The 57,671-nt window shown below is 51.0% G+C and carries 41 protein-coding genes and 2 tRNA genes; 28 read left to right on the forward strand and 15 right to left on the reverse strand.

Features of this window, described 5'->3' with window-relative positions; translation table 11 throughout:
* Positions 1-66 precede the first annotated feature (66 nt).
* Positions 67-948, forward strand: a complete 882-nt coding sequence (locus FJM74_RS01855; protein ID WP_241738900.1) for an alpha/beta hydrolase — start codon at positions 67-69, stop codon at positions 946-948.
* Between the two features lie 168 nt (positions 949-1,116).
* Here FJM74_RS01855 and FJM74_RS01860 read toward each other — a convergent pair whose 3' ends face one another.
* The 5 genes from FJM74_RS01860 to FJM74_RS01880 all read right to left on the reverse strand — a co-directional run bounded on the left by FJM74_RS01860 (position 1,117) and on the right by FJM74_RS01880 (position 5,187).
* Positions 1,117-1,668: a 1-acyl-sn-glycerol-3-phosphate acyltransferase gene (locus FJM74_RS01860; RefSeq protein ID WP_187260848.1), complete on the reverse strand. Its 552-nt coding sequence runs from the start codon at positions 1,666-1,668 to the stop codon at positions 1,117-1,119.
* Positions 1,669-1,757: 89 nt separating this feature from the next.
* Complete coding sequence (locus tag FJM74_RS01865) at positions 1,758-2,387, reverse strand: hypothetical protein (RefSeq protein ID WP_187260849.1); 630 nt, start codon at positions 2,385-2,387, stop codon at positions 1,758-1,760.
* Between the two features lie 108 nt (positions 2,388-2,495).
* Positions 2,496-3,278 carry a patatin-like phospholipase family protein gene (locus FJM74_RS01870; RefSeq protein WP_187260850.1) on the reverse strand — a complete coding sequence of 261 codons (783 nt, stop codon included), beginning with the start codon at positions 3,276-3,278 and terminating at the stop codon, positions 2,496-2,498.
* Between the two features lie 2 nt (positions 3,279-3,280).
* Positions 3,281-4,123: an MBL fold metallo-hydrolase gene (locus FJM74_RS01875; protein ID WP_187260851.1), complete on the reverse strand. Its 843-nt coding sequence runs from the start codon at positions 4,121-4,123 to the stop codon at positions 3,281-3,283.
* Between the two features lie 113 nt (positions 4,124-4,236).
* Positions 4,237-5,187, reverse strand: a complete 951-nt coding sequence (locus FJM74_RS01880; protein ID WP_187260852.1) for an acetyl-CoA carboxylase carboxyltransferase subunit alpha — start codon at positions 5,185-5,187, stop codon at positions 4,237-4,239.
* Positions 5,188-5,406: 219 nt separating this feature from the next.
* Here FJM74_RS01880 and FJM74_RS01885 point away from each other — a divergent pair.
* Positions 5,407-5,480: transfer RNA gene (locus tag FJM74_RS01885), tRNA-Asp, on the forward strand.
* 57 nt (positions 5,481-5,537) lie between these two features.
* Positions 5,538-5,611 (forward strand) — tRNA-Asp (locus tag FJM74_RS01890).
* Between the two features lie 247 nt (positions 5,612-5,858).
* Here the strand turns inward: FJM74_RS01890 and FJM74_RS01895 are convergent.
* Both FJM74_RS01895 and FJM74_RS01900 read right to left on the reverse strand, forming a co-directional pair.
* The gene (locus FJM74_RS01895) at positions 5,859-6,734 is read right to left on the reverse strand and encodes an alpha/beta hydrolase (RefSeq protein WP_187260853.1); all 876 of its coding nucleotides are present in this window, start codon (positions 6,732-6,734) and stop codon (positions 5,859-5,861) included.
* Positions 6,735-6,978: 244 nt separating this feature from the next.
* Complete coding sequence (locus FJM74_RS01900) at positions 6,979-7,422, reverse strand: toxin-antitoxin system YwqK family antitoxin (protein WP_187260854.1); 444 nt, start codon at positions 7,420-7,422, stop codon at positions 6,979-6,981.
* Positions 7,423-7,712: 290 nt separating this feature from the next.
* Here FJM74_RS01900 and FJM74_RS01905 point away from each other — a divergent pair, with 290 nt between their 5' ends.
* Positions 7,713-9,143, forward strand: a complete 1,431-nt coding sequence (locus tag FJM74_RS01905; protein ID WP_187260855.1) for a PhoH family protein — start codon at positions 7,713-7,715, stop codon at positions 9,141-9,143.
* 209 nt (positions 9,144-9,352) lie between these two features.
* Here FJM74_RS01905 and FJM74_RS01910 read toward each other — a convergent pair whose 3' ends face one another.
* The gene (locus FJM74_RS01910) at positions 9,353-9,907 is read right to left on the reverse strand and encodes an SRPBCC family protein (protein WP_187260856.1); all 555 of its coding nucleotides are present in this window, start codon (positions 9,905-9,907) and stop codon (positions 9,353-9,355) included.
* A gap of 372 nt (positions 9,908-10,279) precedes the next feature.
* Between FJM74_RS01910 and FJM74_RS01915 the strand changes: the two genes are divergently transcribed.
* Together FJM74_RS01915 and FJM74_RS01920 are read left to right on the forward strand one after the other, a co-directional pair.
* Positions 10,280-10,732, forward strand: coding sequence for a YkvA family protein (locus FJM74_RS01915; RefSeq protein WP_187260857.1), 453 nt, complete (start codon positions 10,280-10,282; stop codon positions 10,730-10,732).
* A 192-nt stretch (positions 10,733-10,924) separates the two neighbouring features.
* Entirely contained in the window at positions 10,925-13,198 is a 2,274-nt protein-coding gene (locus FJM74_RS01920) for a S46 family peptidase (protein ID WP_241738901.1), read from the forward strand.
* Positions 13,199-13,270: 72 nt separating this feature from the next.
* Here FJM74_RS01920 and FJM74_RS01925 read toward each other — a convergent pair whose 3' ends face one another.
* Positions 13,271-13,882 carry a T9SS type A sorting domain-containing protein gene (locus tag FJM74_RS01925; RefSeq protein ID WP_187260858.1) on the reverse strand — a complete coding sequence of 204 codons (612 nt, stop codon included), beginning with the start codon at positions 13,880-13,882 and terminating at the stop codon, positions 13,271-13,273.
* Between the two features lie 562 nt (positions 13,883-14,444).
* Here FJM74_RS01925 and FJM74_RS01930 point away from each other — a divergent pair.
* The 4 genes from FJM74_RS01930 (at position 14,445) to FJM74_RS01945 (ending at position 21,707) form a co-directional block, all read left to right on the forward strand.
* Entirely contained in the window at positions 14,445-15,776 is a 1,332-nt protein-coding gene (locus FJM74_RS01930) for a TolC family protein (RefSeq protein ID WP_187260859.1), read from the forward strand.
* A gap of 20 nt (positions 15,777-15,796) precedes the next feature.
* Entirely contained in the window at positions 15,797-16,936 is a 1,140-nt protein-coding gene (locus FJM74_RS01935) for an efflux RND transporter periplasmic adaptor subunit (protein WP_187260860.1), read from the forward strand.
* 26 nt (positions 16,937-16,962) lie between these two features.
* Complete coding sequence (locus FJM74_RS01940; RefSeq protein ID WP_187260861.1) at positions 16,963-20,160, forward strand: efflux RND transporter permease subunit; 3,198 nt, start codon at positions 16,963-16,965, stop codon at positions 20,158-20,160.
* Between the two features lie 413 nt (positions 20,161-20,573).
* Positions 20,574-21,707 (forward strand): acyltransferase family protein, encoded by a 1,134-nt coding sequence (locus FJM74_RS01945; protein WP_187260862.1) that lies wholly within the window; start codon positions 20,574-20,576, stop codon positions 21,705-21,707.
* 169 nt (positions 21,708-21,876) lie between these two features.
* Here the strand turns inward: FJM74_RS01945 and FJM74_RS01950 are convergent, their stop codons facing one another.
* Positions 21,877-22,746, reverse strand: a complete 870-nt coding sequence (locus tag FJM74_RS01950) for an SDR family oxidoreductase (protein ID WP_187260863.1) — start codon at positions 22,744-22,746, stop codon at positions 21,877-21,879.
* A 106-nt stretch (positions 22,747-22,852) separates the two neighbouring features.
* On the opposite strand from FJM74_RS01950, the gene FJM74_RS01955 reads away from it, so the two are divergent.
* The gene (locus FJM74_RS01955) at positions 22,853-23,257 is read left to right on the forward strand and encodes a nuclease A inhibitor family protein (RefSeq protein ID WP_187260864.1); all 405 of its coding nucleotides are present in this window, start codon (positions 22,853-22,855) and stop codon (positions 23,255-23,257) included.
* An 83-nt stretch (positions 23,258-23,340) separates the two neighbouring features.
* Here the strand turns inward: FJM74_RS01955 and FJM74_RS01960 are convergent, their stop codons facing one another.
* Positions 23,341-24,186 (reverse strand): DNA/RNA non-specific endonuclease, encoded by an 846-nt coding sequence (locus tag FJM74_RS01960; protein WP_206683988.1) that lies wholly within the window; start codon positions 24,184-24,186, stop codon positions 23,341-23,343.
* 587 nt (positions 24,187-24,773) lie between these two features.
* A complete protein-coding gene (locus tag FJM74_RS01965; RefSeq protein WP_187260866.1) occupies positions 24,774-26,228 on the reverse strand; it encodes a phytoene desaturase family protein in 1,455 nt (484 codons plus the stop codon).
* A 217-nt stretch (positions 26,229-26,445) separates the two neighbouring features.
* On the opposite strand from FJM74_RS01965, the gene FJM74_RS01970 reads away from it, so the two are divergent.
* From FJM74_RS01970 to FJM74_RS01980, 3 genes are all read left to right on the forward strand, one after another.
* On the forward strand, positions 26,446-27,273 hold the full coding sequence (locus FJM74_RS01970) for an SDR family oxidoreductase (RefSeq protein WP_187260867.1): 828 nt from the start codon (positions 26,446-26,448) through the stop codon (positions 27,271-27,273).
* Between the two features lie 104 nt (positions 27,274-27,377).
* On the forward strand, positions 27,378-28,622 hold the full coding sequence (locus tag FJM74_RS01975; RefSeq protein ID WP_187260868.1) for a BaiN/RdsA family NAD(P)/FAD-dependent oxidoreductase: 1,245 nt from the start codon (positions 27,378-27,380) through the stop codon (positions 28,620-28,622).
* Positions 28,623-28,701: 79 nt separating this feature from the next.
* Entirely contained in the window at positions 28,702-29,145 is a 444-nt protein-coding gene (locus FJM74_RS01980) for a ferritin-like domain-containing protein (protein WP_187260869.1), read from the forward strand.
* A 771-nt stretch (positions 29,146-29,916) separates the two neighbouring features.
* Here the strand turns inward: FJM74_RS01980 and FJM74_RS01985 are convergent.
* Positions 29,917-31,749 (reverse strand): DEAD/DEAH box helicase, encoded by a 1,833-nt coding sequence (locus tag FJM74_RS01985; RefSeq protein WP_187260870.1) that lies wholly within the window; start codon positions 31,747-31,749, stop codon positions 29,917-29,919.
* Positions 31,750-32,379: 630 nt separating this feature from the next.
* Between FJM74_RS01985 and FJM74_RS01990 the strand changes: the two genes are divergently transcribed.
* The 7 genes from FJM74_RS01990 (at position 32,380) to FJM74_RS02020 (ending at position 45,909) form a co-directional block, all read left to right on the forward strand.
* Complete coding sequence (locus FJM74_RS01990; protein ID WP_187260871.1) at positions 32,380-32,925, forward strand: hypothetical protein; 546 nt, start codon at positions 32,380-32,382, stop codon at positions 32,923-32,925.
* A gap of 337 nt (positions 32,926-33,262) precedes the next feature.
* Positions 33,263-36,664 (forward strand): UvrD-helicase domain-containing protein, encoded by a 3,402-nt coding sequence (locus tag FJM74_RS01995; protein ID WP_187260872.1) that lies wholly within the window; start codon positions 33,263-33,265, stop codon positions 36,662-36,664.
* A 590-nt stretch (positions 36,665-37,254) separates the two neighbouring features.
* Entirely contained in the window at positions 37,255-39,498 is a 2,244-nt protein-coding gene (locus FJM74_RS02000; protein WP_187260873.1) for an ATP-binding protein, read from the forward strand.
* A 73-nt stretch (positions 39,499-39,571) separates the two neighbouring features.
* Positions 39,572-39,994, forward strand: coding sequence for a VOC family protein (locus FJM74_RS02005; RefSeq protein WP_187260874.1), 423 nt, complete (start codon positions 39,572-39,574; stop codon positions 39,992-39,994).
* Between the two features lie 168 nt (positions 39,995-40,162).
* Complete coding sequence (locus FJM74_RS02010; RefSeq protein WP_187260875.1) at positions 40,163-43,069, forward strand: PD-(D/E)XK nuclease family protein; 2,907 nt, start codon at positions 40,163-40,165, stop codon at positions 43,067-43,069.
* 710 nt (positions 43,070-43,779) lie between these two features.
* On the forward strand, positions 43,780-44,547 hold the full coding sequence (locus FJM74_RS02015) for a metallophosphoesterase (RefSeq protein WP_187260876.1): 768 nt from the start codon (positions 43,780-43,782) through the stop codon (positions 44,545-44,547).
* 303 nt (positions 44,548-44,850) lie between these two features.
* Positions 44,851-45,909, forward strand: coding sequence for an N-acetylmuramoyl-L-alanine amidase family protein (locus FJM74_RS02020; RefSeq protein WP_187260877.1), 1,059 nt, complete (start codon positions 44,851-44,853; stop codon positions 45,907-45,909).
* 277 nt (positions 45,910-46,186) lie between these two features.
* Here the strand turns inward: FJM74_RS02020 and FJM74_RS02025 are convergent, their stop codons facing one another.
* Entirely contained in the window at positions 46,187-46,927 is a 741-nt protein-coding gene (locus tag FJM74_RS02025) for a hypothetical protein (protein WP_187260878.1), read from the reverse strand.
* 381 nt (positions 46,928-47,308) lie between these two features.
* On the opposite strand from FJM74_RS02025, the gene dinB reads away from it, so the two are divergent.
* Together dinB and FJM74_RS02035 are read left to right on the forward strand one after the other, a co-directional pair.
* A complete protein-coding gene (gene dinB / locus FJM74_RS02030; protein ID WP_262890421.1) occupies positions 47,309-48,388 on the forward strand; it encodes a DNA polymerase IV in 1,080 nt (359 codons plus the stop codon).
* A gap of 463 nt (positions 48,389-48,851) precedes the next feature.
* Positions 48,852-49,958 (forward strand): alpha/beta hydrolase family protein, encoded by a 1,107-nt coding sequence (locus FJM74_RS02035; protein WP_241738902.1) that lies wholly within the window; start codon positions 48,852-48,854, stop codon positions 49,956-49,958.
* A 363-nt stretch (positions 49,959-50,321) separates the two neighbouring features.
* Here FJM74_RS02035 and FJM74_RS02040 read toward each other — a convergent pair whose 3' ends face one another.
* Positions 50,322-51,362, reverse strand: a complete 1,041-nt coding sequence (locus tag FJM74_RS02040) for an acyltransferase family protein (protein ID WP_187260879.1) — start codon at positions 51,360-51,362, stop codon at positions 50,322-50,324.
* A 373-nt stretch (positions 51,363-51,735) separates the two neighbouring features.
* Between FJM74_RS02040 and FJM74_RS02045 the strand changes: the two genes are divergently transcribed.
* The 5 genes from FJM74_RS02045 to FJM74_RS02065 all read left to right on the forward strand — a co-directional run bounded on the left by FJM74_RS02045 (position 51,736) and on the right by FJM74_RS02065 (position 57,669).
* The gene (locus FJM74_RS02045; protein ID WP_187260880.1) at positions 51,736-53,355 is read left to right on the forward strand and encodes a CTP synthase; all 1,620 of its coding nucleotides are present in this window, start codon (positions 51,736-51,738) and stop codon (positions 53,353-53,355) included.
* A 34-nt stretch (positions 53,356-53,389) separates the two neighbouring features.
* Positions 53,390-55,225 (forward strand): membrane protein insertase YidC, encoded by a 1,836-nt coding sequence (yidC, locus tag FJM74_RS02050; RefSeq protein ID WP_187260881.1) that lies wholly within the window; start codon positions 53,390-53,392, stop codon positions 55,223-55,225.
* Between the two features lie 135 nt (positions 55,226-55,360).
* The gene (locus tag FJM74_RS02055) at positions 55,361-55,954 is read left to right on the forward strand and encodes a hypothetical protein (protein WP_187260882.1); all 594 of its coding nucleotides are present in this window, start codon (positions 55,361-55,363) and stop codon (positions 55,952-55,954) included.
* Between the two features lie 76 nt (positions 55,955-56,030).
* On the forward strand, positions 56,031-56,660 hold the full coding sequence (locus FJM74_RS02060) for a hypothetical protein (RefSeq protein WP_187260883.1): 630 nt from the start codon (positions 56,031-56,033) through the stop codon (positions 56,658-56,660).
* A gap of 199 nt (positions 56,661-56,859) precedes the next feature.
* Entirely contained in the window at positions 56,860-57,669 is an 810-nt protein-coding gene (locus FJM74_RS02065) for an SDR family oxidoreductase (RefSeq protein ID WP_187260884.1), read from the forward strand.
* Positions 57,670-57,671 lie beyond the last annotated feature (2 nt).

Raw genomic sequence — 57,671 nt, forward strand, 5'->3', positions numbered from 1 at the left:
TGCCTCCTCCTGCTTCTTCCCTTATCTTTTTTTAAGGTTACAGCGGGCTTCAGCCAGAATACAAACATGGAAATACCCTTGTATGCAGGCCGCATACCGAATGAAGTGCCTGGGCCGGACGAAGAGAAGATTGAAAGTTCGGTAGACGAGGCCAGGAAGACGGAGATGATCCGGATCAGCAAGGTTCGCAAGCCGACACTTACGGTTTTTTTGCCCGCCAAAGACAAAGCAAACGGCACCGCGGTGGTTATCTGCCCGGGAGGTGGCTACGGTCGTCTGGCTTCCGGCCACGAAGGCTATGATGTGGCAAAAAAGTTTAACGAGCAGGGCGTGGCAGCATTTGTGCTGAAATACAGGCTCCCGGATACCAAAATAACCTCAAACCCGGAACTGGCACCCCTGCAGGATGCGCAGCAGGCGCTGCTCCTGGTGCGGAAAAGGGCCAATGAATGGAACGTGAACCCGGAGCGGGTAGGCATCCTGGGCTTTTCGGCGGGTGGCCATTTAGCCTCCACGGCAGGAACACACCTCCAAAAAGTAACAATCCCCAATAAGGATAACATCAGCCTGCGCCCGGATTTTATGATGCTGATTTACCCGGTTATCAGCAGCGACAAAGAAATAGCGCATATGGGTTCTTACTACAACCTGCTGGGCAAAGAGGCATCCGAAGCCAAATTAAAAGAGTATAGCAACGAGCTGCAGGTAACGGCACAGACCCCGCCTACGTTCCTGGTGCATGCCTCCGACGATAATGGCGTGAAATCCGAAAACAGCATCCGGTTTTACCAGGCACTGCTTCGAAACAGCGTTCCTGCCGAATTGCACATTTACCAGCAAGGCGGACATGGCTTCGGGCTCATCAACAGAACTACGAAAGATCTCTGGTTTGAACGGGGCATTAACTGGCTAGGTGCCAATGGCTTTCTAAAAGCCCCTGCTCCCTAACCCAGGTCAGCAAGCAAAATCAGATTATTCTAATGAAAATGGCCCTCCGGAGACAAGAGTAGCTCCGGAGGGCCATTTCTATTAGAATAATTGCTCCCGAACCGCGGAGGCAACATCCGGTAGAACTTAGTGCACTATGTTTGGCCTGCACCCTTCCTTCATTAAGCATCACCGCACCCCCTGCTCCGGGAATTTGCCTTTTTTTGTTCTGTAAAATGCCATGATCTTCTCCATGTCAGCTTCTATGTCGCCTGAAGGGTAAATGGCGGGGCCCACGCCTGCTTCTTTTCTGGAATAGTCCAGGTAACCCAGCACAATGGGCACACCGGCACCCAGGGCCACATGGTAGAAACCTCTGCGCCAGCGGGGCTGATATTTTCGGGTACCTTCAGGAGTCACCATCACGCAAATATCACCGGGCGTTTCTTTAAAAATCCGGATCATGGAATCTACCATGCGGGTGTTCTTGGATCGGTCCACAGGCAAGGCCCCCATAGACCGGAGCAGCCCACCAAACGGGAAACCCATAAACTCTTTCTTGATGGTAAATTTTATTGGGGCATCCATCAGGTAGAAAGCTGCCCTGGCATAAATAAAGTCCCAGTTACTGGTATGGGGCGCTGCGATCATGACGCACCTGCGCAATTCGGGGTCCAGGTTGCCAACCAGTTTCCAACCGGAAACTTTAAAGATTGAACTTGCTACAAATCTCCAAAACATGATACAAAAGAATAAGCCATTCTATAACATATAGAATGGCTCACGAAATTAGAAGTTCTAAGGATATTAAAATATATTTTTATTACTTTTTATAAGCCATACCGAATGGTTTTGGCTGTTTCCCTCAGAAAATAAGCCTGCACCCCCACCCCAATCATCGGTCCGAAGCGGGTATTATGATTCACGGTATTGGTTTCCCGGAAGTACCGGAACGAAAGCATAGGCTCTATGGCAATTTTCTCACTCATAAAGTAGGCATAGCCAATCCCGACAGAGCCGGCATACAGGTTTGTGCTTTTATTATTTGTGAGATTCTGGGTTCCTACACCCGCTGTAACTTCACCGAAAACACCATTGTCCAGGTAGTACCGGGCAAATGGTCCGAAAATGACCATATACCTGTCGAAAGAATTTTTGCCTGATTCTGTTTTAGTGGACGTGCTCTCATAATTATGGTCGACCTGAAGCCCCAGCACCACATCCGGAATAACAAAATAACCTACTTTTGCCTGGCTGAGCGCCTGAATGGTAGTACCCTGCTCATAAAGTCCATTGTTATTCAAGCCGTTGTTGAACTTATAAAAGGAGCCACTGATGTTTCCGCCTAACAGAATAGAACCCTGCTTTACTTTTGCAGGATAGAGCGAGCTTCGGTTCTCCTGGGCCTGGGCCAGAAAAGGAAGCAAGGCAACAAGAAAAGAAAATGTATATTTTAACATATAGTTCAAAATTTATATAAAATCCTATACGAGTTTTGGCTTCCACAAAATCAGGACTTTAAAAAGATTCTGTAGCTGTAAAATGCGATAATAGAGCGTGTGGTAATATTATTCTGCTTTTTGCTTGAAAGCCTTCAGCACCTGCCGTATATGTTTTTCCATATTGAGGGTATAACGGTACCCTATTTCAAATATTTCATCCGCTTTCCTGAAACTGGTGAGGCGATAATGTTTCAGTTCCTGTGGCTCCAGCAAAAGGTCGCATAGGTGTAAGCGCAGCTTCACATTGTTGTTGATGCCCAACTGCACCGACCGTTCCATCATGCTCCGGATAGTCTTCAGGTCGGCCTGATGATTGATGGGGTTCACGTGCACGCCAATTTTTATGTCGCAGTTACTGTAAAGGGGGTCAATAGGCATGTTGTTCAGCAACCCGCCATCGCAGAGCAGCTTCTTATTATACGACACGGGTTGGTATAAGATAGGTACCGCCGAGGTCGCCAGCAGCGGTTTTATCAGGTTGCCAGTCGAAAAATAGGCCGTTACCCCTTCATTCATTTCGGTGGCGCTGATAATGACAGGAAATTTCAGATTTTCGAAAACGGCATCGGCCCCCAGGTATTTAATAAACAGCTTCTCTACCTCATCCAGGTGCATGAGTCCCATTTTACCAAAAGTGGGGCGTGCAATCTTGAATACGCTCAGTTCTTTAATCAATTTCAGGATTTCTTCGGGCGAGAAACCGGATGCGTAAAACACCCCGGCAATAGCACCAGAGCTAACGCCGGATATAATGTCAACCTGAATTTTTAACTCTTCGAGTGCTTTTAGCACTCCCAGATGGGCCACACCTCTGGCAGCTCCCCCAGACAGCGCAAGGCCTATCTTCATATTTAGATCGTGTTGAGTGTAAAGGAGTTCTCTAAACGAATTCCTTTTTCGGTATGTTGCACCGTGCAGCACTCATTTACCGGATCGTGCTCTAAAAACAGCACATACTTTTCATCCGCCGCCTGAGTCAGGAAAGCAGCCTTCTCCTGCAGCGTGAGCAGCGGCCGGGTATCGTACCCCATTACATAAGGCAACGGAATATGCCCAACAGATGGCAAGAGATCTGCCATAAAAGCCACCTTCTTTCCTTTATAGGAGATAACAGGCACCATCATTTTATCGGTGTGGCCGTCAGCAAAAAAGATATCGAACTGCTGGAAAGGCGATGGCGCGGCAGGATCAATAAACTGCAGGTGGCCGCTTTCCTGCATGGGCAGCAGGTTCTCCTTCAGGAAAGAGGCTTTCTCGCGCGCGTTTGGTACAGTGGCCCATTGCCAATGGTCGGCATTAGACCAGTAGGTGGCATTTGGGAAAACCAGCTCCAGCGCACCATCACTATCCCTGTACCGGACGCCGCCGCCGCAATGGTCAAAATGAAGGTGTGTCAGAAAAACATCGGTTACATCCTCAGCCGTAAAACCTGCCTTGTGCAGCGAACCTTGGAGTGTTTCGTGGCCGTGCAGGTAGTAATGGCTCAGGAAGCGGGCATCCTGCTTGTCGCCGATGCCATTGTCGATCAGGATGAGCCTGTTTCCGTCTTCTATCAGCAGGCAGCGCATAGCCCAGCTGCAGAGGTTGTTTTCGTCAGCCGGGTTTGTACGCTGCCACAGCGTTTTTGGCACAACGCCAAACATGGCCCCACCGTCTAATTTAAAAAAGCCTGTGTTAATAACGTGTAGCTTCATATTATTAAGTTACCAGTCAGGCGTTTCTTTTGGTGAGGGAGTCGGCTGTCCTGGTAATTGAGAATCTTTTTTACATTAACCATTTCAACGCTTAACCCATAAGTAGCAACTTATTACCCATCAACCACCACACCCATGGCGGAGAATTTGTCGATGCGCTGCATAATACGATCTTCCGGCTCTATTGTCTCCAGCTCGTCGAGCAGTTCCAGGATCTTTTTCTTCAGCAGGCGCTTCATTTTCTCGGGTTCTGTGTGGGCACCGCCGAGTGGTTCTTTAATGATTCCGTCTATCAGTTTATGCTGTAGCATGTCGGTGGCCGTGAGTTTGAGAGCCTCGGCGGCCTGCTCTTTGTAATCCCAGCTGCGCCACAGGATAGAGGAGCAGGATTCGGGCGATATTACTGAGTACCAGGTGTTTTCCAGCATCATTACTTTATCGCCAATGGCTATGCCTAAGGCGCCGCCGGAAGCACCTTCTCCTATAATTATACAGATAACAGGCACTTTGAGCATGAACATCTCTTTCAGATTGCGCGCGATGGCTTCGCCCTGGCCCCGCTCTTCTGCCTCCAGCCCCGGAAAAGCTCCCGGCGTATCTATAAAAGTGACGATGGGTTTCCCGAACTTTTCAGCCATTTTCATCAGGCGGAGGGCCTTGCGGTACCCTTCCGGGTTGGCCATTCCGAAGTTGCGGTTTTGCCGCTGCTTGGTATTGCGCCCCTTCTGCTGACCTATAAACATGATGCTTCTGCCATCCACTTCGCCAAATCCGCCTATCATGGCCTTGTCGTCGCGCACGGTGCGGTCGCCGTGCAGCTCTATAAACTTATCCGTAATGCCTTCTATATAATCGAGTGTATAGGGCCTGAGCGGATGCCGCGAGAGTTGTACCCGCTGCCAGCGGGTCAGGTTGGCGTACGTCTCTTTCTTGAGAATCTTTATTTTCTCTTCCAGTGCCTTTACCGCCTCCGAAACATCGACCTGGTTTTCGCTGGCGAGTTTCTTCATTTCCTGTAGCTTGCCTTCCAAAGCGGCAATGGGTTGTTCAAAATCCAAAAGCATATCGTGTAGCGCTATTTTTCTTCACAAATTTAACAGTTTTAACTTATGCTGGTAGGGCAGAGGCAAATTTTAAGTCTGGATAAAAATTAAAATTAGTGAATCTGAATACTTTACGGTTTTTTAAAGAAAATATAGCGGCTATTTGCGGCCAGGGACTTGCACAATTAAAATTAACCCTCTACATTTGCATCACCTTAAACGATAAGGGAAACACAAAACGGTCTGGTAGTTCAGTTGGTTAGAATGCCGCCCTGTCACGGCGGAGGTCGCGGGTTCGAGTCCCGTCCAGACCGCAGGTAAAACTGCGGTAACACAGTAAGAGCAGCAGGCTCTCAGTTTTAGGAAGTATTGGTCTGGTAGTTCAGTTGGTTAGAATGCCGCCCTGTCACGGCGGAGGTCGCGGGTTCGAGTCCCGTCCAGACCGCTTAAAAGCCCCTCATCAAATGTTGAGGGGCTTTTTGCGTTTCGGCACTTCTCTTTTCCCATTTCTGTTGTATTTCGCAATGGCCGGCTTTGCTTCTTATGCTGCGACCATCCGGCAAATCCCTTTATCCTGAGAACCTGATCCAGACAAAATGTCTAGCATCTAGCGTCTAGCATCTAAAAAAAACCTCCGGAGGGGCTTTTTAATTGGAATAATTCGTCTTTCCCCTGCAACGGTCACCACTCCCCTACTTTATCCAGCCACTGGCAGCCAACCAGTGGCGGCAGCGCTCCAGCCAATTGTCTTTGGGCGCGCCCAGAGCAAAGCCGTGTTCACCTTTTGGGTAGATGTGCAGTTCGGCTGGCACCTGGTGGTGTAGAAGAGCTTCGTAAAAGCGGAGGCTGTTCTGGACCGGCACCTTACTGTCGTCTCCGGCATGGATCAAGAAGGCAGGCGGGGTCTGTGCCGTAACCTGCAGTTCGTTGGAGAACAGCCGTATTTGCTCCTCGGTGGGCGAAGTTCCCAGCAGGTTTTCTCTGGAGCCTTTATGCGCCATTTCATCGCTGAAACTGATGACCGGGTAAACCAGCACCATAAAGTCCGGGCGCAGGCTTGTCTTTTCTTTGTTGTCGATCAGGTTCCGCTGAAAATGAGTGCCTGCTGTAGAAGCCAGGTGCCCTCCGGCCGAAAAACCCATGATGCCGATCTTGTTTGGGTCGATGTTCCACTTGGCCGCCTGCTGCCGCACTGTCTTTATAGCCTGCTGGGCATCCTGCAGCGGGCCGATGCTTTTGTCTTGCATGGTGGCACTGTTGGGGAGCCGATACTCCAGCACAAAGGCTGCAATGCCCATTTTATTCAGCGCCTGCGCCACATCGGTGCCTTCTCGCTTTAGCACCAGACTGCCGTATCCGCCGCCGGGGCAAATAATGACCGCAACGCCGGTAGCTGATTCCTGCTCCGGCAAGTAAGCTGTGAGGGTTGGTTGTTTGGCCGCGCTCTGCGTCGTCTGGTTCGGCACTTCGCCGGCATATAAAGGCATGGTCTGCTGCGCCATGGCGGTGGCCGCCGAAAACAGCAGGAGCAGCAAAACCTGCGTAGGGTTCTTTACAAATTTATGCATTATCAGATGTTTATCAGTAAGGATACTGGAAGGTTGAAATACGTAAACTCTTTTTTTCTTTTTCTCCCTCGCCCTGGCAGCAATTATTTTAATCAAAAAGCCCCTCCGGAGGTTTTTTAGATGCTAGACCTTCTGTCAGAATCAGGATACGCAGGGTAGAGGGATTTGCCGGATGGTCGCAGCATAAGAAGTAAAGCAGCCTTCCATCATTTCTAATTTTTATTTTTGAATTTAGCGCAACTGGTCAGTATTTCTCCGTGTGCGTGTATTGCCCCTGCTCGTTATAAACTTTCCAATCGCCAAACCAGTAGAAGCGCACCTGCTCACCGGCTGTGTCTAACCTGGCTTTCCCTTTTCGCTTGAGTTCTCCGTTCTCGTAGTAGCGCTTTACCCGTATTTCTCCTTTGCCGCGCTTCCATTTTTCTTCCATAAAGGTAGTGCCGTCCGGATAAAAATATTTCCACTTGCCAACTTCCCGGCCATGCCTGAACCTCCCTTTCCGGATCAGGTAGCCCTCCTCCTCATGGTGCACTTTCCACCTGCCGTGGAACCGCCCTTCCTTGTCGAACCTGTTTATTCTGAAGAACAGAAAGCCTTGCTTCTGATCGCCTTTTTCCGGCGTTGCAGCCGCTGCCATCAGGGGCCACAACAAAATTAAAAGTAATATGCTGTGCTTCATTCCTGCCATAATTAAAGGTAATTGGTTGCTTCCTTTATTTATTTGGGCTAAATATAGAAATAATTTTGCGGTCTGTTTGTTTTTCAGGAAGCCTGATTTCTGATTAAACGATTCATTTTCAAGGCTTAACCAAATGACGCCAGGATCTGTGCCGGCGGCTGCCCGAAAAACCGGAGATTCTGGCTCCCACTGCTGTTGTCCTAACATGCCACAGGATCGTAAAAGAAGACGAATGAAGATCTCAGAAACTGCAAATCCTACTTAACAAGTAAACGGTTCCACCCTTAGTGTAATTATGTATGCCAAAAAACACCAAAGCCCCAGTCGCACCTCCGGCAGCCGAAGCAACCACTGTAAAAGCCGGGAAAAAGGCCAGCGCGAAAAAGCAATCAACTGCCACAGCTGCTAACATTAAATCGAAGAAGGTTTTTGTGCTGGATACTTCCGTTATCCTCTACGACCACAGCGCCATCCAGAACTTTAAGGAGCACGATGTGGCCATCCCGATCACCGTGCTCGAGGAGCTCGACAATTTCAAGAAGGGCAACGATATCAAGAATTTCGAGGCAAGAGAGTTTATCCGTTTTATAGACAAGCTTTCTGCCGAGCACATGCTGCAGGACTGGTTACCGCTGAACGGCAAGAACAAAGGCAAGTTTAAGGTGCTCATGAACAATGCCTCCACCCAGGACGCCACCACTATTTTCGGCGACAAAAACGATCATCACATTCTCAACTCGGCCTTGCAGCTGCAGGCAGACGAGCCGCAGCATAAGGTAGTGCTGGTAACCAAAGACATCAACCTGCGCCTGAAGGCACGCGCCCTGAACCTGACCTCAGAAGACTATGAAACGGGCAAGATCCGCGATGTAAATGAGCTCTACACCGGCAACGACATACTGGAGGATGTGCCGGCCGTTATTATAAATGAGCTCTACGAGAAAGGCTCCTGCGCCATAGACAAAGTGCTGCCAACGCCTCCCACAGACAACCATTATTTTGTGCTCAAGAGTTTTAAGAACTCGGTGCTCGCCTATTACAACCAGGCAGAGAAGCAGCTGGAGCGCGTAGATAAGCAGCTGGCCTATGGCGTGAAGCCCCGAAACGCAGAACAGACCTTTGCCCTGCATGCCATCCTGGACCCCCGCATAAAGCTGATCAGTATTCAGGGCGTGGCCGGCACAGGCAAGACCCTGCTGGCGCTGGCCGGCGCGCTGGAGCAGCGCCGCGAGTACAAACAGATTTACCTGGCGCGCCCCGTGGTGCCGCTCAGCAACAAAGACATTGGCTATCTGCCTGGCGATATCAAATCCAAGCTCAACCCTTACATGGAGCCGCTTTGGGATAACCTGAAATATATTCAAAACCAGTTCAGTGAGACCAGCAAGGAGTTTCAGAAGCTGCGCGACATGATTGAGCTTGAGAAACTAATGATCACCCCGCTGGCCTATATCCGGGGCCGCAGTTTGTCTAACATTATCTTTATTGTAGATGAGGCCCAGAACCTGACCCCGCACGAGGTGAAAACCATTATTTCAAGGGCAGGCGAAAACACCAAGATCATCTTTACAGGAGATATTTACCAGATCGACACGCCGTACCTCGACTCCCAGAGCAACGGCCTCTCCTACCTGATCGACCGGGCCAAAGATCACCCGCTCTACGCCCACATCACGCTGCTGAAAGGCGAACGGTCGGAGCTGGCCAACCTGGCTAACGAGTTACTTTAATTTTGAATGAGTGAATGGATGAGAGAGTTTTGAATGAATGAGTATGAAAGCAAATGTTCTTTTAATTGGGAATAGCTAAGCAGAAGCTGCAGCAGCAGAGCTGATTGCCTCCGGAAGGGCTGTTTGATTTGAATAATCGGATCTTTTCTCCATTCAAAATTCACTCATCCATGCACTCACTCATTCATCCATTCACTCATTCAGAATTCCTAAGCTGCCTTTGTTTTTTTTGGATTTCCTTCCAGCAGACTTTTTAATCCTGCAAGGCCTTTTTTAATTTCTTCTTCAGATCTGTATTTCTTCCAGGCGCCTTTGCAGCGGGCGATGGGGTTATCGGCCAGGGGCGTTGTTTCCTGCCAGGTAACGCGCGTACTGTCTTCCAGCTTCTCCAGCCTGAAATAACCAATGGTGGTGTCGGTCTCTCCTGCCATAATTTGCTCGTACTGCAAGAGCAGCGGCGCTTCCGCCATTTTGAAAATACGCTGGCCCCTGCCAATTTTCTCACCATTCCAGCTGTGCCTGGCTCCGGGGCCTGCCCAGGCACCGCCATACATATGGAATAAGGTCGGATCGGAGTCTTTGCTCCAGGCACTCCAGTTTTCCCATTGCGAAGGGTTATTCAGGTACGGAAAAATGCGCTCAGGTGGAGTAGCCAGCACAATACTATGCTCTGCCACACAGGTGGCGGGCAACAGATAAGACATGGCGCATAGGCTAGCAGCCACCACCAGAAGCGAGATGAGCAATTTTATCGTTAACTTCACAACGTATCTAAAATGCAGGAAACATACCCAGGAGTTGAGGGAACAAGTTCAGCAATTTTAAGGAGCTTTCCGTAAACAGCCAATTGTTCCGGCCAATTTATTTTTGAATGCCTTCCTGTAATTTTTCCCCTTAACTGTAAACCTGGAAAGTGCCTCTGAATTTTTATTATGCTGACTGTGTATGAAGCAGTTGGAAGGCTGAAAGCGGGGCCAGGCATCAGGCCCTGCCCCTGCTGCTAAAACGATGGCGGCAGAACGAACACCTTCTGTTAAGCTTGGGAGGCACTTTTTGTCATTTTTGAACTATATTGGGGCACCTATTGATTTACAATACCGTACACGCATGTAATTTAAACTAAAACTTCAGACAGCATGAACATAAATGATCTTGTAAACCAGGGCCTGAAACTGACTTCGCATCCGATGTTCCAAACTTTTCTGGGAAAAGCAGGCAGACTGGCCTCTAAACCTGCCAAGCTGGCGATGCTCCTTGCGGCGGCCTATGCCAAACTGGTAGACACCGATAGCCCTAAGAATGGATTTGAACAGATAAAAGAGGTAATGCTCACCTTTATCCGGATGGCCCGGTTTTATATAAACGGAACTTACCGGAATATATCCTCAAAATCGTTGCTGATTGGCGTGGCCGTACTTTTATACTGGGTTACACCTCTCGATATCATCCCTGACTTTATCCCTGTTATAGGACTTCTGGATGATATCAGCCTAATGGCCTGGTTTATAGATGCCTTTCAGACAGAAATAAGCAAGTTCAGAGACTGGGAAGCCGGCACTGCCTTTGAGCCAACAATTGGCACACTTTAACCAGCACCCATAGCATGGTAAATGGCTGCTCCCGCCGGGGCAGCCATTTTTTGTTTCCTGTCAATTTACTTCCTGTCATTACCCATTTGCAGCACCAGTTGCCGCACCTTTATACGGTGCCGGCAGGCGGCTTAATTTTCGGTTTTACCATGTTATTAAGTACCTTTGGGCCATATTCTTCAATTTAATTTTATGATGGTTAATAAAAGAATCTTCCTTCTTGTGGCAGCTATCTGCCTGAGTATAGGGTGGAGCGCTGCCCGCCCGCCAGCAGAAGGCATGTGGCTGCCCCTGCTCCTGAAACAGCTCAATGAGGCAGAAATGCAGCAGCAGGGCTTTAAACTGACGGCCGAAGACATTTACAGCATCAACCGCTCCAGCCTGAAAGATGCTGTCGTCTCTTTTGGGGGTTTCTGCACTGGCGAGATCGTGTCGGCCGAAGGGCTGCTGCTCACCAACCACCATTGTGGCTACGGGCAGGTGCAGTCGCACAGCTCCGTCGAGAACGACTACCTGACTGACGGGTTCTGGGCCATGAACCGGCAGCAGGAGCTGCCAAACCCCGGCCTGACCGCCACTTTTATTGTGCGCATGGAAGACGTGACCTCACAGATTCTCACGGGTATTCCGGCTGCGGCTACAGAGGCTGTACGGGAAGCAACCATCCTGGGCAACATGGCCCGCGTACGCCAGGAAGCAACAGCCGGCACGCATTATGATGCAGTCATCAAGCCATTCTTTTATGGCAATGAATTCTATATGTATATAACCGAGACGTTTCGGGATGTGCGCCTGGTAGGAGCCCCGCCTTCTGCCATCGGCAAGTTTGGCGGCGATACCGATAACTGGATGTGGCCACGCCACACCGGCGACTTTGCCCTCTTCAGGGTATATGCCGGTGCCGACAACAAACCAGCCGATTATTCGCCCGACAACAAGCCTTACCAGCCAAAACACCACCTGCCCATTTCCCTGAAAGGTGTGCAGCAAGGCGACTTTACGCTGGTCTTCGGGTTTCCGGGCCGTACCAACGAGTACCTCACCTCACATGCCATTCAGGAAATCTACGAAGTGTCGAACCCGGCAAAGATCAGCATCCGCGAAACAAAGCTGCGCCTGCTCGATGAAGACATGAAAGCCTCAGATGCTGTCCGCATCCAATACGCTGCCAAATACGCCAGCATCGCCAACGCCTGGAAAAAGTGGATCGGCGAGAACCGTGGCCTACACAAAGCCAACACCATCGAGAAGAAAAAAGAGCTGGAACGGGAGTTTGCACAATGGGTGAATGCAGATGCCAGCCGCAAGCAGCAGTACGGCAACCTGCTGGCTGAGTTCGGGCAGAATTACCAACAGCTCGATGGCATTACCATTGCCCGTGATTATGTGAACGAGGCAGCCATGGGGGTGGAACTGATCCGGCATGCTGTCGATTACATTCGGCTGGTGGAGCTGGTAGAAACCAAAGGAGCCGCATCAGAAATAAATACGTTGGCAGACCGGCTGGAGAAATCGGCCCCGGGCTTTTATAAAAATTATAATGCTCCCACCGATAAGAAAGTGTTTGCCGCGCTGCTGGACCAGTATTACCAGAACATCGACCCGAAATTCCATCCGGAAGCCTTCTCCTCCACGGCCAGGCAAAAATACCAGGGCAACTTCAGCAAATATGCCGACGATGTGTACAGCAAATCGGTTTTTGTGTCGGAAGATCGCCTGAAGGCGGCCATGGCAGATTTACGTGCCGGAAAAACGCAGGCATTTAAAAGCGACCCTGGCTTCCTGCTGGCCAGCAGCATTCTCTCTCATTACCGCTCGGAGATCCTGCCGGTGTACAACCAGGTAAACGACAACCTCAACCTCCTGTACCGCACTTACATGACTGCTCTGCGCGAGATGCAGCAGGACCGCAAGTTCTACCCCGACGCCAACTCTACCCTGCGCGTGGCCTATGGCAAGGTAGCAGATTACGAGCCCATGGATGGAGTGAAGTACAAGCACTATACCACGCTGGAAGGAGTGATGGAAAAGGCCGCCATGGGCGGTGTGGAAGACTATGTGATTCCGGCCCGCCTGCGTGAGCTGTATGAGCAAAAAGATTTCGGTCCCTATGGTGTGGACGGTCAGATGCCGGTGTGCTTTATCGCCTCCAATCACACCACAGGCGGCAACTCAGGCAGCCCGGTCATAAACGGCAATGGCCAACTTATCGGCATCAACTTCGACCGCAACTGGGAAGGCACCATGAGCGACATTGCCTATAACCCGGATCAGGTGCGCAATATTTCTGTAGATGTACGCTACCTGCTTTTTATAATTGATAAATTTGCCGGAGCAGGCCACCTGGTGCAGGAAATGACACTGGTAACAGACGATACCTCTGGCTTACCGCATGCCGATAACCGCAAGGAAGCGCCTAAGAAGAAAACCAGAAAGCAAAAGAAGAAAGAAGCCGCAGTTAAGTAAAGCACGCCTTTGTTCATACAGAAAGCCCCGCTTATTATCAAGCGGGGCTTTTTTTAATGGCTACTTTTGCTCTTATTGCCGCACCAGTTTGTGCGAGAAAGCATATTTACCTCCTACCCACACCCGTAGAACATAAATACCTCGGGGCCAGCTCTTGACATCCAGGTTCAGGCTCTGACCGTCGGAACCTGCCGGTTCCAAGGTAAGCTCTTGTGTTACTTCCTTACCCGTAAAATCAAAGGCTTTAAAAGACACATTACCTGGTGCCTTCAGGTTGAGCGACAAACGGACCAGGTCAGTAACCGGGTTAGGATAGACAGAGAAGTCATTCTGATCCAGCTCTTTCACTGATGTGGCGGCCTGCACGGTGACAGTGCCTGTCATCTCTCCGCAATGCGGAATACAAAAATAGCTTAAGGCTCCTGCAGAAGTGAACGTAAAAGAATAAGTGGCGCCCGGGTTCAGATTCCCTGAGTTGAAGGCCCCGCTTGGCTGGCAGTTGCTGCCGCTGGTAGCCGTATGGATCATAGAGCCGGAGTTTACCCATTCCACCATGTCTCCTACATTCACCGTGATCGTAGCCGGATCAAATCTATTATCCCTGATTTGTACGGTATGCTTGGTCTGGCCATGCGCTCCGAATCCTGCTACCAGCAAAAACGAGAGTAAACATAACATTTTCATGTAAAGATGGTTTAGTGTTGAGCAAAGAGGTTGTAACAGACAAAAGGTCATCACAGAAAGTGTCTATTCTGCCACAGGAGGTGCTTCCCTGGGCAGATCAATAGCAGCAGCAAATCACTATGGCCTGGTGCCCTTTCCTGGAAGGCGAAAGACAGAGGCTTTCAGGGTGGTAGGTCATTCGATAGCTGCCACCATCACGCAAGCAAGCTAAAGTTGGTTGCCTTCTATTTATAAAATTGCCAAAGAAGTCTAAAGTTCAAGAGGCAGCGGCTGCAGGCAAAGACACTCCGGAGGGCCTTTTTCATTAGAATAATTGCTCAAAAACGAATACATGAGGATATGGAAAGATAAAAACCAGGGGTCTCACCAGAGCCAGCCGCATGCCTCCTAGCCTGAATCTTTGCAAAAAATTAATGAAGAAAAAGAAAAACATTACTTAACTTTGAACAATGTTGTAACATGTAATTAATGTTATAACATACGGTTTGATCCCTCAAGCGCACACTTATCTTATTAAAATCCTGATTACCTGTTTTTTACAACAACAACCTCAAGCTCTTCTATGAAATTATATAAGTACATGATGCCGGCACTGTGGGGACTGCTGCTCTGCCCTACCCTCCTGTTGGCTCAACAAAACCGAGGCAACAGCCATCAGCCCCTCACCCTGGACCAGTGCATTGAATTTGCTTTAGCCCACCAGCCAAGCGTGAAACAGGCTGCCATTGATGAGGCGATTGGCGAACGGGATATTGCGGCCAGTCTTTCGGGATGGATGCCCCAGATCTCGGCTCAGTTTGCGGCCACGCATAACTTAAAAAGAGCCGTTTTTGTGATCGACGACAACGTGATCAGGACAGGCCAGAATTATACTTCCAATGTGTTGCTGCAGGCAAACCAGACCCTGTACAGCAACTCCCTGCTGCTTGCCTCCCGCGCGGCACGCTACACCAGGCTGCAGCTCGATCAGAATACAACAGACAACAAGATCAACACGGTGGTAGATGTGAGCAAGGCCTTCTACGACATACTGCTCACACAGGAGCAGCTCCGCATTCTGGACGAGAACATTTCGCGGCAGGAAAAGCAGTTTAACGATGCCCGAAGCCGCTACGAAGTGGGCCTGGTAGACAAAACCGACTACCAGCGCGCCAGTATCTCGCTCTCCAATTCCCGCAGCGACCGCAAGCGTTCGTCGGAGGCTATCAAGGCCAAAACGGCCTACCTGAAGCAACTCATGGGCTACGACACGGAGGCGAGCCTGCAAATTGCATCGAACTACGAGCAAATGGAGCTCGAGGCGCTCCTGGACACAACGCAACAACTAAATGTAGCCCACCGGATTGAATTTCAGCAGCTCCAGACCCAGAAACAGTTCCTGAAACTGAATACCAGCTTTCACAGATGGAGCTTTATTCCCAACATTTCAGCCTTTATCAACTATAACCCGCAGTTTTTCAGCGCCACGCTCGGAGACCTTTATAACCAGGCTTTCCCAACGTCGGCTGTCGGGCTGCAGGCTTCTATTCCCATATTTCAGGGCACGCAGCGGCTCCAGAACCTCAAAATAGCGCAGCTGCAGGAAGAACGCCTGGAAGTGGACGAGGAGAATGTGCGGAAAATCATCAACACCGAGTACCAGACGGCGCTGGCCAATTACAAGAGCGAGTATACCGACTGGCTTACCCTGCGCGAGAATGCCAGTGTCGCAGAGGAAGTCTACCATATTATTAAACTGCAGTACGACGAAGGTGTGAAAGCATACGTGGACCTGGTAGTGGCAGAAACAGACCTGAAAGCTGCCCAGCTCAATTATTATAATGCGCTCTACAGGGTACTGGCCAGCAAGCTGGACTTCCAGAGAGCAATCGGAACTATTAACATCAACCAATAATCATCTCGCATAGCCTTAGCATGAAGCGACCTATATCCTGGCTCCTGACGGCCACCCTCTGCCCCGCCCTCCTCATCTCCTGCGGCGGCAACCAGACTGCACCGCAGCACGCAGCTCCAGCTGCCATTCCCGTAAACACCTATCAGGTAACAGAACAACGCGTTACCGGCACCGACACCTACCCGGGCACTGTTGTACCCCTGAATGAGGTAGAGCTGCGGCCACAGGTATCGGGCTATATCACGAACATTTATGTGCAGGATGGCCAGCGGGTAACCAAAGGGCAGCGCCTGTACGAAATCGACCAATCCAAGTACCAGGCCTCTTTGCAGCAGGCACAGGCAAACCTCCAAAGTGCCAGGGCCAACCTGGCAAGGGTGCAGCAGGATGTAAAACGCTACGAGCGCCTGAGTGAGCAGGAAGCCATTGCGCAGCAGCAGCTTGATTATGCCCGCGCCGACCTGGCCACTGCGCAGGCACAGGTGGCGGCCGCAGAAGCACAGGTGCGAAGCGCCTCCACAGACCTCGGCTACGCCGTTATCAAGGCGCCTTTTGCCGGTACCATTGGTATTTCGCAGGTGCGGGTTGGCGCCCAGGTTTCACCGGGTCAGCCACTGCTCAACACCATTTCGTCCACCGATCCTATTGCCGTGGACTTCGTCATAAATGAGCGCGAGATAGGCCGCTTTAACCAACTGATGCAGGGGGAGCAACCCGACTCACTGTTTACGCTTAAGCTAAATAACAGCACTGTTTACGACACCCCCGGAAAAATTATTGCCATAGACCGGGCCATTGGCCGCCAGACCGGCACTACCACCGTGCGGGTACAGTTTCACAACAAGGAGCGGCTACTGGTGCCAGGCATGACGGTAGAGGTACAGGTCCTGAACCAGGACATAGGCGAGCAGTTAGTGATCCCTTATAAGGCTGTAACAGAACAACTGGGCGAATACTATGTGTATGTAGTGCAGGCCGACACGGTGGTACAGCAGAACGTGCTGCTGGGCACACGCTTCGGAGCCGACATAGTGGTGCGCGAAGGCCTTGCCGATGGCAGCACCATTGTAGTGGATGGCATCCAGAGACTACGCCAGGGGTCTAAAGTACAAACAGGTGCCCCACAGGCAAATCAGGTGCAACCAGCCGCCGCAAATTAAGTTCAATTTGACTTTCCAGTAGAAACATGATATCAGATGTATTTATAAGACGGCCCGTCACCGCCATAGTGATCTCTATTGTGATCGTTTTGGTTGGTGTACTGGCCATGATGAACCTACCTGTTACCCAGTACCCGGATATCTCTCCTCCGGTGGTATCTGTGTCGGCGATCTATACCGGGGCCGATGCGCAGACAGTGGAGCAGACAGTAGCTACACCTGTGGAGACGCAGATTAACGGTACGCCGGGTATGGCCTATATTACCTCCACCAACACCAGTACCGGCCAGATGAACATGAGCGTAACCTTCGAGATAGGCACCGACATCGACATTGCCACCCTGGACGTGCAGAACCGCGCCAGTATTGCCGAACCCAGCCTGCCTGAAGAGGTGAGGCGGCTTGGTGTGACCGTGCGGAAGCGGAACCCGAGTATCATGATGGTGATCGGGATCTACTCTCCCAAAGGCACCCACAACATCCAGTACCTCGACAACTACACCAACATTTATGTGCGCGATGCCTTGCTTCGGGTAAAAGGTGTGGGCGACATAAATGCGCTGGGGCAGGATTTCAGTATGCGGGTGTGGCTGCAGCCAGATAAGCTGGCACAGTACAGCATCAGTACGAACGAGATCACCGCCGCCATTCAGGAGCAGAACCTGCAGGTGGCTCCCGGTACGGTAGGCGCCATGCCGCAGTACAATACACAGGCGTTCCAGTACCCCATTACGGTGCAGGGCCGCTTAAAGGACCAGGAAGAGTTTGGCAATATCATTATCCGCACTAACCCGGCCGATGGCTCGCTGGTGTACCTGCGTGATGTGGCCAGAATCGAGCTGGGGCGGTTTGATTACGGCAGGTCGTCTACCATCAACGGGCACCCATCTACCATGCTCCTGCTCTACCAGGCACCCGGTAGCAACGCCCTTGAAACAGCTGACGGCATTTACGCCACACTGGATGAGCTGAAGCGATCTTTCCCCGCCGATGTGGATTATATTGTTTCGTTTGAAACAGTTTCGGTGGTGGAGGTTTCTATTAAGGAAGTGGTTATTACGTTGGCAGAAGCCCTCATACTTGTAATTCTGGTGGTGTTCCTGTTCCTGCAAAGCTGGCGAGCCACCCTGGTTTGTATTCTGGCCATCCCCGTGTCTATTATCGGCACGTTTGTGTTCTTTATTCCGCTCGACTTCACCATCAACACGCTTACCCTGTTTGGTTTCGTGCTGGCAATTGGTATTGTGGTAGACGACGCCATTGTGGTGGTAGAAGCCGTGCAGCACTATATCGACCACGAGCGCCTTTCGGCCAAAGAAGCCACACGCAAGGCCATGAAAGAGATAACCGCGCCGGTTATTGCCATTGGCCTGATTCTGGCGGCGGTGTTTATCCCGGTTGGTTTTATACCGGGCATCGTGGGTCGGCTATACCAGCAGTTTGCCATCACCATCGCTATATCCGTGCTGATTTCTGCCTTTGTGGCGCTTACGCTTACTCCGGCCCTCTGCTCTATTATGCTGCGGCCGATGAACGTGAATGAAAAGTCCAAAGGCCTGAACAAGTTCTTCTTCAAGTTCAACAACTGGTTTGGCCGCACCACCAACTCGTACTCTAACGGTGTAAGAAAGAGTATCAGGTTTGCTCCTCTGGTGCTCATTCTGCTGGTTTGTGTGTATGCCGGCACCATCGGCCTGTTCACCATAAAGCCTACCGGCTTCATTCCTACTGAAGATGAAGGCCGCGTGTTCGTTTCCATCGAACTGCCCGAAGGGTCCTCCACAAACAGAACAAAAGATGTGCTCGACAAAATGGGCAAGATCCTGGGCGAAGAACCCGCTATCCGGAATTACACAGCTATCGCCGGCCTTAATGCCATCAATTTCTCCTTCAAGTCGAACAGCGGTACCTTCTTTGTGCAGATGAAGCCCTGGTCAGAGCGTAAAGATCCGTCTTTGCAGTTGCAGGGTGTGCTGGCATCGCTTAATCAGAAGTTCGCATCTATCAAAGAGGCAAATGTGATCATTGTGGCACCTCCCGCTATTCCGGGGCTGGGCAGCACCGGAGGTTTCAGCTTTATGCTGCAGCAGCGTACAGGTGGCGGCGACCTGAAAGAGTTCGAGAACGTGATGAACCAGTTCCTGGGCGCCGTAAACCAACGACCCGAAATTGCGATGGCCTATAGCTTCTTCAATACGCGCACACCCGGGTACCATGTGGATGTAGACCGCGAAAAAGCAAAACAGCTGGGCGTTTCGGTTTCAGACGTTTACAATACCATGTCTTCGCTGATGGGTAGCCGCTACATAAATGACTTTACCCGCTACGGCCGAAATTTCAGGGTGGTGGCACAGGCTGACACGGCTTACCGCATGGATATCGAGAGCCTTAAACAGTTTTATGTGATGAACAGGCAGGGCCAGTCGGTGCCGCTCAGTGCGCTGGTTACTTCCCGTGTGGTAGAGAATGCTTCGGTGATTTCGCATTACAACCTGTTCCGCTCTGCGGAGATCAGTGGCAGTGCCGCACCTGGCTATAGTAGCGGGCAGGCGCTGGAGGCACTGCAGGAGGTGGCCGCCGAGGTGCTGCCAACAGGCTATGGCTATGACTTTTCCGGCCTCAGCCGCGAAGAGCTGGCCGCAGGCTCCAGCACCATCTACATTTTCTCACTATCGATCCTGCTCGTGCTCCTGTTGCTGGCAGCCCTTTACGAAAGCTGGTCGGTGCCTTTCTCTATTCTCTTTGCCATTCCGCTGGGTATGTTCGGGGCTATTCTGGCCCTTACCTTCTTGCCTAAACTAGACAACAACGTGTATGCCCAGATCGGGATGATCACGCTGATCGGTCTGGCTGCCAAAAACGCGATCCTGATCGTGGAGTTTGCCAAAGAGCGTGTAGACACCGGCATGGAGCTGATTGCCGCCACCATAGAGGCCGTGAAGCTGCGCCTGCGCCCAATCATCATGACATCAGCCGCCTTTATTCTGGGGGTTGTTCCGTTGGCAATGTCATCCGGCGCTGGTGCCGTTTCGCGGCAAACAATTGGCTGGACAGTTATCGGGGGGATGCTGGCGGCCACGTTCCTGGCCATTTTTGTGGTGCCGGTGCTTTATGTGGTTATTACCCGGGTGGCTTACGGCAGTAAAAAACTGGCGGAGCTGGAAGAGCTCAGAAAAGTAGACGACCACGAAGGCCATGACCCGACAGCTGTTGGTCATACCTAAAACAGGTTGCTTATTCAAAATACAAAAGGTCCTGGTTTATAGCCGGGACCTTTTGCTTTTATCCACCTGCCTTCGATCTGGAGGCAGCGGCAGCAACAGCAACATTTTCCTCCGGAGGGACTTTTTCATTAGAATAATTCGGGTCCGCTACTATTCAGGCTGCCTTTTTTGAACCAGGGAGTTTGGCCCTTGCCGATATTTCATCAGCTAAGGCTTCGGAGTTGATTCGGGCTTTCTCACGTTTAATCTTCCTCTACGTCAGGGTGATGCAATTGCCCGGGCATCAGGAGGAGGATCAGTTAGTGTGTCCTGCCTTCGGGCTCCATATAGCAGCCAGAGCGGGCATTGCCAGGATTCAGCAACATTTATGGCAGTATGCAGTATTAGAGGTAGCTGTAGAAAAAAGCTGTTCGATGCACTTTCTGAACCGTGTTTACCTCCTGGTGCAGCACTCCAACAATCTGGAATCAAAAACTTCTATGAACCCTTATTTAAGTTATAAGCTAAAGATACTTTCTTTGTTTGCCATACTGCTGGTAGTCTACATACACGCTTACACCTTCGAGCTCGCTCCCCACTTCGGTGCCCTGACACAGCAGAAAAGCTACAACAGTTTTATCCAGGATTATATTTCGCAGGGAGTGGCCCGCATTGCAGTGCCGCTGTTTTTCTCTATTTCCGGCTATTTGTTCTTCCTCAATTTTAAGCCTTCGGTAGGCGGATTTCTGAAAAAGTACCAGAAACGGTTCCGGACGCTGGTGGTCCCTTTTTTGCTATGGTCTTTGTATGGCATTCTCTTGTACTTCGTGCTCCAACTCGCGCCAAACAGTGAACTGTTTTTCAAAAACCGTCTGATCCGGAACTTTGACCTTCCGCAGTTTTTCTCCACCTGGCTCAAGCACCCGATCCCGTACCAGCTATGGTTTCTCCGCGATCTGATTTTTCTGGTTCTGCTATCGCCGCTGGTGTGGTTTTACGTCCGGTACCTGAAAGAGGCTGGCATCGCCTTACTGATTGTGCTGTGGGTGTGGCTGTTCGACCTGGATCTTTTCCAGACAGAATCGCTGCTCTTCTTTTCGCTGGGTGCGCTCCTTTCCTTTAGGTCTGGTCTCCTCTTAAAGCAACATACGTCCAACACAACCTACCTGGTGCTGCTGGCCTGGCTGCTGCTCATCCTCCTGAAAACCTGGCTCAGCCATATCGACTTCGATCCAGCCCTCGCCGTCAGGTTGGTGCATAAAGCAGCTATACTCGTAGGCATAGTGGCCGCCTGGATGATTTTCGACAAGGCCTTTCTGGGGCGGGAGGCAAAAGAAAGCCGGATGCTGTGGTTCGCTTCCTTCTCGTTCTTCATCTACGCTTTCCATGAGCCGGTTCTCACTATTTTTAAAAAGGGGCTTTTCTTCTTGTTGGGAACAACCGACCCGGTTACACTCCTTGTATACCTTACGGCACCGCTTGTCGTCATCGCATTAAGTGTTTTGGCAGGCCTGATCCTACAAAAATTGCTGCCCTGGCTCTACGCCCTGCTGACCGGCGGAAGATGATCTTTAAAGTTAGAAAGTTTTTGAAAGTAGAAAGTTAGAGAGGTAGAAAATGGCAACATTAACTTGAGGCGAGAAGGCTCATTCGGTAATTATTCCAATGAAATAAGCCCTCCGGAGCCTTAGCCGCTCGTGCTGCTCTAAATACCCCATTAACTTTCTAACGTTAACCTCACTCCTTGCCTCTCATTTTCTTCTCCATGGCATCCCACAGCTCATGCGGCACCTGGTCGAAGGAATTGAACTCACCGGCACCATAAAGCCACTCCCCTCCATCTATGGTTACGACCTCCCCGTTTACAAAACCGGCGTAATCCGACACCAGGTAGGCGGCCAGATTCGCCAGTTCCTGGTGCTCCCCAAACCGGCCTACCGGAATGCGTTTGAGCGGGTCGATCTGTTCGGCAAGCTGCTTTGGGAACAGCCTGGTCCAGGCCCCTTCGGTTGGGAAGGGCCCGGGGGCGATGGCATTGGAGCGGATACCGTATTTGGCCCACTCTGAGGCCAGCGAACGCGTAAGGGCAAGCACGCCGGCTTTGGCGCAGGCAGAAGGCACCACATACCCGGAACCGGTCCAGGCATAGGTGGTGACGATGTTGAGTATGGCAGCCGGTTTTTGCTGCGCAATCCAGTGCTTGCCCAGGGCTAGGGTGCAGTTGTAGCTGCCCTTCAGCACAATGTCTGTCACCACATCAAAGGCTTTGTGGGTGAGGCGCTCTGTGGGGCTCACAAAGTTGCCGGCCGCGTTGTTCACCAGCACATCCACCTGCCCGAAATGCGACAAAGCCTTCTCCAGCATGGCCTCCACCTCCTGGTATTTGCGCACATCGCAGGCTACAGGCAATACTTCGCCTCCGGTTTGCTGCCTCAGTTCCGCTGCAGATTTTTCCAGAACCTCCATTTTACGGCTCGCTATAACCACCTGGGCGCCAAGTTCCAGAAAATACCTGACCATAGAGCGGCCAAGGCCAGTGCCACCTCCGGTCACGAGTATGGTTTTGCCTTGTAAGGCTCCTTCTTTCAACATAGGTTCTGCTTTCATGGTAGTTATGTATAAGTCTGCTTTGTTGCCGGTGATGTATGTGTAGCATACCTAAATCTATCTGAAACTGTTGCCGTATTCTTTGCAGAAACCTAATATTGTCTATATGAACAAAGAGCAATTAGAACAAGTGCTGACAGAAGCGGCAGATGGCTTGCTGGTGTTAAGCGAGACAGATGCCCCCCTGGAATACTATTTCCATCAGAAATCTGAAGAAGGAACCATAAATGAGGAAATTGTAGCCGCCTGGGCCGGTAAACCTGCCGGTAAAGAAGTGGAGACCGAAGACCTGGATTATTTTTTCAGGAACATGACGAACCCGCACACAGATGCCGGCGAGGAAGTGCAGGCACAGGCAGACCGGTTCCGGAAACTGGTGGAGACCCTGAAAAGGCACCTGAGCGACATTACAGTGTATAAGATAAAAGAGCAGAGCACGAAAGTGCTGATCCTGGGCAGAACTGCTGATGGCGACTATGCTGGCTACGAAACACTGGTGGTAGAGACCTGAGACAACTAACCTGCCTACCCTAAACACAAAGCCCCTGCCAGGATAGCGGCGGGGGCTTTGTATGCAGCAATACTATTTTGCTTTTATTGCGTTGGTCCTTCGTCCACGCGGGCTTCCAGTATGTCCTGAACAGCTTTAGAAACATTGGATAGCAGGTCGTACCCTGTTTTGGCCTCTATGGCATCTACGGTGGTGCGGTACGAGGCCCAGGAGGCGTTCACAGAATTAAAATTGGGCGTGTCTACCGCAATAACCCGGGTATCGGGGGTTATCCGGTTTACGTCGTCGGTACCGACCGGGAGCACCACAATCACTTTCCAGATGCGGTTTGGTACGGTGACCTTTCCTTCTGCTATGGTTTCTTTAAAGCCGTTGCTGCCTTCGCCGCCTTTGCCATAGCTTCCCATAATAATGTAGAGCTCATTCCCCTCGTCAACCAGTTTGCGGCAATAGTTCTCGAGGTTGGCCCAGGTACGCTGGTTGTTGTTCGGCGCCTGCGGAATCATGTTCGTCATCAGGAACGTGCTGGAATTGTCGTCAGCTGAAAGCGTGCGATCGGCTGATGGGCAGTTGTGACCCCGGTCGAAGCCGCTGCCCGTATAATCGGTGGAAACTACTTTATAGAAGTTGGCTGGCAGGGTGTTGTCTGCCCTGAAATTGTCCTGCCGTGGTGCGTCCCCGATCCAGGCGCTGCTCAGGTGCCAGCTCACCCAGTTGGCGGTGCCGCGGTAGCTGTTGTAGGCCAGGGCGTACTGCCGCTTTTCCAGCAGGTAATTATCAAAGGCGGAGGCGGCCCTGCTTGGGTTTCCGAGTGCCAGGTGCGCATCCTGGCTTGGTTTGTTGGGTGCTGTAACTATTTTTTCGGCACAACCAGAAAATAAGGTGAGCGCCAGCAACAGAAACCTGACTACATGTAATTTTTGTGACATACTCTTTTGCATTGAAATCCTGAAACCGAAGCTACAGGATCTGTTGGTCCCAAACAAACCGCTGCGCGCATTAAGTATTTAGGAGGTGAAAATAGAAATTTCTCTAACCACAATTATGCGAATGAAAAGTGGCCTCCAGAGGCTTTTTCAGATGATAGAGGCTAGATACTAGATGTTAGATTTTTTATCTGAATCTAATTAAAGGGCCTCTAACCCAATAATTTGCCGGATGGAAAGATCGACAGGATTAGAGCATATCCAGCATACCTGAGTCCTTATGTTGCCGGATTCTTGTTAGTTCCGTTATTGGCAGCCAGGAAAACCATCTCAAAGCTTCACATCGTCAAATTTCCAAATCACCCATTTAACAATTAGCACATCTGCACATTCATCTTTTAGCACATCAACTCAAATATTCTAATGAAAAAAGCCCTCCGGAGCCAAAAACTGCTACTCCCGCTCCTACAGTCGCTCATCTGTAGCGGGCATGGGGGCAAGAATTTACTTTGTGCAGCGAGTTTACTGTAGCGTTTTTTATATCTTTCTAGATCCCCAAATTACCAGATCTCTGCCTTTCCTAATCTATTTCAGAAGTGGTCCTGCAGGAGTTTATGGGCAGCCAGTATGCCGCTGAGGCAGGTACCCGGAATGCCCTGGCCGGGGTACACCGTATCGCCGCAAAGGTAGGCGCCTTTATGGTCGAGGCGGGCGTCTTTCATGTGCCAGGGCTTAATGCGGCTGTACTGCGGATACCCGCCCACCATGCCAAACTCCCGCGCTGTCCAGAACAGCCAGGCCCCCGGGGTTGCCGACTGCCGGTAAAGGATCTGCTCTTCGGTTATCAACCCTTTATCAGTCAGTAGCCTGATGATGGCATTCTCCAGCACTTTTTTATCGTGGATAATGTGGCTGGCAGGATCATGGATATGGGTGCTGACAGACACCACCGTCTCCTGCTCTGGTGCCCGCCGCTTGTCTTCCGGATGGCTGAAACTGACGAACACGCTTTTGCTGTTGATCAGCGGCAGGCCTTCCGGCACGTGCACCTGGTGATGCAGCACTTCAGGCAAGGGCCTCCCCTGCAGCACCAGCCCCATGGTAAAGGCGCTGTTCAGTTTATCAGACTTCAGGAGATAGGGCTGCAGCGTAGCCTGCACCTTCTCGTCCTTAAAAATCTGTTGCGTATTGTTCAACGGTATACCACTTATCACATAGCGGCTCCGGAAGCTGCTGGTGTTGGTCCAGATCCGGTAGCCGGAAGTCTCGGGCAATACCTGCCTGACCGTTTGCCTGTACAAAACCGAAGACCCATGGGCTGTGATGTAATCTACCAGCGGGTTGACCAAATTAATCAAACCTCCATCCAGGTAATAGTTGCCAAAAAGCGTGTAGCAGAGGGCCGTGGCACCGAACAGCACATTCACCTCGGGCATATAATTTTGCGCCGTAATCAGGAGTTGCTCGTTTACAAAGTCTACAAAGAGCTTGTTTTGTAGCAAGCCGTGTTTTTGCAACAGCTGTTCCACCGTCTGGAAAGCTACCGGCAGCAGGCGCAGCTGCCCTGGCCGCACCTGCCTGGCCGCCTGCCAGAGGTCCTGCAGGTTTGAGAACGGAAAGCTTTTCTGCTGCAGCGACACCTGCCACACCTGCCGGCTGATGCGGTAGCACTGCTCCCAGAACTCCCGCTGCTGGTGCTTGCCAAAAACCCGCTCCGCCTCTTGTATCCACTCATCAAGAGATTGGTAGCGCGTCAGCAACTGGCCGTCCGGCAGGTGCACCTGCATGGGCACCTCCAGCTGGCGCACCGGCACTTGCAGGCCCAGTTCATCGAGCAGGTAGCGGAGCGGCATGTGCTCATCCAGGCCCACAAGCGTGGTGGCGCCTGTCTCAAAGATATAGCCTTTGCGCAGATAAGAACTGGCACAACCGCCAGGGTACTTGGCCTGCTCCAGCACACACACCTGCAGCCCCCGCTTCACCAGAAGCGCCGCAGCCGACAGGGCTCCAAAACCAGAGCCGATCAGTACCACATCGTAGGTCATGCATTTTCAGGGTTTGTTTGTTAAACCGATCCAAGTCTGAATTGTTACCTTTATGCTTATAAAAGGATAGTGGAGCCAGGCCGCATGGTGTGGGGGCGTTTGGTACTAAAAGCAGGTTAAGGCGATTATGGCAGCAGGAAAATGGGAGGAGCCGGAAATTTCCGGTAATTTGGGGCGGGCGGCAAAGAACAAACTCTTATAAATGACTTTTTTTTAAATGAAAACAACTGCTGATATTAGTGTATTGGGTTGCGGCTGGTTAGGCTTGCCTTTGGCTGAGAAGCTCGTTCAGAACGGCTTTCGGGTACATGGTTCTACCACCACACCTGCCAAGCTCCAGGTGCTGCAGGAAAAGCAAATTGCGCCTTTTCTGTTCAACCTGGACGAGACCGAGCCGGATCAGGAGACACTTGCTGCGTTTCTGGACTCCAAGGTACTGGTCCTCAATATTCCGCCCCGGATCAGGTCGGGACAGGGAGACGAGCTGTTGCCTAAGCTTCGCAGGCTCCGGAAAGCCATGCTCGATTCTCCTGTTAGCAGAGTGCTGTTCGTTAGTTCTACAGCGGTGTACCTGGACCTGAACCGGGTCGTGACTGAGGAGGATATTCTTTTTACGGAGGAGCAGGAACCCGACAATTTGCTGCTACAGGCAGAAAAACTGTTTCAGGACCGGGAAGATTGGGTGACCACCATTGTGCGCTTTGGCGGCCTGGTGGGCGGCAGCCGGCAGCCGGGGCGTTTCATGGCCGGCAAACAGAACCTGCCCGACGGAGACGCCCCCGTAAACCTGATTCATCTGGAGGATTGTGTGGAAATTCTGCACCGGATTATGGAGGAAGAAAAATGGGGCAGCGTGTATAACGCCTGTGCCGACGAGCATCCTACCCGCAGAGACTTTTATACCCGGGCGGCCCTCGCCATCCATGCCACCCCGCCTACTTTCCTGGATATGGAAAATACAAGTTTTAAACGCATCAACAGCGATAAATTAAAACAGGAGCTCTCCTATCAGTTTCTGCACCCTGATCCCATGCGGTTTTTTTAATGAGTGAGTGAATAAGTGAGGAATTATTGAAATGGAGATTTTTTTAATAATTCAACAATTTAACAACTCAATAATCAACAATTTAACAACCAACAACCGACAAAATGAACGTAGTGGTGATAGGCGGAGGCGCTGCCGGATTTTTTGGAGCTATTACCTGTGCAGAATCAAACCCAAAGGCGCGGGTGCTGCTGCTGGAGAAATCGAATAAGCTGCTGGCAAAAGTCCGGGTGTCGGGGGGTGGCCGTTGCAACGTGACGCACAGCTGCTTTGTGCCTTCCGTTTTCTCGCAGCACTACCCCCGGGGCAGCAAGGAGCTAAAAGAAGCTTTAAAAACGTTTGGCGCAAGCGAAACAATCGCCTGGTTTGAGCAGCGGGGCGTGCAGCTCAAAACGGAAGCGGATGGCCGTATGTTTCCTGTCACCAACAACTCCGCCACCATTGTAGACTGCCTGCTGCAGGCAGCCAGAAAGGCTGGCGTAGAGATCAGGACCAGTACCGGTGTTGAGAAAATTGAAGCGCTGCCTGCCACCGCCGGCCCTATCCGCTTTAAGTTGGTGTTAAGCAACGGGAGCACCCTACAGGCAGACAAGGTGCTGGTATGCACTGGCGGGAACCCCAAAGAAGCAGGCTACGACTGGCTGAAAGCGCTGGGGCATTCCATACAAAAACCTGTGCCGTCCCTTTTTACCTTCAACGTGCCAGCTTCTCCGCTCAAAGAACTGCAGGGCATAGCAGTACCTAAGGCCAGGGTACGCATTGCCGGGCAGAAACTGGAGTACGAGGGGCCGCTGCTGATCACGCACTGGGGCTATAGCGGACCGGCTGTGCTGAAGTTGTCGGCCTGGGGAGCGCGTATATTTAATGAGCAGAACTACCATTTCACGGCACTCATCAACTGGATTCCGGAGTTTACGGAAGAAACCCTGCGGCAACATCTGCAGCAGTACCGGCAGTTGCACCCAAAAAAAGTAGTAGCCACCAACCCGCTTTTCGGGCTGCCACAGCGCCTCTGGAAAGCCCTGACACAGTTGGCTGAAGTACCATCAGCAGTAATATGGGGCGAGCTGCCCGCCAAAAACACCAACAAGCTGGTGGAGTCGCTGCACCGTGCGCCCATTGAAGTAAAAGGCAAAACCACTTTTAAGGAAGAGTTCGTGACCTGTGGTGGCGTGGAGCTGAGCCAGGTAAACATGCGCACGCTGGAGAGCCGTCTGCAGCCGGGCCTTTACTTTGCCGGCGAGGTGCTCGACATCGACGGCATAACGGGAGGCTTCAATTTTCAGGCCGCCTGGACCACCGGCTACCTGGCCGGAAAAGCCATGGCACAGCCAGACCAGCAGCCATAAGTATAGGAATCTAAAGATGGAAACAAATTGATTATAATAGCAGTACAACTCCTTTACAAACCATTCATGTATAAAGACTATGGAAATCAATAAAGAAATTGTTTCGACTGTACACCACCTCATCGAACGTTGTAAAGACGGTGCCAAAGGTTATAAAACAGCATCCGAAGATATTGAAGATAAGAACCTGAAAGATCTTTTTAAGAAATACGCCGTGCAGCGCGACAGCATGATTACGGAGTTGCAGGACCAGTTGCATAAATTCGGCAAAACCGACGACGAATCGAGCTCTATTGAAGGAACGATTCACCGTGCCTGGATCGACATTAAATCCGCCCTGACTTCTAAAGACACCAAACGCGTGCTGGAAGAGTGTGAACGAGGCGAGGATTATGCGCTGAAAGCTTATGAAGAAGCCCGAAGTGCCAACCTTCCGGGCGAGTTAAAAGCGGTGGTAGAGCAGCAGTACCAGGATGTGAAGAACGCACACGACCATATCCGCACACTCCGCGATAATGCTTAAATAGGCATAATCGGTAAATACCGGAAAGGAGCTTCGGCTCCTTTTTTTGTTTCTAAACGGGCGACCCAACTATTTATATCCCTACCAGTTAGTTTCTTCGCTTTGAGTTTCCTTGCGCTGTTTGCTGGCAGCGCTTTGGGTAAGTCAGCAATTGATCTGTTTCAGCCAAAGTAGGGTTTCTGTCAGCGAACAGCTCCTGCAAGCACGTGGAGGTAAAGCAGAAGCTGCCCCTCGTTGAATCACTCGCAGGAGCTGCGCACGCTGCGAGGTTTGGCGCAAACACCGATTATTTGAATGAAAACAGCCCTCCGGAGCTCCTTTTGTCTGCTGCTGCACATGAGGCTATCGAATTAAACAGAAGTCTCCAGCAGCAATTATTGATTCCTACAACAGGAGCAGCAACGGCAGAGCCCTCGCGAGGGCCTTTTTCATTGGAAAAATTGGCGTGCCTAGCATCTTTTGGTCAAGATGTCTTCAAATAGTATACAATGGATACCCTTACATAGGCTTTGTGTTCCAATTATTAAATGTTTTGCAGCCATCTACTCTAAATATAATTTGACTACCCCCCAAAAGCGATAAGCCTGGTATCCGTCTGACACCAGGCTTATCATTTAACTGCGTAAACAGTTAATAATCTTCCAACCTTTTTATTATTTCTCTTTACGCCCGCCACAAATTAAAGTTGAGGCTGCTCTGAAAAAAATAGGCCAGGTTACTACCTGGCCTATAACTTATTGGTTTACAATTCCTTTTCTCTGAAACAAGAGCTTAGAATCTTTTCTTTCTGAAACCGCCTCGGTCTCCACCACGGTCACCGCCACGATCGTCGCGACCGCCACGGCCACCAAAACGGCTTCCGCCACCGCCGCCATAACTGCCGCGGTCGCCTCTTCCTCTGTCTCTGTCGCCACCGAAGCCGCCACGGTCACCGCCATAGCCACCTCTGTCGGCTCTATCACCGCCAAAACCGCCGCGGTCGCTTCTGCCACCACCTTCAATGCTGCCGCTGCCTTTTTTCTGCGCTTTTTCGATGCTCACCATGCGGCCATCCACTTCTATGCGGCCCATGCTCTGCACAATATCGGCGGTGTATTCGCTGGGTACTTCCACAAAGCTGAACTTATCGTACAGGTCTATATCGCCCACTTTACCGGCCGGAATGCTGCTGTTGTTAGAAAGCAGGTCGATCAGGTCGCGCGGATGTACACGGTCTTTCTTGCCGATGGTGATGAACAGGCGGTCGAAGCCGTCTTTCGATTTGCCAAGGCCTTTTTCTGCTTCCATGCCCTGCTCTTTGGTCTTCGCTTCCTTCATGCTCATTTTAAGCAGGGCAGCAGCCACCTCCAGCGAGGTATATTCTTCGTTCTCCGAAATAAATCGCTCAATACGGCCCAGGTGCTTGGTAAGCGCCCCTTTGGCAAGCACTTCTTTTACTTTGCCGAAGTATACGTTGGTACGGATCTCGTTTACGTCTTCGTAGGTAGGCACCTGCTGCATCACGATTTTTGCCTTCGTGAAGCGGATGATGTCCTTCAGTTTGAAAACGTCTGTTCTGCCGCCTACAAAAGAGAAAGCCCGGCCAGACTTGCCGGCACGGCCGGTACGGCCGATGCGGTGCACGTAGGCTTCCTCATCCTGCGGCAGGTCGTAGTTAAACACAGCCTCTACGTTGTCTACATCCAGACCACGGGCAGCCACATCAGTAGCCACCAGTATCTCGAGGGTAGCGTTACGAAATTTCTGCATCACGTTAGAGCGCTGGTTCTGGTTCATGTCGCCATGCAGGCCATCGGCAAAATAGCCACGAGCCTGCAGGTTCGACACCAGTTCGTCTACCATGCGTTTGGTATTACAGAACACGATGGCCGACTTCAGGTTGTACATGTCGATCAGGCGCGAGAGCACTTCTGCTTTCATGCTGCTGCGCACTTCAAAATACGCCTGGTCTATGTTCTCTACCGTCAGTTCCTGGTGCACCACCTTCACGATCACAGGATCAGTCTGGTAGGCCTTGGTAAGCTCCATGATCGGCTTGGACATGGTAGCAGAGAAGAAGATCGTCTGGCGCTCAGCCGGAATCTGCTTCAGCACGAACTCAATATCTTCACGGAAACCCATGTCGAGCATTTCATCGGCTTCGTCCAGAATAATTTTCTTTACATTGTCTAATACCAGCGTGCCGCGCTCAATATGGTCCATTACGCGGCCTGGCGTACCGATAACGATCTGAACACCCTGCTTCAGGGCACGCAGCTGGCGCTCGTATGGCTGTCCGCCATAAATTGGGACTACGCTAATGCCTGGCTTGTATTTGGCCAGTTTCTGGATCTCGCCGGAAACCTGAATGGCCAGTTCGCGGGTAGGGCACAGGATCAGTGCCTGAACACTGCGGTTATTCTCATCAATACCCTCGATGGTCGGAATGCCGAAGGCGGCCGTTTTACCGGTTCCTGTCTGTGCCTGACCAATTATGTCGCGGCCCTCTAAAACAACGGGAATAGCCTGGGTCTGGATAGGGGAAGCTTCTTCGAAGCCCATGTCAGCGACGGCGCGCTGTACTTCCGGCGAAAGCGGAAGTTCATCAAATCTGATTTTGTTCATCTGTATTATTATTACCTTTTACATCTATCTGGAGGCAGCCTGCTTTTAACCTTTCTCTTACGTAAGTGAAGAGCGAAACGAAGAAATAAAAACAACTAGTCTTGCCCAAATTGATGGTGGTTCCAGTTATACAGTACTTTCAGACCGATTCCAAATCTGGCGCAAAGGTACGTATTAATTGTGATCAATGCTAATGCCACGGCTAATTAACTAGCTGACGAATGCGGCCTGTAAAGTTTAATAGAAGGCATGTGGTGGTAAATCTTTTATAATAATTCTTAATTTGTTCCTCTATTTCTTTAATTAATAGGTTTTTAACCAGCTATAAACTCCGATTCACCCAAGCCTGAGAGAATCTGGCAGATTATTTTAAGGTTGGCGTATTTTTTTAACACAGGCTACGTACTATTTACAAGGTGGCCGCTCGCTATATAGCAGTCTAATAATGATGATTGCTGCGCTATAGGTGGTAATGATGAGCGGAAAAGTCACCTCAAACTGTCTTACCTGCCAACTGCTACAGTACAGACGTGTACGGGGCACGCCGCAACCCGAATGTGTAGTACTGCTCCTGCCTGTACTGCTTCACTGATTCCATTTTATGTAGAACCCTTTTTACTGTCTATAAACATGTTACACTTCTCTAAAATCTCGTCTAAGGGTAAAGACTTTAATATTATCGCATCTGGTGCGCTGGCCTTCAAAATTCATAACAAAATTCTTAAGGAAGATTGTTTTCAGCAAGACACTTCCATCAGTCGCCATATGTTGCTCGACAACAGCAGCATTCTGGCCTCCTCCCCCGGCCAGAAAAAAGTCTTCTTCGTAATCATATCCGACCTTGATAAAATAAACACTGCCTCTCTGTGCAGAATGATTTCAAAAGAGCGCGCGAACGGCGGTTATGCCGTTTGCCAGATCATCCCGATGCTGTACAACGAGCCCTCTTTCAGAGCCTTAAAAATGCTCCGGCAATCTTTCGATGAGGTGCTGGAACTTGGCAAGTTCACTATAAACACCAGCAAGGTGCTGGTAAACACAGAACAACAGAATTGCATCATTACCGATTTCAGCTTGTCGATGGCCAGGATCATGTACCAGATTTGTGTGAAAGATTTTACGTCGGCCGCCGCCGCAGATACCAGCCGGAGAGAAAGAGAATTTGCCGGAGTCTAAATAATCTATTTGTACTAGTGTACCATTTATATTGTACCTGACAGGCAGCAGCAAAAGCAGAAATGTGCTTTGTAGGGGCATTTTCATTTAAATAATTAGTGAGTTCAGCCATAGCTGGTGGCATCTGCAAAGGATGACAGGGACAGTTCATGTACCTGAAATGTATAGACACCGAAAGGCAAAGCTCTGGCTCCTCTCTTATGCGCATGAAAGGCCTCTTACAAAGCCATTTCTTCTGCAGCTCTGCTGCCTGGGCAGGCAAAGAAATGCGCCCACATTTGCCGAAACTGCTGTTTCGCTTGTATCTTTAAGGGTACGAACGATACAGTGACCGACTATGCCTTCTACTTTTAAAATCTACTCTTCCTCTGCGGGGTCCGGTAAAACCTACCAACTGACCCTGGAGTACCTGAAGCTGGCGCTGCACACGCCCGACCCGGACTATTATCGCTCCATCCTGGCGATCACGTTTACCAACGATGCGGCAGCCGAGATGAAGGAGCGTATCCTGTCGGCGCTGCGCGGGTTTAACGATACTACCGCTACAGAGAAAGAGCTGGCTAAGAGTGAGCAACTTTTGGAGGCCGTAACAACAGTCCTTCAAAAAGAGAATCCGGAAGAAAGGCCTGATAAGGAAGAGGTGCGGCAGCGAGCAGGCAGACTGTTCCAGCAGATCCTGTACAACTACAGCGATTTCAGTGTGAGCACCATCGATAGCTTTGTGAACAAGATCGTGCAGGCCTTTACGCGGGAGTTGAACATTCCGCACAATTTTGAGGTAGACCTGGACTCGCAGACGCTGGTGGATACGGCTGTGCAACTGCTATTGGATAAGGTTACCAGCAGCAAGGGCGACCTGCTGTCGGAGACCCTGGAGCAGTATGCCTTAGAAAAAGCGCGTGAAGGCCGCAGCTGGAACACTTTGACTGACGATCTGTCTGACTTCGCTAAAAACCTGCTGAACGAGCAGGTGTACGAGGCCGTAACCGACCTGCAGGAGCTGACGCTGGCCGATTTTAAAACCATCAAGGCGGAGTTGCTGCAAACGAAACAGCAGATTGAGGAGGCGGTGCAGGAGGCCGCGCAGCAGGGTTTGGCAGCCATAGAGCAGGCCGGCCTCTCCCCTGCCGACTTTTACCAAAGCACACGCGGCATCTGTGGCTACTTCAGCAAATTTGCCCGCGAGGCAGATTTAAGTTACGGCAACAATTACGCCCGCCAGACGGTGGAGGACAACAAGTGGTACGCAGGCAAGGCATCCACGGCCACTAAGAGCCAGATCGACAGCATCAGCGGTCAGCTTTCGGAGCTGTACCTGCACATAGAGGAGATTAAAGAGAAATTTGCGCCAACAGCAGCCCTCATAAAGGCCGTGGTACCGCACCTGTACAAAATATCGGTGCTCAACGAACTGGAGAAATGCCTGCAGGAGATCAAGCTGGACAAGAACACGGTGCACATTTCGGAGTTCAACAAGCGCATTATCGACATTGTGCTGCAGGAGCCGGTGCCCTTTATTTATGAGCGACTGGGTGAGAAATATAACCACATCCTGATCGATGAGTTTCAGGACACCTCGGTGCTGCAGTGGAACAACCTGCTGCCGCTCGTGGACAACGCGCTGGCCTCCGGGCATTTCAGCATGGTGGTGGGCGATGCCAAGCAGGCCATTTACCGCTGGCGCGGGGGCGAAATGGAACAGATACTGCACCTCTACAAGGGCAGCACCGAGCGCCTGTACCAGAACCGCCGGCACGGGCAGCTGGTGCGGGAGCGGTACGAATCGGTGAGCCACTCTTTGTTACCTGCCAACCTGAATATCAATTACCGGAGCCGGGCCGAGATCATCGACTTCAACAACGAGCTCTTTACGTTTGTGAGTGAGCAGCACCAGGAGTATGAAATGTTCGCCTCTATTTACGACGAGAGCTTCAGGCAGAAGGTACCGGCAGGCAGCAATAAAACCGGCGGGCATATCCAGATCATGTTCACGTACCCTGAGGACGCCAACTTTAAATATGATTTCCGCTCCTGCGCCCGTACCGGAGAACTCTATGAGGGCTACACTCGCCCAGAGATCCTGAGTTACGACGAGAGCATGCTCAACATGGTGCTGCAACTGGTGCAGCAGGGCCTGCAGGATGGGTACGAACTAAAGGACATGGCCATCCTGTGCCGTACCAACAGCAAGAGCAAGCTGATCGCCAACTTCCTGAAAGAGCGCCGCTACGACATTATTTCGCAGGACTCGCTCTCGCTGCAGTTTGCCGAAGTCGTGAACCTGATCATCGCGCTTTTCAGGGTGTTTAACCGGCCAAACGACACGCTGGCGAAGTCGGAGGCACTGTACCTGGTGTGTGCCGTGGCGCTGGAGGTGATTCCGGACACACCCATGACGCAGCGCATCGCCGAAATTGCCAAGGCCCGGGATCCGCAGGCTTTTTATGACCAGCTGCGCGTGTTTGGTTTTGATGTGAAGGAGCGGGAAACCGGCAACCTCTCCATCTACGAGCTCACGGAGCAGCTGATTCGAATATTCAAGCTCCTCGACCACAACAACGAATGCGAGTACCTGTTCCGGTTCCTGGACCTGGTGCTGGAGTACAGCCTCAAAAACAGCAACAACCTCAACAATTTCCTGGCTTACTGGGATGTGCAGAAAGAGAAACTAAGCATCAACACGCCCAAAGAGCGGAACGCCATTACCATCACCAGCATCCATAAATCCAAAGGGCTGGCCTACCCGATCGTGATCATACCGTTTGCCGACTGGAGCACCGAGCCCATGACCCGGGCGCTTATGTGGAGCCATTTGCCGGAGGAGGTGAGTGTGACAGGCAAGCTGCGCAGCGTGGCAGTTAACATAAGTTCTAAACTGGAGGCAACAGTGCTTGGCGCGCAGTACCAGACGGAGATTGAGAAAACCTTTATCGAGAACCTGAACATGCTCTACGTGGCCCTGACCCGCCCCATCGACCGGCTCTACCTGATCGGCAACGGCAAAGACCTGCTGGAGGAGAAAAAAGCAGCCAGAGCCCTGGACGGTTCTGTCAAAAACATCAGTCACCTGCTTTACCGCTACCTGGTGCACAAGGAGCTGTGGCAGCCGGATCAGCTGTGTTACCAATTGGCCAGCGGAAACCAGCAGCAACAACAGCACACGCAGCTCGACAAGGACCACACCTACCACCTGGAGCACCTGGTCACTTCCGACTGGGCCTCGAGGTTGCACCTCAAACAGCACGCCAACAACGTGTTCGACTTTGAGACGCAGACAAAGCAGCGGGCTTTGAATAAAAAGCTGCACTACGCCCTCTCCCACCTGCTCAATGCCTCGCAGCTGGACCAGGTGCTGCGCCAGATGGTGAACGAAGGCATCATCAGCGAGCGCGAGAAACCAAACCTGCGCAAGCGCCTGCAGCCCATTCTGGAGCACCCCAAGCTGCAGCACTACTTCTCCGAAAAAGTGGTGGTGGAACATGAAAAAGAGTTACTTGATGCCCGCGCCTACCTCTACAAACCCGACCGCGTGGTTTTTGACGGGGCGCAGGTAGTGCTGGTAGAGTTCAAGCTGCCCCCGCCCGAACCGGAGCACCGCAACAAGCTCGACCACTACGCCGTGCGTTTTAAGCAGCTGGGTTACGAGCAGGTGAAGTGTATCCTGTACTACTTCGATACGGAGCAGGTGCTGGAATGGGGCTACGGCAGCAAATCGATGCAGATGGGGCTGGCCTTATAAACTTACCGGAACTGCATAAATTGTCTCCGGAGGGCCTTTTTGATTAGAATAATTGAGCGGCTTAATTTCCAGTTCTATTCTCATAGCTGTTAAGTGCCTGAAAAGCCACCAGAAAGCATAGCTGCCAGAGTACCGCTTTTTATTTAGTTTTTGCACTTTAAGCTCCGTGGGCTACCCCCTGACAGCCCACTTGAAGCGAGTCAGCCATTGGTGTGCTCACGCAAAGAAAGGTCGGCCAGCAGGCAGCCCTAAGGAAAAAGGCTAAGCAACAATCAAATTATTCTAATCAAAAAGCCCCTCCGGAGGTGCTGCTGCTCCACCCTTGTATTACCCAAGGCCCCCGATTTTCACCTGCCGGATGGGTCGCCCGAAACAGAAACCTTTGCCAGTACACTTTCTGCGAACCCAGGCGCCAGCCGCCGATTTTTTATTTTTTTATTATATATTGCATTTGCAGGAAGCCCTAATTTTTTAAAACTGCGTAAGAAGGCTGGCTACAAAGCCTTCTACCACCAAATTTCAGAAAACAAGACAAAGCACTTTGACTTTCCTACCCAGTATGTGAATGGTTGAAGCGGATTAAAATTCTTATGCACAATTACCAGAACCATACCGTAGACCTTTCGAACTGCGATACAGAACCGATTCATCTTATTGGCCGCATCCAGCCGCACGGATTTATGATCGTGATGGATGCCACTACTTTTCAGATAGAGCAGGTCAGCCGGAACATTCAGGATTTTATAGCCCATGCAGCGCCGGATGCATTGGTAGGCAAGCCCATCGCCGAGATTTGCACCTCATCAGAATTCCCGGTATTGCAGGCACAGCTGCAGGCCTCTACCGTGCTGAACCCTCAACTGCTGACGCTGAAAGGCCGGCAGTTTTTTGGTTTCCTGCACGAAACTGAAGGCCGGCTTGTACTGGAATGTGAGCCCTACCAACAAACAACCGACGAAAAACGCTTTGAGCGCACATATGCCTTCTCCGAGTTTCAGACCCAGCTAAACAACAAGGATACGCTGCTGGACCAGGGCCAGCTCCTGGTGGATTATGTGCAGCACATACTGAACTACGACCGGGTGATGCTGTACGTTTTCGACACCGACTGGCATGGCGAAGTAATTGCTGAAAAAATTAAGCCTGGCACCCACTCTTACCTGCACCACCATTTCCCCTCTACTGATATTCCTGCACCCGCCAGAGCTTTGCTGGAGAAAAAGCATGTCAGGCAGATACCGGATATCGGTGCGGCGGCCGTCGACCTGGTTCCTTACCTGAACCCGGCCACTGGCAAACCGACAGATATCCTAAAGTCGGAGCTCCGGAATCCGTCAGAGATACACCTGGAGTACCTCCGCAACATGGAAGCCTTTGCTACGCTCTCCATTTCCGTTATGGTTAAAGGGAAATTGTGGGGGCTTATAACCTGCCAGCACCAACGCCCTAAGTTCATCAACTACTGGATGCGCCAGACCTGTAACCTGGCAACCAAGGCCTTTGCCAATGCGGTGCTGGCCTCTCAGGAAATGCGCGACATCAGCGTTCTGGAGCACTACAAGCAACTGGAAGAAGCCCTTGTTAACCAGGTAATAGCGGCAGGCACTATAACCAAGGGGCTGTTTGAAGGAAAACATAACCTGCTCGACCTTACCACCTGCTCCGGCGCTGCCCTGTTTGCAGATAATGAACTGGCGGTGACCGGGAAGGTGCCGGACCGGGAGCAGCTGATGCAGCTCCTGCAATGGCTGTCTGATACGAACAAGGAGCGTGTTTTTTATACCCGCGAACTCTCCAGACAGTTTCCTGCCGCAGCTGCTTACCAACACTTGGCGAGCGGCTTGCTGGCCCTGGAAATTTCGAAGTATAACAAAGAGTACATCCTGTATTTTAAGCCCGAGATACGGGAAAGTGTTGTTTGGGCAGGCAACCCAGAAAAACCGGAGTTGGCTAAGGCAAACGACAAAATAAGGCCCCGCAAGTCTTTTGACAAATGGGTGGAAATAATAAAAGGCAAATCACTCCCCTGGACGCTGAACGAGCTTGAAATAACGCAGGTGCTGCTCAAAGATGTCATCGCCATCATTCTCCGGAACCAGGCAGGCAGACTTGAGCAGCTGAACCGGAATCTGCACAATTCAGCCAGGAGCCTGCGCAGAAAGAACGAGCGTCTGGAAGACTTCACTCATATCATTACCCACAACCTTCGTTCCCCGATCAGTAACATTCAGGGCTTGTATAACCTGTACGAGGCAGAGCCAACCCATGAAACAGGGGCTGAGGTAATGCGGCGCATGCATGTTGTGATCGATAACATGGCCTCGACCATAGACGACCTGAACGCCATTCTGCGGGCTGCCCTCGACCAGCAGCTCTCCCAGGATACAGTTAATATAGCCGGCCTGGTGGAGAAAGAAAAGCAGAATATGGAAGCCGTGCTGACTGAGACCGGAGGTGAGATCCTCACGGATTTCCAGGCTCCGGAAATAACGATGCCGAAGGTGTACATGGAGAGTCTGATCCACAACCTCCTGTCCAATGCCGTTAAATACAGATCGCCTGACCGTAAGCCGGTAGTACACCTGAAATCCTGGCAGGAAAACAACACCTTCTTCCTGACCGTCTCCGACAATGGCCTTGGCATTAACCTGGACAGGCATGGCCAGAAGATATTTGGGCTATTCCAGACATTTCACTCTCACAAAGAAGCAAAGGGATTGGGGCTTTACATCACCAAAATGCAGGTCGAATCTTTAGGCGGCACTATAGCCGTAGAAAGTGAGCCTGGGCAGGGTACGACCTTCACTGTCCGCTTCGATTCGCACCCGGGATAGCCGAAGTTTGCCATAAATTTATTTACTTGCTCCTGAACACGAATCCGCTCGTGACTATTCTTGACAAAACAATATGGAACAACGCATAACGCTGATTACGCTGGGCGTAAAGAACCTGCAGCGTTCAAGAGACTTTTACAGGAATGTTTTTGGCTGGGAACAGACGGAAGCCAGCACCGAAAGCGTTATTTTTATGCAGCTGAACGGCCTGCAACTGGCCTTGTTCCCGCAGGAGTCGCTGGCCGACGATGCAGGTGTGGCGGCCGATGGCAAAGGCTTCAGAGGCTTTTCGCTGGCACACAACATGCGGTCGGAGCAGGAAGTAGATGCGCTGGTAACAGAGCTGGAGCAGAAAGGTGCCCGCGTACTGAAGAGGCCGGAGAAAGTTTTCTGGGGAGGCTACAGCGGCTACATTGCCGACCCCGACGACAACCTTTGGGAAATAGTCTACAATCCGTTTCTCCCGCTGGATGAGCAGGGAAATGTGTCAATTTAGTTGTTGATTGTTAGATGTTGATTGATGGGGAGGGCGTTAGCTCAAAAGGATTTATATTTTATCAGATCGCGCACTTCCGTTAATTAAAATGATCGCGCCCAATTCACAACATCAAAAAGCTTAATTCAGAAATTATCATCCAACAATCAACCACCAACAACCAAACCAGTGCAGACTTTCCTGGAGCTAACGGCCAAATACGTGTACGAGAAGTACAAAGAGAACATCAGTGAGCTTTGTATTATCCTGCCATCGCGCCGGGCCAGTTTCTTTTTTAAGAACGCCCTGGCACAGGCGGCACCGGAGCCGATCTGGTCGCCCGAGGTGGCCGGTATGGAGGACTTTATCTGCCGCCTGGCCAAAGTGGATGTGCTGGAGCCGATTAACCTGCAACTGGAACTTTACGACCTTATGCGCGAGCAGGACCCTACGCTGGACTTCGACCAGTTCGTAACCTGGGGAGGCACTTTGCTTGACGACTTCAGCCGCATAGACCAGAACCTGGTAGACACGGGCAAGCTGTTTGAGTACCTCTCGGAGGCGAAGGCGCTGGAGCGATGGGACCCGAAGTTTCTGGGCAAAGACATGTCGCCGCGTATGCGGAAGTACTTTAGCCTCTGGGATAATATTGAAAAGACATACCTGAACCTGCAGAAGCACCTGCACCGCAACAAGCAGGCTTACACCGGCATGGCCTTCCGTAAAGTGGCCGAAAACATCAACCGTCTTGCGAAGGAGCCTGGCTGTGTCCAGTATATTTTTATCGGTCTGAATGCGCTTACCAGATCTGAGGAAGTGATTATTAAAGCCCTGCTGAAACATGACAAGGCAGAGGTGCTCTTCGACAGCGACGATTTTTACATGGAAGAGGGCACACCGAACCGCGCAGGCAGCTTTCTGCGAAAATATAAATCGTCCTGGAACCTGCCGGAGTGGCGCTGGCAGCAGAACCTGCTCCTGACCGAGGAGAAAGAAATAAACGTGATTGGTGTGGCCAACGCCAGCATGCAGGGCAAACTGGCCGGGCAACTGCTGCAGGAGATCCGGCAACAGGACAAACATTCGCAAACGGCCATTATTCTGCCAGACGAAACTCTGCTCCTGCCCGTACTGCACTCCATTCCGGATGCCGTACCGAACTATAACGTGACCATGGGTTTGAGCTTTAAAGGCACGCCCCTGTTCAACCTGATAGACCTGCTGTTTGAGGTGCACCTGACCGGCGTAACGCAACTACAGGATGTCGGCTACAAAGTGTACCAGTATCACCACCAGTCGGTGACCAAGCTCCTCACCCATCCTTTTATCAGGCGCTATGAGCTGTACCTGAACGAGCAACCGGACCAGAAGAAACACCATGGATTTATCCAGAAGGTAGTAGATAAAATTGTGGCTGATAACCGGGTTTTGATCACGGCGCAGGACTTGCTGGAGATGGGGCAGCACCAGCCCTTGTTCGAGACGCTCTTCAAAACCTGGCGCGACTGCGACGATATTATTACGGCTATGTACAGCCTCATCGATTTGCTGCGCGAGGTGTACAGTCATCAGCCCAACACCATCGAGACGGAGTACCTCTACATTTTCTACACGCTCGTAAAGCGCCTCGACACTATTTTTGATTGCCGCGAACACAAGATCGGGGTGCGCAGTTTCCGGAAGTTCCTCTATGAGCTCATCTCCTCCACCCGCCTTCCTTTTAGTGGGGAGCCGGTTTCGGAGGTGCAGATTATGGGTATGCTCGAAACGCGGGCGCTGGATTTTGAGAACGTGATCATTTTATCGGTAAACGAAAACACCCTGCCCGCTCCCAAGCGCCACGAGTCGCTGATGCCCTACGATGTGCTGCGGGAGTTTGGGCTGCCGACCTACTCCGAAACAGAAGGAGCCATGGCCTACAACTTTTACCGCCTGCTGCAGCGCGCCAAACGGGTGAACCTGCTCTACGTGCTCCCCTCCGACACCTATGGCTCCGGCGAGAAAAGCCGCTTTATCCTGCAGCTGCAGAACGACCTGGCGTTGCGTAACCCACGCATCAAATTCCGCGACTTAACGGCTGCCGTAGAGCAACAGGAGACCAAGAAATACAACGAAGACATCCGGATAGAGAAAGATCAGCAGACGCTGGAACAGCTGAAACTGGAGCTACGGAAAGGCCTGTACCCCTCCCACCTGAACATGTACATTAACTGCTCGCTGCAATACTATTTCAGCCGCATTGCCAAAATACAGGAAATCGACGAGGTGGAGGAGCAGCTCGGCACCGACAAATTCGGGACGCTGGTGCACCAGGTGCTGGAAGATTTTTTTAAGCCTTTTGCTGAGAACGGTAAACCCATTGAGGCAGCCGATGTGGTGCAGATGCTGCAGCAACTACCGGCACAGGTGCGCAAAGAGTTTGTAGCAGCCACCAGAGGCGCCACACCCGACCGAGGCATGAATTACCTGCTCTATAAAGTGGCGGTGGAAGTGCTGGAGAAATACCTGACAAACCTGAAAGACTCGCCGGAGCTGCCGCTTTACGTGCTGCGCCTCGAAGACACCTTGTCGGCCACGCTGCCGGTGCAGGTGGGCGATGAAGAGATTCTGATTAAAGTGGCAGGTAAAGCCGACCGCATAGACCTGACTGGCAACGAGTTGCGGGTAATCGACTATAAAACCGGCAAGGTGGAGCTGAGCCAGCTGGTGGTAAAGCCTGAGGATGTGGCCCTGCATTTCACTACTGACCCCAAATACGACAAAGCCCGGCAGCTGTGGCTCTATCAGTACATCCTGCAGCGCACCCTGCAGGTCAACCCCGAAACCATTCTGACTAATGGAGGGCATGTGTCACCGGAAACTATCACACCTGTTTCCGGCATTCTCTCTTTTCGGAACCTGGATGCGGGAGTGCTCTCGTCGGAGTTCAACTTTACGGAGGCTGACGGTTCCACTCCCAAAGATTTTATAAGTGCTTCAGAAGAACTGCTGTCGGACTTCGTGCACCGTATGCTCGACCCAGAAGAACCCATCCGCAAAACAAACGACCTGGATGTATGCCAGTGGTGCGCTTACCGGGGGATTTGTGCCCGGTAAGGAGGTTTTTGTTTAGTAACTAAAACATGAAGCAGACCAATAAGCCTGCTTCATGTTAATTGCCTTTGAGTGCGAGGATTAGCCTAGGCTTACCGTATTAATCGTAGCTGTTCTTCTTCTTTTCCTGTTTCTGCGCCTTTTTCTCTTTTGTGGTTTTTGCAGGCTGCTTTTTTACTTCCTTTTTAGAGTCTTTAGACTTTGCCATGAGCTGATTTGTTTAGTTTATTTAAATATAACGTAATTCAGGTTCTGATCAGCATGAAACAACAAGAGATATTTTCTGGCGTAACTTTCCAGAAACACGGTCTCCACCAAAAACTTAATTTACAAGTCGTTATATAGCTTGCAGTGCTGTGCGCAAGTGCCTCGCCAAATCAGAAATTATAGCAGGGATATCATGGCTGCTGAATTAGTGGTGCGCCCTTAGCGAATGGAGTTTCTCCGGACAAACCGTTTTGGTGCCGACTAAGCTCAGGCACAAAACGAAATTATTCTAATGAAAAAGCCCCCTCAGAAGTATCTACCCCGCTGGCTTTGTAAAGTGGCAGTAGCGCCTCAAGTATAATTTGCTGTTTTTAGCTGAGATACCAAAATCTCTTCCCGTCTATATAGAAAACTTTTTATAAAAATTTGCAATGGTCCTATGTTTCAATGTCAGAATATATCTTATCTTCATGTAAAATTTAGCTTTATCACCTAAGAACATATTTATGAGGCGGTTTGTAACATCAGATAGCCATGGCGGCTGTAAAGCCTTGATACAGGTTCTGGAAAGATGTGGGTTTGATCACGAAAATGACCTTTTGATTTTCCTTGGCGATGTCGTGGATGGCTGGCCGGAAACCAAAGAAAGCATTGATCTGCTCCTCAGCATAAAAAACCTGGTGTACCTGCTTGGCAACCACGACCAATGGGCCCTCGATTATTATACCGGCAACCTGGCTGGCAAGGAGAGCGAACTGGAGTTGTGGCTCCTGCAGGGAGGAACCAGTACCGTGAAATCGTATGGCATCGGCAAACCGATGCAACAGGAGCATATCGCATTTTTAAAGAATGCCCGGAACTTCTACCTCTCGGAAGACAATATTCTTTTTGTGCATGCCGGCTACGACACGGCAAAACCTATACAGGACACCGATGCTTCTTACCTGATCTGGAGCAGAGATTTCCTGACCCGTTATTACACCATGCACATGCAGCAGGCGCCCATCCACTTAGATACTTATAAGAATATCTATATCGGGCATACGCCCACCATTGCCCTCGATCGGGAACAGACTGAACCGCTCAGGATGGGGAATATTACACTGCTGGACACTGGTGCTGCCTTTACGGGGTGTCTCTCAGTTATGGACGTAGACAGTAAGGAAGTGTGGCAGTCAGATAAAGTGATGACCTTGTATCCGGAGCACGAGGGCAGGAATGGAGTTAGCTGGGAAAAGGGGCAGAAAGAAACCAGTGGATTGCAACACTCTTAAAGCAGGCAAAGACTACTCTTATTGGCTGGCCCCATCCGAAAATGGCTGCAAGGCTGAATGGGAGCCCGCCGCATCTTTTTGACATAAATAAAAAATTATTGCCCTGGTAAACAAAATAAATACCTGTAACCATCTGGTATCCATGCCCTTAAGAGCGACAAAGGATGACTGCCCGTTGAATGGGATGCAAGCGTAAAATAATAATTCAAACTATACCTTCGGCGACTGACACATTTTCTATAATTTTATCTTCCTGACAATTTACAACTTAAACATCAGGTAGACTGTGTCTGTTGAGAATCTATGGCTGTGAAAACCTTCTTATTCCTATTACTTTTTATTAGTGCCACGTTGCAAGTCTTCGCCCAGCAGGTTCACCAGAAAGTGGTGGCAAAGGCTGGAGACGGCATATTTACCCTGTTACGCCGCCACGGCCTGAACTATTCGGAGTACGCTTCCCAGTTTCTGGAGCTGAACCGGGATAACCTGGGCAAGGACAACAGCCTCTTTGTAGGAAAAACGTACCTGTTGCCCCATACCTCGGCTGGAGGAGCTTCGGCTGCCGCTGCATCTGCTGCTTCCGGAACATCTGCCGCTGCCGCCCCTGCCAGTTCAGCCAGGGTACTTAATGTACCCTTGTTTGGCCCTAAATATGCCAGGGTGGAGATAAAGGACCAGCAGCTGAGCGGGGCCGTGTATTACATCTCGGCCGGGCATGGCGGCCCCGACCCCGGCGCAATTGGCAAATACGGGTCACACTCTCTGGGTGAAGACGAATACGCTTACGATGTTTCTATCCGGCTGGCCCGGGCCCTCATGGAGCATGGCGCCACCGTGTACATGATTGTGCAGGACCCGGACGATGGAATCAGGGATGAGAGCATCCTGAAAATGGACCGGGATGAAGTGCATTATCCTAACAAAGTCATTCCGCTGAACCACAAGCAGCGTCTCCGCGAACGTACTGCAATTGTGAACAGCCTGTATGCCAAGCACAAAAGCGCCTACCAGCGCATGCTGGCCATACATGTAGACAGCCGCAGCAAAAGCCAGAAAATAGATGTTTTCTTCTATCATCATGAGAACAGCCCAACCGGCAAAAAACTGGCGGAGTCTATTCACCAGACCTTTACCTCCAAATATAAACGGTACCAGCCAAACCGTGCCTATTCCGGGAGCGTATCGGAGCGCAGCACACTTTATGTTGTAAAGAATAGCCGCCCTCCTACTGTTTTTATAGAACTAGGCAACATCCGCAACAACCTCGACCAGCGCCGTTTTGTAATTCCGAGCAACAGGCAGGCCCTGGCCAACTGGATTAAAGACGGTATCGTAGCTGATTATAAAAATCGTGGGAAGTAAAGGAGTGGACGAAGTAGAGGCACCTGAAATCTGTTGTAGGTGAGCGGGGTCAGGAGCAGAAAAGGTCTCCGAAGGGCTATTTTGATTAGAATAATGGCTTCTTTCACTTCTCAAGCAGGCCCGGCAATGTTTACCCGAATGCACCTATTAGGCTTCCAGTTTAATTTTTAGAGAAGCACAATGCTAGCAAAACTGCCGGAGAGCCTGCCAGCCACTATTCTAATTTTGAATTTCTAATTTTGAATTTGTCGGAGCACGAGTCTGCCTTTCATCTGTTTTAATGCGTTAATACACCGGCTATGTTCAGGTTTATCAGCAGCATATTTGTCTCGGAGCGGGTAAATTCATAAGCCGGAAAACCATCCTGCAGCACACGCACCTGGCCTTTTTTTACATAAGAGGCAAACGGGCTTTGCAGGTACGTTACGCGCAGGTCTGCATAGGCGTCTTTACTTTTGTTTTGCCAGAAGAGCATGCCGACTCCCATACCAAAGCTGATAACGGTGGTCCTGTACCTGTCCAGCACGAAGGCTTCATGGTCCTGCCGCATAAAATCGAAGATGTCTTCTTTCAGTTTGGTGCGGGTGTTGAATATGGAAATACCCGCCAGGCCGTCCAGGTATGGTTTGAAGGGCATTTCCCGCTGTGGTTTTACCCTGGCTATAAAATGCAGTGGCACGATGCTGTGCGAAGTTTTTAAGGTTGGATAGGTCCTGCTGTAATTCGACGGGTTTTTATCAACTCCCTGGCTCAGGTAGCTCCCCTGCAGGCCCAGCTCCAGTGGCGAAGGATATTTTCGGGGGTTAATCAGCAGGCCAAAAGTGCCTCCTAAAGCATCGGCATGCGGATAGGCCTGCCGGTAACTGCCGAGTGGCGCTGTATAGGCAGGGCCCAGATATACTGTTCCCACCACTGTTCTACGAATTTCTTCTGCCTGGCCGTTTTCTCCTGACTGACCAAAAGTAGCCTTGCCGAAAGCAAAAAGCATTACAAACAAGCACCAATACCTGCGTTTCATTGCTGCGTAATTTCATACCATAGCCATAACTCCCAAAGTTAAATATTTCACAAATATTTAGCCAGAATTTAAATTACGGAGAGTTTTTTTTCGGCCTTAGAGGTGCTACCCCATACTGTGGAGGCATGATGAAAGTATGGGCTGACACCCCCTGCACCACACAGCAGCCATCAGAATAGGAAGACATCAAATTATTCTAATCAGAATGCCCCTCCGGAGCATTTACGACTTCTGCGGTTAAGGCTGCTTCAGCAATACCAAGCGAACAAAATGCACGGATTGGAATGAGGTTGGAGGCAAGTAATAAAAGATTGGTAAATTTGTGAGATTGTCCGTGCCTGTTCCACCAGCTGGTTCTTCCCTGCAGAAACTTTTAACGCCTTGAGCATCCCAATCCGCAAGATCATCCACATCGATATGGACGCCTTTTATGCGTCGGTGGAGCAGCGCGATAACCCGGAGCTGCGCGGCAAGCCCTTGGCTGTGGGTGGCTCCAGGGCGCGCGGTGTGGTGGCGGCCGCCAGCTATGAGGCCCGCAAGTTTGGTGTTTTTTCGGCCATGGCCTCCAGGATCGCTATTCAGAAATGCCCGCAGCTGATTTTCGTAAAACCCCGCTTCGAAGTGTACAGCGCAGTTTCGCGGCAGATCAGGGAGATATTTTACTCCTATACCGACCTGGTAGAGCCGCTGTCGCTGGACGAAGCCTATCTGGATGTGACTGAAAACAAAGTGGGCATGCCCTCTGCCACCATAATTGCCAGCCAGATCAGAGCCCGCATTCTGGAAGAAACAAACCTGACAGCCTCAGCGGGTGTTTCCTTCAATAAATTTCTGGCCAAGATCGCCTCCGACATGAACAAGCCGAACGGGTTTACACTTATTACGCCTGACAAGGCCCAGGATTTGGTGGCCGGACTGGCGATAGAGAAGTTTCATGGCATCGGGAAAGTGACAGCAGCCAAAATGCAGGCTATGGGGATTGCCACCGGTGCCGACCTGCGCCAACGCACAGAGCAGGAGCTGGTGCAGCGCTTCGGCAAAGTAGGCCGCTACTACTACTGCATTGCCCGTGCCCAGGATGAGCGCCCGGTAGAGCCACACCGCGTCCGGAAATCCATCGGGTCGGAGCGCACCTTCGAAACCGACATCTCCGAAGAGGAAGAGATGCTGACGCGGCTGCAGCACCTGGCGCAGGAGGTGGCACAGGACATGGCCCGGCTGCAAACCACTACCAAAACCGTGACGCTCAAGCTAAAGTATTTCGACTTTACGCTGCAGACCAGAAGTAAAACCCTGCTGCAGTACATCAGCGCCTCCGATGCGATTTTCACGGTGGCCCGCGATCTGCTACGCACCCCCCAACTGCCTGCTTTCCCGGTCCGGCTGCTGGGCATATCCGTCTCCAACCTGCTTTACCAGCACGACCAGCCCGCGAGCTACCAACTCACTTTCGACTTTTAAGGCAGGCTCCGCTCCTGGTATTTGCGCTCTGTGCAAATAATAGCTGCCGCTTAAGAGGGCAGGTTTCTCTCCAGGGCTCCGTTTCAGCAAAACGGTTTTTTTTCTAAAATTTTTTTTCTTTTGATTTAAGCATACAAACTTTTGAGGAAATGGTTCGTTAGACCCTTGTGGGTCTGCAAATTCGTCTGTCTCATTTTAAAGTAAGGTAAAGCGGGCAGGCAGCATGCTGCTGCCAGGTTGAAACCAGGAGGGTACTTCTCCCCTTCGCTGCCTCTGACTTCGGATATGGAGGGAGCTGATGCAAAACAGGACCGGTGCTCAAGTTAGGTCCTTCTGAAATAGGCGATTGCCCGGATCACCCGCTTGCAGCCATAACCCTGACCATGTTTCCTGAGATGAGACCTTGTGCTCATTTTCCTGCTTCCGGACGGTATACATCAGCTTCATGAATTTAAAGCATAGAATGAAAATCCTGTTTTACCGGGCGCTTTGCCTGCTGCTCTTATTCTACATGGTTTCCTGTTCCGGCGAGAGAAAAGAGAACTCCCGCAGCACAGCACCCAAAGAACCGCCCAGGTATTCTGAGCGGGGCTATACAACCTCCAAAGCCTACCCGGCCACTTTTGCAGAAGAGGATTTTGAGGCCTGGCAGCAGGAAATTCCACAGGTGCGGAAAGTCGATATAACATCAACGGCCGACGGAAAAGTGGAACCGGCCCTGTTTTACGATTCGGGAACGCAGGAGAAAAAGCCGCTGCTGGTGGTGCTGCACAGTTGGAGCAGCGAGTATCTGCAGGAAGTGAGCATACCCTATGCCGAGTGGGCCAAGGAAAAGGACTGGGTCTTTATTCATCCAAACTTCAGGGGAGCCTTCGAAAAGCCTGAGGCGACGGCCTCCGAGCTGGCCGTGCAGGATATTGTGGATGCCGTAAATTTTGCCAAAGAAAATGCCGAAATAGATACCTCGCGCATTTACCTGGTCGGCTCATCGGGAGGCGCCCTGACGGCCCTGGTAGTTGCCGGCCGCCACCCCGACATCTGGGCTGGCGTGGTGGCATGGGTGCCGATCCTGGACCTTACCGAATGGTATACTTTTAACCTGTATTACCCAAACCGCAAATACAACCAGCAGATAGAGGCATCCTGCGGCGGCAAGCCTGAGCCTGGAAACGAAGCTGACAAAGAATGCAAAAAGAGGAGCCCCATCACGTACCTCGAAAATGCCCGGAACATCCCCATATTCCTGGCGCACGCCCTCACCGACGTGCTGGTTCCCTCCAGCCACTCTATTCGCGCCTACAACATGTTGGCTGCCCCACAAGACACTATTCCGCAGCAGCAAATAAATCACATAGAAAAAGAACAGGTACTCCCGGAGGAGATGCAGGGCTTCAACAACGATCCTTATTTTGGCCCCACTGACCCTGCTGTGCTGTTCACCAAAGAATCGGCCAACGTAAAGCTGGTGCTGTTCGATGGCGTGCACGACATGGCCTATAACCCCACCCTGCTCTGGCTCAGCGAGCAGCAGCAAAAAACACCTGGTTCTCCGACAAATTCAGCGTTATAAATTCAGCAATGGTAATCGGGATGTAGCACAAAAAAATCTGTTTAACAAGCAGATATCCTTTCAGCCATCAAGCTGAAAGCCTGTTCGGAATCAAAGAAAGCTCCTTGTGTATAAATTTCTTTTCGCCCTAATGAAACGATTCTTTTAGAAGGCACCTGAACTTTTGTGAGAGGTTATGTTTGTCTCGGGATGAAGTGAAAGGCAGTACAAATCTCTCTCAGGTGATTGGCAGGAAGCACACAGGCTATTTTACCGAATTATTCTAATGAAAATGCCCCTCCGGAGCCTTTTGCTGTTGTTCTGCCTTGCTTGGTGCTGGTATTTATTCCGACCAGAGTACGAATGCAACTACGTGGTTTTGGTTTATACGAGTGGTGAGTTTCTGCCGGTATATTTTCTTTCGAGCAGGTAAAAAAGATAACCTGCCGGCAAGCATACTGCCAAAGCCTGCACCACCGGGTAGTCCTGCCCTGCCAGGCCGAAGTATAGCACCTGAATCAGGAAAATGTGGTAGGAGGCTTTTCCCAGGGCGGCCACCAGGCCAAGTAGTTTATTGTCGGAGTGGTTTGGCAGCAGCCGGAACAGCACCAGCACCAGCAGGGCCGCATAGCCAAACGCCAGCACGCACTGTGACTGCCACTCCTCCCGCACCAGTTTAAAATCAGAGATATCATAAGAGATCTGGTACAGGAAACTACCACTGGCAATGGCCAGCAGCAATAGGAGGAGCACATTTCTGAAGCTTGCAGGCTGCGGCACTGCACAAGAGAGCGCCAGGCCAAAAGCAACTGCAGAGAAATACCTCGGAAAAGCCGCACTATACAAATACGCCTGTTCCTCCGAAAAGCTAAACTGGTTTGCCCAAAGCAAAAACAGCACCTCCAGCAGCACCAGCAGGATAACGGTAAGCCATGGCCTTCGCTGAAACAGGTATCCTATGAGCGGGAGCAGCAAAAGCGACTGTAGCACCAGCGTAACAAAATAATTCCCGCGCCCGGTTACAGGCAGCAGCCCGATGGCGTTGAGCCAACTAAACGCTATCAGGTACTGGCCGGTAACCTGATACCAGACGAATCCGGCCAGCAGCGAAACAACGTACATAACCAGCACCGGCACCACAATACGCCCCACCTTCTTCCGGAACCCCTGGGAGAGGTAAATTCTCAGAAGCGGGGTTTTACTTCCTGCCGGCGACAAGCCCAGGTTCAGACCCATCAGAATCATAAACAAAGGCACCGCCTGCCAGATGTGGAAAATGGCATAGGCCTGCAGCAGCATCTCATAGCTCAGGGCATGTAGCAACAGCACAGATACTATGGCAAGGCCTTTTAGCACATCTATTTGCTGATAACGGACTTTCTTGCTGGCAATGGCACGTGCTTCCAACGAACTGGCAAAGGACATAGAGTGATGCTTTTTCACTTAATCAGTTTCTCCTAAATACTGGCTGCCGTGGTTTTTGGTTAATTGAAATAGAAAGCAGCAGCCGGTGCAGCAACTCAGGAGGGGTGAATTTATTTGAATAATTGTGAATCAGGGGTAGAACGCACTCAGAAACTTTTCCGACAGGGCGCTGCAAAAATAACGTTTCAATAACAGGAAGCTGCCAGCAGGCACCCCAACGCCATGGCCTTACATGTTTTCATACTAAAATCCACCATAACCATCTTGAATCTTAATTTTAATATCCTTATGCAAGCAAGGAACATAAAATCCTGATGACAGGATAATAAAATAATTATAGTACCTTTGTAGCCCATAAGACTTACCCTAACTTATGGCTTCTACAACAAAGTATGTTTTCGTTACAGGCGGTGTTACTTCCTCACTGGGCAAAGGCATTATCTCCGCTTCTCTTGCTAAATTATTACAGGCAAGAGGCTATTCCGTCACCATCCAGAAATTCGACCCGTACATCAACATCGACCCAGGCACCATGAACCCCTACGAGCATGGGGAGTGCTACGTGACCGAAGACGGTGCCGAGACTGACCTGGACCTGGGCCACTACGAGCGCTTCCTGAATGTGCCCACCTCCCAGTCGAACAACGTAACTACCGGCCGCATCTACCACCACGTCATCACGCAGGAGCGGCAAGGAGCCTACCTGGGAAAAACCGTGCAGGTAATTCCCCACATCACCGATGAGATTAAACGCCGGATGCTGCTGCTGGGCCAGACCGGTGAATATGATATAGTGATCACAGAGATCGGCGGCTGTATTGGCGACATAGAATCGTTGCCGTTTGTGGAGGCTGTGCGGCAGCTCCGCTGGGACCTTGGCTCGCACGACTCTGTGGTGATCCACCTGACGCTGGTGCCTTACCTGAAAGCGGCCGGCGAACTGAAGACAAAGCCAACACAGCACTCCGTAAAAGCCCTCTCAGAAGCAGGCGTGCAACCCGATATTTTGGTTTGCCGCTCCGAGTACCCTATTCCGGTAGAAATGCGCAAAAAAATTGCCTTGTTCTGCAACGTGAAAGTCAACGCTGTTATTGAGTCGCTCGATGCGGAGTCTATTTACGACGTGCCGCTGCTCATGCGCAAAGAGAAGCTAGACGAGCGGGTAATCAACAAACTTAAGCTGAGCAAGAACATAGATCCTGAGCTGGACAGCTGGAAAGAGTTTCTGGGCAGGCTTAAAAACCCTACGGCTGAGGTAAACGTGGCGCTGGTAGGAAAGTATGTGGAGCTGCCGGATGCCTACAAGTCTATTATTGAGTCATTCATTCATGCCGGTGCGCAGAACGAGTGCAAAGTAAACGTAAAATGGATTCAGTCGGAGCACATCAACGATGAGAATGCGGCCAGCATGCTGCAGGGCATGGATGGGGTGCTGGTAGCACCGGGCTTTGGAGAGCGCGGTTTTCATGGCAAGCTCGAGACCATCCGGCACGTGCGCGAAAGCAACATCCCGTTCCTGGGAATTTGCCTGGGCATGCAGTGCGCTGCCGTGGAGTTTGCCCGCAACGTGCTCGGCCTGGCAGGCGCCGCCTCTACCGAAATGGATCAGAACACCCCTCACCCCATCATCGATATGATGGCAGAGCAGAAAGAAATAACGCAGAAAGGCGGTACCATGCGCCTGGGTGCCTATACTTGTGAACTAAAAAAAGGATCTAAGGCTTATTCTATTTATGGCAAGTCCAAGATTTCGGAGCGGCACAGGCATCGTTACGAGTTCAATAACAGCTACTTAACCCAGTTTCAGGAAGCCGGCATGATTGCCTCAGGCACGAACCCGGAAACCGGGCTGGTAGAGGTTTTTGAGTTACAGCATCACCCATGGTTTGTGGCTGCCCAGTTCCACCCCGAGCTGAAGAGTACCGTACTCAACCCGCACCCGCTCTTCGTTAAGTTTATAAAGGCGGCCATGAATTATACTAAATCAAAGTAAGCAAATAAACCACACACATTTCAATAATTATTAAATGGATAGAAATCAAGCGATTGGCTTTGCACTGATTGCCGTATTGCTGCTGGCTTACTCCTTCTTTTTCTCCGGGCCGAACGAAGGAACCACCCCGCAGCAGCAAACAACAGCGCAAACTGCCAATGTAGAGACACAGGGCACTGCTCCGGCAGTTGTAGTAGACGATTCGCTGGCACAGGTTCGGCGGGCTTCGGCGCTGGGGGCATTCGGTGCCGCCGCATCAGGCGAAGAAGCCTCCTCGACCCTCGAGAACCAGTATGTTCGGATTACCTTCAACTCAAAGGGAGGCCAGGTCAGCGAAGTACTCCTGAAAGATTATAAAACACATGAAGGAGACACCCTAATCCTGATCGACGAGGGAAGCAGCCAGACAGATGTGCAGTTTGCCACCAACGATGGCAAAACGGTAAAACTCTCAGACCTGTTCTTTTCCCGTTCGGAGGTTCTGGGCGGAACCGTAAACGAAGTTCCTACCCAGACTGTAACTTTCCGGGCGCAGCTGGCCGAGGGGCAGTACATAGACCAGGTGTACACCCTCTACGACAACAGTTTCCAGCTAGGCTACAAGCTCGACTTTAAAGGGCTCAACAACCTTGTAAGCGGCGAAACCATGACCCTTACCTGGGTTGACCAACTCAAGCAACTGGAGCGTGACCTGACGCAGAACAGAGCCAAATCGACCATTAACTTCTACACCGTGGAAGATGGCTACGACTATGTATCGATAGGAGAAGGCACTGAGACGGAAACAGCCAGTACGCCGGTAAAATGGGTGGCCAACAAGCAGAACTTTTTCACGGCCGGCATTATAGCCACCAACTCCTTTGCCGGCGCCCGCATGGAGGCCGTAACAGACCCTAACGACACGCTTGTTGTTAAAACGCTGTCGTCGCAGATCCTGATCCCTACGCAGGACGTGCTTAATGGCCGGGGCGACTTTATGTTCTATTTCGGCCCGAACGATTACAAGATCCTGAAGCACATGGCCGATGATTTTGACAAGAACCTGGATCTGGGCTGGGGCATTTTCTCCTACGTGAACAAGTGGCTCATTATTCCGGCCTTCGACTTCCTGGAGAATTACTTTGCCAGCTACGGTATCATCATTATCCTGCTGGTGCTCTACATCAAAACCATCCTGTTCCCGCTCACCTACAAGTCTTACCTGTCTATGGCCAAGATGAAGGTGCTGAAGCCGGAGATAGACGCCATAAAGGAGCGCAACGACGGCGATATGCAGAAAACGCAGATGGAGACCATGAAGCTCTACCAGGAGATGGGCGTGAACCCAATGAGCGGCTGCGTGCCGATGCTCCTGCAGATCCCGATCCTATTTGCGATGTTCAACTTCTTCCCGAACTCCATCGAGCTGCGGCAGGAGCCCTTCCTGTGGGCGCACGACCTGTCTACCTACGATGTGTTTGCAAGGCTTCCGTTTACCATTCCGTTTTATGGCAGCCACGTGAGTATGTTCACGCTCCTGATGACGGCCTCTACCATTCTGTACACCTGGTCCAATAACCAGATGAACACCATGCAGGGCCCTATGAAGTTCTACAGCTACTTAATGCCTGTTATCTTCATGTTTGTGTTAAACTCCTTCCCGGCTGGCCTCAGCTTCTATTATTTTGTATCGAACATCGTCACGTTTGGGCAGCAGGCAGTTATCCGAAAATTTGTGGATGACAAAAAAGTAAGAGCCAAACTGGAGGTGAACAAAGAGAAGAACAAAGACAAAAAAGGCGGCACTTCCTTTGCCCAGCGCATGCAGGATGCCATGCGGGTGGCAGCTGAGAAAGAAGCAGAGAAGAAAAACAAGAAATCAAAAAAGTAGACCACAAGCGTCTTTCCTGAAAAGCCTCTCCCCATCCGGAGAGGCTTTTTTTGGTGCATACCGGATCTGCCTCAGAACAGCTCACCACAAAGCCTGCCCGGCCCTCGTAAGAGCAATAGAACACTTCCTGAACCTATGAAAACAAGACTTCTACAAAACAGCCTTTTCTTGCTTTTTTCTGCGGCCTGTGTGGGGTGCCAGCCTTCCGGCAAAGAAGATAAATCTCTGGCAGCCACTCACCCCCGGTTGGAGCAGCAACTGCATACCGACTCTGTCAGTACGCCCATTTCAACGAATCAGAACCCGGAGCTGTACCAACGTTACCGTCTCAACATGGAGGATACAACCACTGTAACTGATTACAGTGCCCCGGAGTTGTACACGGGCGAACTGGCACCTGTTGATCTGAGTTCTCATGCCGAAGCACAGCAGTTTGGCCCGGCGCTGACCCAAGCGCTGAAAGGCGGAATAAACTTTGCCGGAAAGTACACGGTGGTAACCATAAGTTGCGGCACTGACTGTCAGCAGCACTTTGTCGTGGACCGCGAAAACGGCCAGGTAATAGAGAAGCTGCAAAGCAGCACTGGCGCCAGTTTCAGCCCCGAGAGCAGGCTTTTAATCGTAAACCCGCCCGACTCTACCCTAAACTACAAACAGTGCCCCTATTGCACCCCGGCTACTTATGTACTGGAAAACAATAAGCTGGTAAAGCTCAACTTGCCAAATTAGTCAACATCTGTTCCGGGTCCGCGTAAAGAAGATACATTTTAAGGAAGACGAAACGGCTGTACGACAGCAAAGCTATATGGGGATAAAAGATCTTTTTAACAAGACCAAAAAAGAAGTGAAGGTCCTGCAGGGCGAAGAGACCAAAGACAAGGTGTTCACCAACGAACAGGAATTTCCGGACCAGGCGAGCGCCCGAGCTGCTTTTGAGAGAGCAAAGAAAAAACTATTCGACGTAAATCTCTGGTCCGACCTGGAAGGCATCAACTCCACCTTTGAGCTCTTCGACAATCGGGGCCGGCGCACAACGGAGCCAGTGCCACAGGTCGGATATTTTATCAGGATCATTCTTCCTGGCACGACAATCGAAAACTGGGTCAACATTTCGGATGTGAAAGAGCAGGAGGACCTGGCCGAGTTTACCGTGCACCCTTCCGAAAAACCTGCCACTCTGACCGATGAGGACGAGGTGGTGGAGCACTTCTTTACCGATGAGGCCAGCAGCACCTTTCGGGTTCTGCTGGAAGGCAATACGCTGAAGGCCTTTGAAATAGGAAAAAATGAACGCATAAACAACCATGGTCAGGAAGCCGGCCACAGAAAAGTGCTCAACACCATGATTGCCGAAGGAGGCTGGGCAGGTTTTCAGGATCTGCAGTGGGAAAAACTGACTCGTTACCTGGTACACCTGGAAGAAGCTGAGCACTAGTGCCAGAAGTGCCGGGGCTTAGGCGGCGGCAGCGGGGATGGTCTCCGGAGGGGCTTTTTGATTAGCATTATTGCCCCGGCTATCCCGCAAGCCATCATTTAGCAAGTGCTAATCGCCAGACCTCAGAAGCACACTTCTTATAACTGCCCGGAGCAAATCCCTATAGCAGAAATTAATTCTATCACCACAACCTAAAACTATGCAAACTAAAAACACGAAACGCTTGGAAGGCCAGGTGGCGCTTGTAACGGGCTCCAGCTCTGGCATTGGGCAGGGCATCGCCATTGCTCTGGCCCGCGATGGCGCACAAGTCGTAATTAACTTTCATGCTGATGAGGATGGGGCCAAGGCCACTCTGCAGGAGATAGAGAAAGCAGGCGGAAAGGCCATTGTCGTGCAAGCCGATGTATCGGAGGAGAAAGAAGTAAAAATGCTCTTTGAGAAAGCGCAGAAGGAGTTTGGCCAGCTGGATATACTGGTGAACAATGCGGGGATACAAGACGATGCAGGGCTTCTGGAAATGACCATGGAACAATGGCTGAAGGTGATCGGCACTAACCTGACGGGTCCTTTTTTATGTGCCCGGGCGGCCGCCAAGATGTTTGTGGCGCAGGGGGTGCAGGAGCAAAGGTCCAGGGCTGCCGGTAAGATCATCTTTATCAGTTCGGTGCACGATATTATACCCTGGAGCGGCAGAGTGAACTACACTACCTCCAAAGGGGGCGTTATGATGATGATGAAAACCCTGGCGCAGGAGCTGGCGTCACATAAAATCAGGGTGAACAGTATTTCGCCGGGAGCCATTAAAACAGACATAAACAAGCAGGATTGGGACTCGGAAGAAGGTGAAAAGCAAATGCTTTCACAGATCCCTTATGGTCGCATTGGAGAACCCGAGGATATTGCCAAAGTGGCTGCCTGGCTCGCCTCCGATGAAGCTGACTATGTAACCGGAGCCACCATTTATGTAGACGGCGGCATGGTGCTCTACCCCTCTTTCAACGACTAGAA

The organism is Pontibacter beigongshangensis, assembly GCF_014332515.1.
Classification (GTDB): Bacteria; Bacteroidota; Bacteroidia; order Cytophagales; family Hymenobacteraceae; genus Pontibacter; species Pontibacter beigongshangensis.

Bases quoted from the DNA above. Each gene is read 5' to 3' on its own strand.
- FJM74_RS01950 (WP_187260863.1), bottom strand. From the start codon at position 22,746: ATGAAAGCAGAACCTATGTTGAAAGAAGGAGCCTTACAAGGCAAAACC.
- FJM74_RS02065 (WP_187260884.1), top strand. From the start codon at position 56,860: ATGCAAACTAAAAACACGAAACGCTTGGAAGGCCAGGTGGCGCTTGTA.
- FJM74_RS01985 (WP_187260870.1), bottom strand. From the start codon at position 31,749: ATGAACAAAATCAGATTTGATGAACTTCCGCTTTCGCCGGAAGTACAG.
- yidC (WP_187260881.1), top strand. From the start codon at position 53,390: ATGGATAGAAATCAAGCGATTGGCTTTGCACTGATTGCCGTATTGCTG.
- FJM74_RS01895 (WP_187260853.1), bottom strand. From the start codon at position 6,734: ATGCATAAATTTGTAAAGAACCCTACGCAGGTTTTGCTGCTCCTGCTG.
- FJM74_RS01995 (WP_187260872.1), top strand. From the start codon at position 33,263: ATGCCTTCTACTTTTAAAATCTACTCTTCCTCTGCGGGGTCCGGTAAA.
- FJM74_RS01900 (WP_187260854.1), bottom strand. From the start codon at position 7,422: ATGGCAGGAATGAAGCACAGCATATTACTTTTAATTTTGTTGTGGCCC.
- FJM74_RS02015 (WP_187260876.1), top strand. From the start codon at position 43,780: ATGAGGCGGTTTGTAACATCAGATAGCCATGGCGGCTGTAAAGCCTTG.
- FJM74_RS01965 (WP_187260866.1), bottom strand. From the start codon at position 26,228: ATGACCTACGATGTGGTACTGATCGGCTCTGGTTTTGGAGCCCTGTCG.
- FJM74_RS01920 (WP_241738901.1), top strand. From the start codon at position 10,925: ATGATGGTTAATAAAAGAATCTTCCTTCTTGTGGCAGCTATCTGCCTG.
- FJM74_RS01860 (WP_187260848.1), bottom strand. From the start codon at position 1,668: ATGTTTTGGAGATTTGTAGCAAGTTCAATCTTTAAAGTTTCCGGTTGG.
- FJM74_RS01975 (WP_187260868.1), top strand. From the start codon at position 27,378: ATGAACGTAGTGGTGATAGGCGGAGGCGCTGCCGGATTTTTTGGAGCT.
- FJM74_RS01990 (WP_187260871.1), top strand. From the start codon at position 32,380: ATGTTACACTTCTCTAAAATCTCGTCTAAGGGTAAAGACTTTAATATT.
- FJM74_RS01865 (WP_187260849.1), bottom strand. From the start codon at position 2,387: ATGTTAAAATATACATTTTCTTTTCTTGTTGCCTTGCTTCCTTTTCTG.
- FJM74_RS02055 (WP_187260882.1), top strand. From the start codon at position 55,361: ATGAAAACAAGACTTCTACAAAACAGCCTTTTCTTGCTTTTTTCTGCG.
- FJM74_RS02045 (WP_187260880.1), top strand. From the start codon at position 51,736: ATGGCTTCTACAACAAAGTATGTTTTCGTTACAGGCGGTGTTACTTCC.
- FJM74_RS01875 (WP_187260851.1), bottom strand. From the start codon at position 4,123: ATGAAGCTACACGTTATTAACACAGGCTTTTTTAAATTAGACGGTGGG.
- FJM74_RS01960 (WP_206683988.1), bottom strand. From the start codon at position 24,186: ATGTCACAAAAATTACATGTAGTCAGGTTTCTGTTGCTGGCGCTCACC.
- FJM74_RS02040 (WP_187260879.1), bottom strand. From the start codon at position 51,362: ATGTCCTTTGCCAGTTCGTTGGAAGCACGTGCCATTGCCAGCAAGAAA.
- FJM74_RS01870 (WP_187260850.1), bottom strand. From the start codon at position 3,278: ATGAAGATAGGCCTTGCGCTGTCTGGGGGAGCTGCCAGAGGTGTGGCC.
- FJM74_RS01955 (WP_187260864.1), top strand. From the start codon at position 22,853: ATGAACAAAGAGCAATTAGAACAAGTGCTGACAGAAGCGGCAGATGGC.
- FJM74_RS01940 (WP_187260861.1), top strand. From the start codon at position 16,963: ATGATATCAGATGTATTTATAAGACGGCCCGTCACCGCCATAGTGATC.
- FJM74_RS01945 (WP_187260862.1), top strand. From the start codon at position 20,574: ATGCACTTTCTGAACCGTGTTTACCTCCTGGTGCAGCACTCCAACAAT.
- FJM74_RS01905 (WP_187260855.1), top strand. From the start codon at position 7,713: ATGCCAAAAAACACCAAAGCCCCAGTCGCACCTCCGGCAGCCGAAGCA.
- FJM74_RS01930 (WP_187260859.1), top strand. From the start codon at position 14,445: ATGAAATTATATAAGTACATGATGCCGGCACTGTGGGGACTGCTGCTC.
- FJM74_RS02005 (WP_187260874.1), top strand. From the start codon at position 39,572: ATGGAACAACGCATAACGCTGATTACGCTGGGCGTAAAGAACCTGCAG.
- FJM74_RS02020 (WP_187260877.1), top strand. From the start codon at position 44,851: ATGGCTGTGAAAACCTTCTTATTCCTATTACTTTTTATTAGTGCCACG.
- FJM74_RS02000 (WP_187260873.1), top strand. From the start codon at position 37,255: ATGCACAATTACCAGAACCATACCGTAGACCTTTCGAACTGCGATACA.
- FJM74_RS02035 (WP_241738902.1), top strand. From the start codon at position 48,852: ATGAAAATCCTGTTTTACCGGGCGCTTTGCCTGCTGCTCTTATTCTAC.
- FJM74_RS01915 (WP_187260857.1), top strand. From the start codon at position 10,280: ATGAACATAAATGATCTTGTAAACCAGGGCCTGAAACTGACTTCGCAT.
- FJM74_RS01970 (WP_187260867.1), top strand. From the start codon at position 26,446: ATGAAAACAACTGCTGATATTAGTGTATTGGGTTGCGGCTGGTTAGGC.
- FJM74_RS01880 (WP_187260852.1), bottom strand. From the start codon at position 5,187: ATGCTTTTGGATTTTGAACAACCCATTGCCGCTTTGGAAGGCAAGCTA.
- FJM74_RS01855 (WP_241738900.1), top strand. From the start codon at position 67: ATGGAAATACCCTTGTATGCAGGCCGCATACCGAATGAAGTGCCTGGG.
- FJM74_RS01980 (WP_187260869.1), top strand. From the start codon at position 28,702: ATGGAAATCAATAAAGAAATTGTTTCGACTGTACACCACCTCATCGAA.
- FJM74_RS02060 (WP_187260883.1), top strand. From the start codon at position 56,031: ATGGGGATAAAAGATCTTTTTAACAAGACCAAAAAAGAAGTGAAGGTC.
- FJM74_RS01925 (WP_187260858.1), bottom strand. From the start codon at position 13,882: ATGAAAATGTTATGTTTACTCTCGTTTTTGCTGGTAGCAGGATTCGGA.
- FJM74_RS01935 (WP_187260860.1), top strand. From the start codon at position 15,797: ATGAAGCGACCTATATCCTGGCTCCTGACGGCCACCCTCTGCCCCGCC.
- FJM74_RS02025 (WP_187260878.1), bottom strand. From the start codon at position 46,927: ATGAAACGCAGGTATTGGTGCTTGTTTGTAATGCTTTTTGCTTTCGGC.